This is a genomic window from Rhodanobacter sp. C05 (assembly GCF_002001165.1).
Lineage (GTDB): Bacteria > Pseudomonadota > Gammaproteobacteria > Xanthomonadales > Rhodanobacteraceae > Rhodanobacter.
Genome location: NZ_MUNQ01000010.1, coordinates 1 through 53,729 on the forward strand (window position 1 = coordinate 1; position 53,729 = coordinate 53,729).

At 63.6% G+C, this 53,729-nt stretch carries 60 protein-coding genes and 1 tRNA gene (1 of these 61 running past the window's edge); 35 read left to right on the forward strand and 26 right to left on the reverse strand.

Features of this window, described 5'->3' with window-relative positions:
• Positions 1 to 291: 291 nt before the first annotated feature.
• Positions 292 to 975: a rhomboid family intramembrane serine protease gene (locus B0E51_RS09905; RefSeq protein WP_077444749.1), complete on the forward strand. Its 684-nt coding sequence runs from the start codon at positions 292 to 294 to the stop codon at positions 973 to 975.
• Positions 976 to 986: 11 nt separating this feature from the next.
• Here the strand turns inward: B0E51_RS09905 and B0E51_RS09910 are convergent, their stop codons facing one another.
• Together B0E51_RS09910 and B0E51_RS09915 are read right to left on the reverse strand one after the other, a co-directional pair.
• Positions 987 to 1,715, reverse strand: a complete 729-nt coding sequence (locus B0E51_RS09910; protein WP_077444750.1) for a glutamine amidotransferase — start codon at positions 1,713 to 1,715, stop codon at positions 987 to 989.
• A gap of 31 nt (positions 1,716 to 1,746) precedes the next feature.
• Complete coding sequence (locus B0E51_RS09915) at positions 1,747 to 3,567, reverse strand: GspE/PulE family protein (RefSeq protein ID WP_077444751.1); 1,821 nt, start codon at positions 3,565 to 3,567, stop codon at positions 1,747 to 1,749.
• A 97-nt stretch (positions 3,568 to 3,664) separates the two neighbouring features.
• Here B0E51_RS09915 and glyQ point away from each other — a divergent pair, with 97 nt between their 5' ends.
• Positions 3,665 to 4,576: a glycine--tRNA ligase subunit alpha gene (gene glyQ / locus B0E51_RS09920; protein WP_077444752.1), complete on the forward strand. Its 912-nt coding sequence runs from the start codon at positions 3,665 to 3,667 to the stop codon at positions 4,574 to 4,576.
• On the forward strand, positions 4,569 to 6,716 hold the full coding sequence (gene glyS / locus B0E51_RS09925; protein ID WP_077444753.1) for a glycine--tRNA ligase subunit beta: 2,148 nt from the start codon (positions 4,569 to 4,571) through the stop codon (positions 6,714 to 6,716). Before glyQ ends, glyS begins: the two co-directional genes overlap by 8 nt.
• Before the next feature lie 67 nt (positions 6,717 to 6,783).
• Here glyS and B0E51_RS09930 read toward each other — a convergent pair whose 3' ends face one another.
• Complete coding sequence (locus B0E51_RS09930; protein ID WP_077444754.1) at positions 6,784 to 7,356, reverse strand: helix-turn-helix transcriptional regulator; 573 nt, start codon at positions 7,354 to 7,356, stop codon at positions 6,784 to 6,786.
• A gap of 543 nt (positions 7,357 to 7,899) precedes the next feature.
• Here B0E51_RS09930 and B0E51_RS09935 point away from each other — a divergent pair.
• Positions 7,900 to 9,774: an MFS transporter gene (locus B0E51_RS09935; RefSeq protein WP_077444755.1), complete on the forward strand. Its 1,875-nt coding sequence runs from the start codon at positions 7,900 to 7,902 to the stop codon at positions 9,772 to 9,774.
• A 53-nt stretch (positions 9,775 to 9,827) separates the two neighbouring features.
• Here B0E51_RS09935 and B0E51_RS09940 read toward each other — a convergent pair whose 3' ends face one another.
• The 9 genes from B0E51_RS09940 to B0E51_RS09980 form a co-directional block, all read right to left on the reverse strand.
• Positions 9,828 to 10,697 (reverse strand): beta-lactamase induction protein, encoded by an 870-nt coding sequence (locus B0E51_RS09940; RefSeq protein WP_077444756.1) that lies wholly within the window; start codon positions 10,695 to 10,697, stop codon positions 9,828 to 9,830.
• Positions 10,698 to 10,870: 173 nt separating this feature from the next.
• Complete coding sequence (locus B0E51_RS09945) at positions 10,871 to 11,470, reverse strand: hypothetical protein (protein ID WP_143525873.1); 600 nt, start codon at positions 11,468 to 11,470, stop codon at positions 10,871 to 10,873.
• Between the two features lie 240 nt (positions 11,471 to 11,710).
• Complete coding sequence (nudC, locus tag B0E51_RS09950; RefSeq protein ID WP_077444758.1) at positions 11,711 to 12,685, reverse strand: NAD(+) diphosphatase; 975 nt, start codon at positions 12,683 to 12,685, stop codon at positions 11,711 to 11,713.
• A gap of 11 nt (positions 12,686 to 12,696) precedes the next feature.
• Complete coding sequence (gene erpA, locus B0E51_RS09955; RefSeq protein WP_077444759.1) at positions 12,697 to 13,065, reverse strand: iron-sulfur cluster insertion protein ErpA; 369 nt, start codon at positions 13,063 to 13,065, stop codon at positions 12,697 to 12,699.
• Between the two features lie 44 nt (positions 13,066 to 13,109).
• Complete coding sequence (locus B0E51_RS09960; protein ID WP_077444760.1) at positions 13,110 to 13,544, reverse strand: polymer-forming cytoskeletal protein; 435 nt, start codon at positions 13,542 to 13,544, stop codon at positions 13,110 to 13,112.
• Positions 13,531 to 14,283 (reverse strand): DUF6776 family protein, encoded by a 753-nt coding sequence (locus tag B0E51_RS09965; RefSeq protein ID WP_077444761.1) that lies wholly within the window; start codon positions 14,281 to 14,283, stop codon positions 13,531 to 13,533. The genes B0E51_RS09960 and B0E51_RS09965 overlap by 14 nt, the downstream gene beginning before the upstream one ends.
• A gap of 92 nt (positions 14,284 to 14,375) precedes the next feature.
• Entirely contained in the window at positions 14,376 to 14,846 is a 471-nt protein-coding gene (gene bfr / locus B0E51_RS09970; RefSeq protein WP_077444762.1) for a bacterioferritin, read from the reverse strand.
• A gap of 136 nt (positions 14,847 to 14,982) precedes the next feature.
• Positions 14,983 to 15,180, reverse strand: coding sequence for a (2Fe-2S)-binding protein (locus B0E51_RS09975; protein ID WP_174570633.1), 198 nt, complete (start codon positions 15,178 to 15,180; stop codon positions 14,983 to 14,985).
• A 64-nt stretch (positions 15,181 to 15,244) separates the two neighbouring features.
• Complete coding sequence (locus B0E51_RS09980; RefSeq protein ID WP_077444763.1) at positions 15,245 to 15,805, reverse strand: RNA pyrophosphohydrolase; 561 nt, start codon at positions 15,803 to 15,805, stop codon at positions 15,245 to 15,247.
• A gap of 184 nt (positions 15,806 to 15,989) precedes the next feature.
• Here B0E51_RS09980 and B0E51_RS09985 point away from each other — a divergent pair.
• Positions 15,990 to 16,066: transfer RNA gene (locus B0E51_RS09985), tRNA-Met, on the forward strand.
• Between the two features lie 145 nt (positions 16,067 to 16,211).
• Here B0E51_RS09985 and B0E51_RS09990 read toward each other — a convergent pair.
• Positions 16,212 to 16,595, reverse strand: a complete 384-nt coding sequence (locus B0E51_RS09990) for an HU family DNA-binding protein (protein ID WP_077444764.1) — start codon at positions 16,593 to 16,595, stop codon at positions 16,212 to 16,214.
• A gap of 250 nt (positions 16,596 to 16,845) precedes the next feature.
• Between B0E51_RS09990 and queD the strand changes: the two genes are divergently transcribed.
• The 13 genes from queD (at position 16,846) to glmU (ending at position 27,969) form a co-directional block, all read left to right on the forward strand.
• Positions 16,846 to 17,208, forward strand: coding sequence for a 6-carboxytetrahydropterin synthase QueD (queD, locus tag B0E51_RS09995; protein WP_077444993.1), 363 nt, complete (start codon positions 16,846 to 16,848; stop codon positions 17,206 to 17,208).
• A 150-nt stretch (positions 17,209 to 17,358) separates the two neighbouring features.
• Positions 17,359 to 17,748 (forward strand): phasin family protein, encoded by a 390-nt coding sequence (locus B0E51_RS10000; RefSeq protein ID WP_077444765.1) that lies wholly within the window; start codon positions 17,359 to 17,361, stop codon positions 17,746 to 17,748.
• Positions 17,749 to 17,980: 232 nt separating this feature from the next.
• A complete protein-coding gene (locus B0E51_RS10005) occupies positions 17,981 to 18,346 on the forward strand; it encodes a hypothetical protein (RefSeq protein WP_077444766.1) in 366 nt (121 codons plus the stop codon).
• A 3-nt stretch (positions 18,347 to 18,349) separates the two neighbouring features.
• Positions 18,350 to 19,165, forward strand: coding sequence for a F0F1 ATP synthase subunit A (atpB, locus tag B0E51_RS10010; protein ID WP_077444767.1), 816 nt, complete (start codon positions 18,350 to 18,352; stop codon positions 19,163 to 19,165).
• Positions 19,166 to 19,232: 67 nt separating this feature from the next.
• Complete coding sequence (atpE, locus tag B0E51_RS10015; protein ID WP_068096202.1) at positions 19,233 to 19,526, forward strand: F0F1 ATP synthase subunit C; 294 nt, start codon at positions 19,233 to 19,235, stop codon at positions 19,524 to 19,526.
• Between the two features lie 102 nt (positions 19,527 to 19,628).
• The gene (locus B0E51_RS10020) at positions 19,629 to 20,099 is read left to right on the forward strand and encodes a F0F1 ATP synthase subunit B (protein WP_077444768.1); all 471 of its coding nucleotides are present in this window, start codon (positions 19,629 to 19,631) and stop codon (positions 20,097 to 20,099) included.
• 3 nt (positions 20,100 to 20,102) lie between these two features.
• Positions 20,103 to 20,633 carry a F0F1 ATP synthase subunit delta gene (locus B0E51_RS10025; RefSeq protein WP_077444769.1) on the forward strand — a complete coding sequence of 177 codons (531 nt, stop codon included), beginning with the start codon at positions 20,103 to 20,105 and terminating at the stop codon, positions 20,631 to 20,633.
• 96 nt (positions 20,634 to 20,729) lie between these two features.
• Positions 20,730 to 22,280: a F0F1 ATP synthase subunit alpha gene (gene atpA / locus B0E51_RS10030; protein ID WP_077444770.1), complete on the forward strand. Its 1,551-nt coding sequence runs from the start codon at positions 20,730 to 20,732 to the stop codon at positions 22,278 to 22,280.
• Between the two features lie 90 nt (positions 22,281 to 22,370).
• Positions 22,371 to 23,288, forward strand: coding sequence for a F0F1 ATP synthase subunit gamma (gene atpG, locus B0E51_RS10035; RefSeq protein ID WP_077444771.1), 918 nt, complete (start codon positions 22,371 to 22,373; stop codon positions 23,286 to 23,288).
• Between the two features lie 123 nt (positions 23,289 to 23,411).
• Positions 23,412 to 24,824 (forward strand): F0F1 ATP synthase subunit beta, encoded by a 1,413-nt coding sequence (gene atpD / locus B0E51_RS10040; RefSeq protein WP_077444772.1) that lies wholly within the window; start codon positions 23,412 to 23,414, stop codon positions 24,822 to 24,824.
• 56 nt (positions 24,825 to 24,880) lie between these two features.
• Positions 24,881 to 25,309, forward strand: a complete 429-nt coding sequence (locus B0E51_RS10045; RefSeq protein ID WP_077444773.1) for a F0F1 ATP synthase subunit epsilon — start codon at positions 24,881 to 24,883, stop codon at positions 25,307 to 25,309.
• Positions 25,310 to 25,457: 148 nt separating this feature from the next.
• A complete protein-coding gene (locus B0E51_RS10050) occupies positions 25,458 to 26,540 on the forward strand; it encodes a DUF748 domain-containing protein (RefSeq protein ID WP_077444774.1) in 1,083 nt (360 codons plus the stop codon).
• 58 nt (positions 26,541 to 26,598) lie between these two features.
• Positions 26,599 to 27,969, forward strand: a complete 1,371-nt coding sequence (gene glmU, locus B0E51_RS10055) for a bifunctional UDP-N-acetylglucosamine diphosphorylase/glucosamine-1-phosphate N-acetyltransferase GlmU (protein ID WP_077444775.1) — start codon at positions 26,599 to 26,601, stop codon at positions 27,967 to 27,969.
• A gap of 63 nt (positions 27,970 to 28,032) precedes the next feature.
• Here glmU and B0E51_RS10060 read toward each other — a convergent pair whose 3' ends face one another.
• The gene (locus tag B0E51_RS10060) at positions 28,033 to 29,025 is read right to left on the reverse strand and encodes a pteridine-dependent deoxygenase (protein WP_077444776.1); all 993 of its coding nucleotides are present in this window, start codon (positions 29,023 to 29,025) and stop codon (positions 28,033 to 28,035) included.
• A 92-nt stretch (positions 29,026 to 29,117) separates the two neighbouring features.
• On the opposite strand from B0E51_RS10060, the gene B0E51_RS10065 reads away from it, so the two are divergent.
• From B0E51_RS10065 to fabG, 8 genes are all read left to right on the forward strand, one after another.
• Positions 29,118 to 29,387: a phosphopantetheine-binding protein gene (locus tag B0E51_RS10065; protein ID WP_077444777.1), complete on the forward strand. Its 270-nt coding sequence runs from the start codon at positions 29,118 to 29,120 to the stop codon at positions 29,385 to 29,387.
• A gap of 91 nt (positions 29,388 to 29,478) precedes the next feature.
• On the forward strand, positions 29,479 to 30,198 hold the full coding sequence (locus tag B0E51_RS10070; RefSeq protein WP_077444778.1) for a xanthomonadin biosynthesis protein: 720 nt from the start codon (positions 29,479 to 29,481) through the stop codon (positions 30,196 to 30,198).
• Positions 30,195 to 30,497 carry a hydroxymyristoyl-ACP dehydratase gene (locus B0E51_RS10075; protein WP_077444779.1) on the forward strand — a complete coding sequence of 101 codons (303 nt, stop codon included), beginning with the start codon at positions 30,195 to 30,197 and terminating at the stop codon, positions 30,495 to 30,497. Before B0E51_RS10070 ends, B0E51_RS10075 begins: the two co-directional genes overlap by 4 nt.
• Positions 30,494 to 31,453: an acyltransferase gene (locus B0E51_RS10080; RefSeq protein WP_077444780.1), complete on the forward strand. Its 960-nt coding sequence runs from the start codon at positions 30,494 to 30,496 to the stop codon at positions 31,451 to 31,453. Before B0E51_RS10075 ends, B0E51_RS10080 begins: the two co-directional genes overlap by 4 nt.
• On the forward strand, positions 31,416 to 32,057 hold the full coding sequence (locus tag B0E51_RS10085; RefSeq protein WP_254424491.1) for a LolA-related protein: 642 nt from the start codon (positions 31,416 to 31,418) through the stop codon (positions 32,055 to 32,057). The genes B0E51_RS10080 and B0E51_RS10085 overlap by 38 nt, the downstream gene beginning before the upstream one ends.
• A gap of 2 nt (positions 32,058 to 32,059) precedes the next feature.
• Positions 32,060 to 34,399 (forward strand): MMPL family transporter, encoded by a 2,340-nt coding sequence (locus tag B0E51_RS10090; protein ID WP_174570635.1) that lies wholly within the window; start codon positions 32,060 to 32,062, stop codon positions 34,397 to 34,399.
• Complete coding sequence (locus tag B0E51_RS10095; protein ID WP_077444994.1) at positions 34,383 to 34,832, forward strand: phosphotransferase; 450 nt, start codon at positions 34,383 to 34,385, stop codon at positions 34,830 to 34,832. The genes B0E51_RS10090 and B0E51_RS10095 overlap by 17 nt, the downstream gene beginning before the upstream one ends.
• A gap of 16 nt (positions 34,833 to 34,848) precedes the next feature.
• Complete coding sequence (gene fabG / locus B0E51_RS10100; protein ID WP_077444783.1) at positions 34,849 to 35,586, forward strand: 3-oxoacyl-ACP reductase FabG; 738 nt, start codon at positions 34,849 to 34,851, stop codon at positions 35,584 to 35,586.
• 24 nt (positions 35,587 to 35,610) lie between these two features.
• On the opposite strand, the gene B0E51_RS10105 is transcribed toward fabG, so the two are convergent.
• From B0E51_RS10105 to B0E51_RS10115, 3 genes are read right to left on the reverse strand one after another with little or no spacing between them, the layout of a single operon-like run.
• Complete coding sequence (locus B0E51_RS10105) at positions 35,611 to 36,369, reverse strand: glycosyltransferase family 2 protein (protein ID WP_077444784.1); 759 nt, start codon at positions 36,367 to 36,369, stop codon at positions 35,611 to 35,613.
• Positions 36,366 to 37,157 carry a beta-ketoacyl synthase chain length factor gene (locus B0E51_RS10110; protein ID WP_077444785.1) on the reverse strand — a complete coding sequence of 264 codons (792 nt, stop codon included), beginning with the start codon at positions 37,155 to 37,157 and terminating at the stop codon, positions 36,366 to 36,368. Before B0E51_RS10110 ends, B0E51_RS10105 begins: the two co-directional genes overlap by 4 nt.
• Positions 37,154 to 38,347, reverse strand: a complete 1,194-nt coding sequence (locus B0E51_RS10115; RefSeq protein WP_077444786.1) for a beta-ketoacyl-[acyl-carrier-protein] synthase family protein — start codon at positions 38,345 to 38,347, stop codon at positions 37,154 to 37,156. Before B0E51_RS10115 ends, B0E51_RS10110 begins: the two co-directional genes overlap by 4 nt.
• Positions 38,348 to 38,507: 160 nt before the next feature.
• Between B0E51_RS10115 and B0E51_RS10120 the strand changes: the two genes are divergently transcribed.
• From B0E51_RS10120 to hemF, 3 genes are all read left to right on the forward strand, one after another.
• Positions 38,508 to 39,215 carry a YdcF family protein gene (locus B0E51_RS10120; protein ID WP_168172620.1) on the forward strand — a complete coding sequence of 236 codons (708 nt, stop codon included), beginning with the start codon at positions 38,508 to 38,510 and terminating at the stop codon, positions 39,213 to 39,215.
• Between the two features lie 124 nt (positions 39,216 to 39,339).
• The gene (locus B0E51_RS10125; protein ID WP_077444788.1) at positions 39,340 to 39,780 is read left to right on the forward strand and encodes a hypothetical protein; all 441 of its coding nucleotides are present in this window, start codon (positions 39,340 to 39,342) and stop codon (positions 39,778 to 39,780) included.
• 129 nt (positions 39,781 to 39,909) lie between these two features.
• Positions 39,910 to 40,812: an oxygen-dependent coproporphyrinogen oxidase gene (gene hemF / locus B0E51_RS10130; RefSeq protein ID WP_077444789.1), complete on the forward strand. Its 903-nt coding sequence runs from the start codon at positions 39,910 to 39,912 to the stop codon at positions 40,810 to 40,812.
• 43 nt (positions 40,813 to 40,855) lie between these two features.
• Here hemF and B0E51_RS10135 read toward each other — a convergent pair whose 3' ends face one another.
• On the reverse strand, positions 40,856 to 41,521 hold the full coding sequence (locus B0E51_RS10135; protein ID WP_077444790.1) for a hypothetical protein: 666 nt from the start codon (positions 41,519 to 41,521) through the stop codon (positions 40,856 to 40,858).
• Between the two features lie 144 nt (positions 41,522 to 41,665).
• Between B0E51_RS10135 and gpmA the strand changes: the two genes are divergently transcribed.
• The 4 genes from gpmA to B0E51_RS10155 all read left to right on the forward strand — a co-directional run bounded on the left by gpmA (position 41,666) and on the right by B0E51_RS10155 (position 44,273).
• Positions 41,666 to 42,409, forward strand: a complete 744-nt coding sequence (gpmA, locus tag B0E51_RS10140) for a 2,3-diphosphoglycerate-dependent phosphoglycerate mutase (protein WP_077444995.1) — start codon at positions 41,666 to 41,668, stop codon at positions 42,407 to 42,409.
• A gap of 152 nt (positions 42,410 to 42,561) precedes the next feature.
• Positions 42,562 to 43,173, forward strand: coding sequence for a DUF6445 family protein (locus B0E51_RS10145; RefSeq protein WP_077444791.1), 612 nt, complete (start codon positions 42,562 to 42,564; stop codon positions 43,171 to 43,173).
• Between the two features lie 90 nt (positions 43,174 to 43,263).
• Positions 43,264 to 43,641 (forward strand): cupin domain-containing protein, encoded by a 378-nt coding sequence (locus B0E51_RS10150; protein ID WP_254424493.1) that lies wholly within the window; start codon positions 43,264 to 43,266, stop codon positions 43,639 to 43,641.
• A gap of 98 nt (positions 43,642 to 43,739) precedes the next feature.
• Positions 43,740 to 44,273: a DUF1453 family protein gene (locus tag B0E51_RS10155; protein WP_077444793.1), complete on the forward strand. Its 534-nt coding sequence runs from the start codon at positions 43,740 to 43,742 to the stop codon at positions 44,271 to 44,273.
• Positions 44,274 to 44,282: 9 nt separating this feature from the next.
• Here B0E51_RS10155 and B0E51_RS10160 read toward each other — a convergent pair whose 3' ends face one another.
• The 6 genes from B0E51_RS10160 to B0E51_RS10185 all read right to left on the reverse strand — a co-directional run bounded on the left by B0E51_RS10160 (position 44,283) and on the right by B0E51_RS10185 (position 50,853).
• The gene (locus tag B0E51_RS10160; RefSeq protein WP_077444794.1) at positions 44,283 to 45,140 is read right to left on the reverse strand and encodes a type 1 glutamine amidotransferase domain-containing protein; all 858 of its coding nucleotides are present in this window, start codon (positions 45,138 to 45,140) and stop codon (positions 44,283 to 44,285) included.
• Positions 45,141 to 45,156: 16 nt separating this feature from the next.
• Positions 45,157 to 46,458 carry an amidohydrolase gene (locus B0E51_RS10165; protein WP_077444795.1) on the reverse strand — a complete coding sequence of 434 codons (1,302 nt, stop codon included), beginning with the start codon at positions 46,456 to 46,458 and terminating at the stop codon, positions 45,157 to 45,159.
• Between the two features lie 609 nt (positions 46,459 to 47,067).
• Positions 47,068 to 47,538, reverse strand: coding sequence for a hypothetical protein (locus B0E51_RS19600; RefSeq protein ID WP_077444796.1), 471 nt, complete (start codon positions 47,536 to 47,538; stop codon positions 47,068 to 47,070).
• A gap of 127 nt (positions 47,539 to 47,665) precedes the next feature.
• On the reverse strand, positions 47,666 to 48,955 hold the full coding sequence (locus B0E51_RS10175) for an MFS transporter (RefSeq protein WP_077444797.1): 1,290 nt from the start codon (positions 48,953 to 48,955) through the stop codon (positions 47,666 to 47,668).
• 31 nt (positions 48,956 to 48,986) lie between these two features.
• Positions 48,987 to 50,105 carry a cell division protein ZapE gene (gene zapE / locus B0E51_RS10180; RefSeq protein ID WP_077444798.1) on the reverse strand — a complete coding sequence of 373 codons (1,119 nt, stop codon included), beginning with the start codon at positions 50,103 to 50,105 and terminating at the stop codon, positions 48,987 to 48,989.
• 58 nt (positions 50,106 to 50,163) lie between these two features.
• Positions 50,164 to 50,853, reverse strand: coding sequence for an alpha/beta fold hydrolase (locus B0E51_RS10185; protein ID WP_077444799.1), 690 nt, complete (start codon positions 50,851 to 50,853; stop codon positions 50,164 to 50,166).
• A 57-nt stretch (positions 50,854 to 50,910) separates the two neighbouring features.
• On the opposite strand from B0E51_RS10185, the gene B0E51_RS10190 reads away from it, so the two are divergent.
• Positions 50,911 to 51,504 carry an ACP phosphodiesterase gene (locus B0E51_RS10190; RefSeq protein ID WP_077444800.1) on the forward strand — a complete coding sequence of 198 codons (594 nt, stop codon included), beginning with the start codon at positions 50,911 to 50,913 and terminating at the stop codon, positions 51,502 to 51,504.
• A 152-nt stretch (positions 51,505 to 51,656) separates the two neighbouring features.
• Here B0E51_RS10190 and B0E51_RS10195 read toward each other — a convergent pair whose 3' ends face one another.
• Positions 51,657 to 52,178, reverse strand: a complete 522-nt coding sequence (locus tag B0E51_RS10195; protein ID WP_077444801.1) for a c-type cytochrome — start codon at positions 52,176 to 52,178, stop codon at positions 51,657 to 51,659.
• A 114-nt stretch (positions 52,179 to 52,292) separates the two neighbouring features.
• Positions 52,293 to 52,478, reverse strand: coding sequence for a hypothetical protein (locus B0E51_RS10200; RefSeq protein WP_077444802.1), 186 nt, complete (start codon positions 52,476 to 52,478; stop codon positions 52,293 to 52,295).
• A gap of 186 nt (positions 52,479 to 52,664) precedes the next feature.
• Between B0E51_RS10200 and B0E51_RS10205 the strand changes: the two genes are divergently transcribed.
• Positions 52,665 to 53,729, forward strand: partial view of an efflux RND transporter periplasmic adaptor subunit gene (locus tag B0E51_RS10205; protein ID WP_077444803.1) — the 5' portion only. 204 nt of this gene lie beyond the right edge of the window; the window shows 1,065 of its 1,269 coding nt (coding positions 1-1,065); its start codon is at positions 52,665 to 52,667; the stop codon falls past the right edge of the window.

Below are 53,729 nucleotides of genomic sequence, written 5' to 3' on the forward strand. Positions count from 1 at the left end.
TTGCCATGCAAGAGTAGGTCACCGCCAGGGGCTTTATCCCCAAACCCTCGTAGCTCACGCTACGGGGGTTTGTTCTTTTAGGCGCCTCGGCGCCTCCCGCAACAGGTCACCGCCAGGGGCTTTATCCTGAACAACCCTCACCGGAAACGGGGGGGGTTTCTTTGCCTCGTCTTGCTGGGGCGAGCGCAGATATCGACTCGAAACGGGGCGCGAGTAATGGCGTCAGCCATGGACGGATCCCCTATGATGAGCGACTCACCTAGACTCAGGCAGTCGCTGAGGGAGCGCGCTTTGTTTGTTCACGTCGAAACACGCCGCCGCCCTCGCTGGCACTGGGCTACTTTGTTGGTAGTCACCCTCTGTGTCGTGTGTTTTGTCGCGTTGGCATTGACTCCGTCGCCAAGGCGGATTTCGTTCCTATTGGAATGGGGTACCGTGCCGGCGAACATCTTCGATCCGCACGAAGCACTGTTGCCGCAGCTGAGCGATCCTGCGTTGCTGCGGCTCTTTACCGCCTTGTTCATCCATGTGACTTGGCTGCATCTGCTGAGCAACCTGCTGTTTCTGGCGATCTTTGGGCTGCCGGGTGAACGCACACTTGGTTCGCTGCGGTTTCTGTTGCTGTTCGTGCTCGGCGGCATCGTGGCGAACCTGATCGGAGCCTTGTCATTGGCAGGCGTACGGCTGCCGATCATCGGCTGCAGCGGCGCAGTGTCGGCGGTGGTGGGCACCTATGTAGCGCTATTTCCACGCGCCAAGCTGGGCCTGGTGTTGCCGCTGGGACTCTATCTGGAATTCGTGCGGGTGCCGGCTTTTCTGCTGATCGGTATCTGGGTGCTGCTGCAATTGCTGTTCAGCTATGCCGGACCGAGCTATGGCGCCTACGTCTGGTGGGCGCATATCGGAGGCTTTCTGTTCGGTGTGGTCTTTGCGCTGTTCTCACGCGATGCGATCGCCCGACGATTGCGCGGTTGAGCGGGACGGCTTCACACCGAGGCCGGGATCCATTCGTGCAGGCGGGCAAACTGCCGCAATAGCCGGCGAGCCACGGGTGTGGCAGCCACGCCGACAAAAGCCTGTCGCGGATCGGCGCCTTCTCGTTGCATGTCGACATGCTTGCGTCGGATATACGCCCGCATCACCTCGGCATTGAACTCCGGGTGGAATTGGGTGCTGATTGCGTGCGGTCCATGCCGGAGCAATTGATGCGGGTCGCGAGCGGAGCGGGCCAGCACAGAGGAGCTGCGTGGTAGTTCAAGCACACTCTGTTCGTGGGTGGTATGCGCGCGGAAGCTGGGTGGAAGAGTGCCGGCCAAGAGGTCGGTTGCAGCGGTATCGAGCAATTCGATCGGCTGGGTGCCGATTTCGCGGCCACCGGGCAGGTAATCGACACGTCCACCCAGCGCATGTGCCATCAACTGATGGCCGTAGCACACACCAAACAGCGGCAGTTCGGCATCCATTGCGTTGCGGATCCAGCCGGCAGTGCGTTCGCTCCATGCCAGTCGTTCGGTGACCATCGCGGCCGAGCCGGTAATCATGGCGCCGGCAACCTTGTGCGGAGGTGGCAAGGTTTCGCCCGCGGCAACATCGACGATGCTGATCTGCCAGGACTGCAATTGCGCACCTAGCCGGAACCAATGGGGAAAATCGCCGTGTCGGCCACGGATGTTGTCCGGCGCGCGGCCGGTTCGAATGATCAGTACGGGTTTCATGCAGAAAGGAGTTGGAGAAGAGTGGACGTCTTTACGGCTGCGTGTCGTCGAAGACCTCGATCGGCGGCAGCACGGTGAGGATCTCCTGCACGGTGGTCAGCCCGGCGGCCACCTGGTCGGCGGCGGAGATACGCAATGGGCGCATGCCTTCGGACAGCGCGGCCTGACCGAAGTTGCCCAGGTCGAGTTCGGCCGAGATCAGGCTGCGCAGTCGTGGCGAGAGCTTCATCATCTCGTAGATGCCGGTACGACCCATGAAACCGGTATTGCGACATTCCAGGCAGCCGACCGGTGCAAATACCTTGGCAGGAACGGGTATTGACCAGCCATGAGTGAGCACGCCCCATGTCTGCGGATCCTGCACGGCCGCCTGCTTGCAGTGGGGGCACAGGGTGCGTACCAGCCGCTGCGCGACCACTCCGGTCAGAGTGGACTGGATCAGATAATGCGGCACACCCAGATCTAGCAGGCGGGTGACTGCGCTGGGTGCATCGTTGGTATGCAGAGTGGACAACACCAGATGGCCGGTCAGCGAAGCCTGCACGGCCATCTGTGCGGTTTCCAGATCGCGGATCTCGCCGACCATGATGATGTCCGGGTCCTGTCGCAGCAAAGTGCGCACACCCGCGGCAAAATCCAGATCGATTGCCGCATGCACCTGCATCTGGTTGAATTCCGGCGAGACCATCTCGATCGGATCTTCCACCGTGCATACGTTGAGTGCCGGCGTGGCCAGATGTCTCAGGGTGGAATACAGCGTGGTGGTCTTGCCCGAGCCGGTTGGGCCGGTGACCAGCACGATGCCATGGGGGCGTTCCACCATGGTGCGCCAGTTGGCAACTTCGCTAGGCGAGAAACCGAGCTGGGCAAAGTCTTTCACCACCAGATCAGGATCGAAGATGCGCATCACCACCTTCTCGCCGAAGGCGGTCGGCATGTTGGAGATGCGCAACTCCACTTCGCGGCCGCCGGATGAGCGCGTCTTGATACGGCCATCCTGTGGCCGGCGTTTCTCGGCCACGTCCATGCGTGCGAGAATCTTGATGCGTGCGGTCACTGCGGTCATCACTGGCGACGGCAGCTCGAACACCTTGTGCATGATGCCGTCGATGCGGAAGCGGATGTGCCCGGTTTCGCGGCGCGGCTCGAGGTGGATGTCCGAGGCGCGTTGTTCGAACGCGTACTGCAGCAGCCAGTCGACGATGTGTACCACGTGCCGGTCGTCGGCACCGATCTCGCCGCTCTTGCCCAGCTCGACCAGCTGCTCGAAATTGAGGATTGCCGAAGCGTTGTTGTCGTTGGCCTTGGCATCCCTGGCCAGCTGGATCGAGCGCTGGACGCCGTAGAATTCCTGCAGATAACGGTTGATGTCGATCGGGCTGGATACCACGCGCCGAACGTCACGCCGCAGCATCTGTGCCAGATCGCCGGCCCAGCCAGCATCGAACGGCTCGCAGGTGGCAAACGTCACCTCGCCGGTGGCGACCGCCACCGGCAGGATGCGGTGGCGTTGCGCATAGGCATGGCTCACCACCTGGGTTACCGAGGCGACGTTGATCTTCATCGGATCGATTTTCAGGTACGGCAGGCCGGCGTGATTGGCCAGCCATTCGGTCAGCGCTTCCAGTTTCAGCGGCCGTCCCGGCTCGCGTTGATTCGCCAGCTTGGCGTTGGCGATCAGCACCAGCGGGTGCAATTCCACGGTGCTGCGTCCGGCGCGTGCGCCCATGCGCACCTGCTTGGCATCGTCGGCCAACAGATAACCGTCGACCACCAGAGCAGCAAGCAGATCGTCCAGCTCCAGCCGACCGCGGCGGCCAAGCAGAGATGCGATTTGCGGTGATGCGGCCATCCTGATGTAACCCCCGTGGTGCTTTTGCCGGCCGGAGCCCAGTGGGAAAGCAAGCTGCCGCTATACTAACGCGCTTTACCCACGGTCACGGAAAGCCATGTCCGCGCGCACCTTCCAGGATGTGATCCAGACCCTCAACCGCTACTGGGCGGCGCAGGGTTGTGTGTTGCTGCAGCCACTCGATATTGAGGTCGGCGCCGGCACGTTCCACCCCGCCACCTTCCTGCGTGCACTCGGTCCCGAGCCGTGGGCGGCGGCCTATGTGCAGCCCTCGCGTCGTCCCACTGACGGCCGCTATGGCGAGAACCCGAACCGCCTGCAGCATTACTACCAATACCAAGTGGTGATGAAGCCGAACCCGGAGAACATCCTCGATCTGTACATCGGTTCGCTGAAGGAACTCGGTCTCGACCCGCTGGTGCACGACCTGCGCTTCGTCGAGGACAACTGGGAGTCGCCCACGCTGGGCGCCTGGGGTCTCGGTTGGGAGGTCTGGTTGAATGGCATGGAAGTGACCCAGTTCACCTACTTCCAGCAGGCTGGTGGCCTGGAATGCCGTCCGGTGACTGGCGAGATCACTTACGGTCTGGAACGCTTGGCGATGTATCTGCAGAACGTGGACAACGTCTACGACCTGGTCTGGACCGACGGCCCGCGCGGCACGGTGACTTATGGTGATGTGTTCCACCAGAACGAGGTGGAGCAGAGCACTTACAATTTCGAGCACGCGAATGTGCCGGAGTTGCTGCGCTGGTTCGATGTCTGCGAGACGACCGCCAACCAGCTGATTGCCGCGAATCTGCCGTTGCCGGCTTACGAGCAGGTGATGAAGGCCAGCCACACGTTCAACTTGCTCGATGCACGCCGCGCGATCAGCGTCACCGAACGACAGCGCTACATCCTGCGCGTGCGCACGCTGTCACGCAGCGTCGCCGAAACCTACGTGGCACAACGGGAGAAACTCGGTTTCCCGGGCCTCAAGCAAGTGAAGGAGCCGGCTCATGGCTGAGCACAAGCCGCTATTGATCGAACTGGGCACCGAGGAACTGCCACCCAAGGCACTGGATGAACTTGCCGCTGCATTTTTGCGCGGCATCTGCGATGGGTTGAGCAAACGCGGCATCGACGCCGCGCTTGATCAGGCGAAAGCGTATTGCACACCACGCCGTCTGGCCGTGCATGTTCCCGCGGTCGTACAAGCGCAACCGGAGCAAACGATCGAACGGCGTGGCCCGGCTGTAAGCGCCGCGCTGGATGCCGAGGGTCAACCGTCCAAGGCGCTGCTTGGCTTCGCGCAATCGTGTGGCACCGGTGTCGAGCAGTTGGAGAAGCTTGAGACCGACAAGGGTGCGTGGTTTGTGGCACGCGCCGTGAAGCCAGGCCAGCCGGTGGCCGCCTTGCTGCCGGAAATCATCGACGAGGCGCTGAAGGGCTTGCCAATTCCGCGGCCGATGCGCTGGGCCGATCACGATTACAGCTTCGTACGTCCGGCCCACTGGCTGGTGATCCTGCATGGTGCCGAGATCGTCGATGGCGGTGTGCTGGGTCTGACAAGCGGTCGCAAATCGCGCGGCCACCGCTTCATGCATCCGCAACCGGTGCACGTGGCTGATGCGGACAGCTGGTTGGACGCGATGCGCGCTTCCAATGTACTGGCCGATCCGCAGGAGCGGCGCGAGCGCATCCGTGCACAGGTCGAACAGGTCGCTGAGCAGACCGGTGGTTTGCCACGACTGGATGCTGCCTTGCTGGATGAACTGGCCAATCTCACCGAGTGGCCTGCTGCAATCGCCTGCACGTTCGAGCGCGAGTTCCTTGGCGTGCCGCCCGAAGCGCTGGTGACCACCATGGTGGCGAACCAGAAGTTCGTGCCGGTGTTCGATGTCGCGGGAAAACTCACCGAACATTTCATCGGCATCGCCAACATCGACAGCAAGGATCCGGCCGAGATCCGCAAGGGTTACGAACGGGTGATCCGGCCGCGCTTCGCCGATGCCAAGTTCTTCTGGGATGAGGATCTGAAGACACCGCTGGCCAGCTATCAGGAACAACTGAAGAGCGTCACCTATCAGCAGGCGCTCGGCAGTCTGTGGGACAAGAGCGTGCGCGTTGCCGAACTGGCACGCGTGATTGCCAATCGGGTTGGCGTCGATGCCGGTGCGGCTACACGCGCTGCGAGCTTGAGCAAGTGCGATCTGCTGACCCGCATGGTCGGCGAGTTTCCCGAGCTTCAAGGGGTGATGGGACGCTACTACGCACGTCATCACGGTGAGTCGGGCGAAGTAGCCGAGGCGCTGGACAGCTATTACCAGCCGCGCTACGCCGGTGATGCGATCGCCGCTGGCAAGCTCGGCCAGGTACTGGCCGTGGCCGAGCGATTGGATACTTTGGCCGGCATCTTTGCGGTCGGCATGAAGCCGAGCGGCAACAAGGATCCATTCGCGCTGCGCCGGGCTGCGCTCGGTCTGGCGCGCACACTGATCGAAGGCAGCCTGGAACTCGACTTGCGCGGCAGTTTCGTCGAGGCACTGGAACTGCTGCCCGAAGGCGCGCTGTCTGCAGGCCTGAAACCCGGCAAGGACGGCAAGCCGCCGGTCCTGCATGCCGGCGAGCGGCGGACGATCCTGCTCGACGAGCTGTACGACTTCGTGCTCGATCGCCTGCGCGGTTACTACGCCGAGCAGGGTTTCGAGAATGCGCAGTTCGAGGCGGTGCTGGCCGTGCAGCCGCGCAGCCTGGCCGACTTCGATCGACGCCTGCGCGCCGTGGCCGAGTTCGGTCGTCGTCCGGAAGCGGCCAGCCTGGCTGCGGCCAACAAGCGCGTCGCCAACATCCTGCGCAAGCAGGCCGAGGAAGCGGGTGCGCCGGTGATCGGTCGTGTAGTCGATTCAACCTACTTCGAGGCAGATGCGGAGCGCGAACTGGCTGACGCTCTCAGTGCCGCGCAGCAGGAGACGGCCGGGGCACTTGCCGCGGGCGATTACACCGCCGTGCTTGCGCGGCTGTCGCAGTTGCAGGCGCCAGTGGATACGTTCTTCGACAGCGTGCTGGTGAATGCCGACGATCCGGCTGTACGCGCCAACCGGCTTGCCTTGCTCGGCCAGCTGAAGGCACAGTTCGGAGCGATCGCCGATATCGCCTTGCTCTGAGCAAGAGCCACAAAAAAGCGGCAGCCATCGGGCCGCCGCTTTTTGAAGGAAGCTTTGGCGCGTGGAATCAGACCGCGCTGCGATCCTGGCGAATACGCTCGGCAAGCCGGTGGTTGAACGTCACCATGGCGAGCGGATCCACATGAGAGCCGCCAGGGCCAAGGATTTCGTAGAGCTGGGTCAGCAGGTCGGTGTTGTCCGACAAGGACAGCTGGCTACCGGCCAGACTCAGTTCCGACTGCAGGATGCGCATGGCGGTATTCAGACGTTGCGCATCGACACCCGAAGTCTCGGCATGTCCCGACTGATGATGAGACGCACCCAATCTGTTGCGTGGCCGATGGGAAGTCACACTTTCCGAACTGTACTGATCGTCCTGGGTAGGCACGTTCGGATCCATCTGCAGCGTGCCTTCGCCGGCGACCAGCCAAACCAGCGAAATGCCCAGTGTGCGAGCCAGCGTGACGCAGCGTGCCCGCGAGGGGTCGGTGTTGCCGTCACGCCAGCTACGGACCACACCTTCCGAAAATCCGCACATTCTGGCGATCTCGGTAGCGCTACCCACGCGCTGGATCAGCAGCTTTATGCGATCCGAGAAGGTTCCAGCGGTTGAAGGAAGCGTGTTTTTTTGCGTGTTCATCGGCGGTGGCCAAGGCGATGATGGGATTGAGGCTCGTATATCGTAATACTGAAAGCTGACGGAATTCTGAAGATTGAATAAAGTTGCGAAGTGTTACGTTCGTAAATTATCGGCAAAGTGCAATAACGTGCCGCTATATCGCAATAAATTACGCAAACCCCAATGCCGGCATGAAAGCCCATGGCCAACCTGAATGCCGTACTTTGATGTGACCGACCCGCAAAAGTTTCACGCGCCGGCTTGCCTCAGATCAGGTGATGCGGATCGTTTTCAGCCGAGTACGGACATGTAAGTTGCCCCGCCCGGCAGTTCATTGGCCCGGTCACTCATTGGAAGATGTTGATTTCCACCACAACCTGGCCGTGGCTGACCACGATCGAGTGTTACCGAGTCACTCCGGCACCAGTGTCAGGTCGGAGTGCAAGTCGGTTCTTCTTCGGGCGGCGCGCAGCATGCGTTGTGCGCAGAACTTTCCCATGCCAATAATCCGCCGACGAGAAGGCCCGGTGGGCTGACCCGGATCTTCCTTCACAAGGGAAATGCATGAGCCAGTTCGCACTCCTGGGCAAGCGGCGCTTTGCACCGTTCTTCTGGACCCAGGCACTCGGCGCGTTCAACGACAGTGCATTCCGCAATGCGATGGTGATGCTGGCGGCGTTCCAGATGGGGTTGCCGGAGCGGCAGGTGTCGCTGTACACCAATCTCGCACCGGCGCTGTTCATCCTGCCTTACTTTCTGTTCTCTGCCACGGCGGGGCAGCTGGCCGAGAAATTCGAGAAGACGCGAATCATCCGTTACGTGAAGCTGTTCGAGATCGCAGCAATGCTCTTGGCAGCCTACGGTTTCCATACGCACCATCTGGTGCTGCTGTTGATCGTGCTGTTCATGATGGGCGTGCACTCGACGGTATTCGGGCCGATCAAGTACGCGATCCTGCCGCAGGCATTGAAGTCCACCGAATTGGTCGGCGGCAACGGCATGGTGGAGATGGGCACCCAGCTGGCGATCCTGATCGGCATGATCGTGGGCAACGCCTTGATGCTGCTCGCCGGGGTCGGGCCGCTGGCTTCGGCGGCGCTAACCATCAGTGTGGCGCTGCTCGGTTACGGTGCGAGCCGTGCGATCCCACCGGCGCCGGCGACCGCTCCGGACCTGAAATTCAACTGGAATCCGGTGACCGAGACGGCGCGCGTGCTCGGCATCACCCGCAGCGATCGTGCGGTGTTCAATGCCGTGCTGGGTATCTCGTGGTTCTGGTTCTTCGGCACCGTGCTGGTGGCGCAGCTGCCGATCTACACCAAGTTCAACCTTGGTGGTGATGGCACGGTGAACACGCTGGTGCTTACCTTGTTTTCGCTGGGTACCGGTGTGGGCTCGCTGCTGTGCGAGAGAATGTCGGGCAAGCGGGTAGAGATCGGACTGGTGCCATTGGGTGCGTTCGGGCTTACCGCCTTTGGCATCGATCTGTATTTTGCGCGGCCGGGTGCGGCGGTACTGCAGGGCCTGGACTGGCGGGCCTTCCTGCATGCGGCCGGGAGCTGGCGCATCGTGCTGGATCTCACCGCGATCGGCGTATTCGCCGGCTTCTACGTGGTGCCGTTGTTCGCCTTCGTGCAGGCCCGTGCGCCGCGGGAAAAGCTGTCGCGGATCATTGCCGGCAACAACATCCTCAATGCGCTGCTGATCGTATTGGCCTCGCTGTTCGGGTTGGTACTGGGTTGGCTGGGCATGAACGCGGCGCAGATTTTCGTGGTCGATGCCGTGCTCAATGTCGCGGTGGCCGTGTACATCTTCACCCTGGTGCCCGAATTCCTGATGCGCTTCATCACCTGGGTGCTGGTGAACACGCTGTACCGGGTGCGCGCCGACGGCATGCAGAACATTCCCGAGGAAGGCGCAGTCCTGCTGGTGTGCAACCACATCAGCTTCGTGGATCCGCTGCTGCTGATGGCGAACTTGCGGCGACCGGCGCGCTTCGTGATGTATTACAAAATCTTCAATATCCCGCTACTGCGCTTCGTGTTCCGCACTGCGAAAGCGATCCCGATCGCGGGTTACAAGGAGGATCCGGCGGTGTTGCAGCAGGCTTACGACGCGATCGACGAGGCGCTGGCGGCCGGCGAGATGGTCTGCATCTTTCCCGAGGGCGGGCTGACTGCCGATGGCGAGGTTGCAGTCTTCCGTCCAGGCGTGGAGAAGATCCTTGCGCGCCGGCCGGTGCCAGTGGTGCCGATGGCGCTGCGCGGCCTGTGGGGCAGCGTATGGAGCCGTCGCGACTCGATGCTGCGCCGCGCGCGGTTGCCGCGACGTTTCCGTGCGCGCGTGGAGCTGGTAGTCGATGCGCCACAGGTGCCGCAACAGGTCAGTGCGGCAACGCTGGAAGCGCGAGTGCGCGAATTGCGTGGAACCCTCGCGTAGTTGTCAGGCTGAGTGAGAGCTGGTCCATGCCGGTCTATCGGTCGGCGCGGTAGTCAGTTCACCCAGGCACCGAGCACGATCAGCGCCACCACGCTCAGCCATGCCAGCAGCGCGCGCAGCAAGGCGCTACGCAAGCGCACCAGCTCGATCAGCGGGTCGCTGCGTTCCTCGGCGTAGCCGTCGCCAGCTTCGATATCGATCAGCACGTCGGCTTGCGCTGCCGCGCCGAGAAAACCCGGACCTGCGCTGTACCAACTGGTCGCTGCCGCCTGGTTGTGCCAGCGCTTCCAGGCACCGATCACGGCTTCCCAGTGACCGACCACGGCCAGCGTAAAAGTCAGCAACTGCGCCGCCGGCCAGTCCAGGGCGTTGGCAGCGTAGCGGGCCGCCGTGCGGCTGCCGGAGTCGAGCCGCAGAGATTCATCGCGGCCCAGCGTCTGTGCCAGGCGATACAGCAGGGCGCCGACCGGGCCGAGCAGGAAGAACCACAGCAATACGCCAAAGCGCCGCCTCAGCGCGGCATAGGCGATGGCGACACCCAGGGCAGCGGCGTTCCAGCCGACGGTCTCGCCTTCGTCGGTGAGGTTCTGCGCTGCGGCTTCACGACTCGCGCCATCGGGCGCCTTCAGGATCGCTTCCAGATCCGCTTCGAACTCCCGTGGGCCGAAGCAGTACAGCAGTACGGCCAGCGAGAACAGCAGTTGCAGCAGATCGCCCAACAGCAGATGGCCGAGTAGCCACCATAGCAGCGCACATAGAGCTGCCGGCAACAGCAGGGCAAGCAGCACGCGACCGCCGCCACTGGTATCAGCCAGCTGTGCTACCCAACGGCGGAAAAATCCGTCACTACGCCAGCGGGCCAGTTGCGGCATGACATGCAGCAGGCCGAGAGCGATGAGGGCGACAAGCAGGCGGATGGCCATGACGGACGGACTCGAGGGCAATGGCTGCATTGTAAGCGTGGGATCGACCAATCGCAGGTCCGGGCCTGCAGATTACCGGTTGATCGGCTGCCGTGTGATTAGTGTGCATGTGATGGCGCGGATGTGCATCATCCTGCGTCCGCTCAAGCCACTCGAAGAAATCCGTTACTTCGTCACTGCAGCCATGGATCATGCTCAGGCGGGAGGCAGTGATATTCCGCGACCGTTTCTTCGACCATGTCCGGCGAGATGTGGCGATCGAGTATCTCCTGTGTCGACAGGCGCCTCCATTCGTCGACGCCCACGCAGTGGTGGTCAGGAATGCCAAACAAGGATTGCAACCTGCGTGCAACACCGCCGATGCCCTGCATCTTCGGATCGATCATGTGAATGCCCTTGACGATCGGGACACCCGAGCCAGGCAGGTGCACGTTGGGCTGGTTCGCTCCAGAAGGGGTGTGCAGCAGATTGCCGCCGGCGATGTAGTGCGAATCCGCAGTGGCTGGGATGTTCCAGAGGGTGTCTTGCGGCGGTTGCGGTTGCGTTACTGCGGCAGCGTGCTCATCCACAGGTATGGTCGTTACGACGGCGGATTTTTCACGCCGGCGAACCGGTGGCGCACTCGTTGCGACGGCAGCAACCCGCGGCACGCGATCGGGTGATGTGTGCGCCGAAGTGCTGATGAACCGGACATCGAGGACGTCATGCCTGTCGGTCATGCCATACGATTTGCGCCAGGGCGACGCGGAGCCGTGGAGCAGTACCAGCAGCATGCTGAGATGCATGGTGAGCACCGCGACATATACGGCAATGCGACGACCTGACTCTCGCCAGCCATCGAATGTTTCTGGAATCGGTCGCATGCTTGGCCAATCCTTGCCGTAGCCTCCTCCGACAGACCCTGTGGCAGGTGCAAAGTTTCTGCGCGTCGCGGTTTGTCCGGGTGCAATGCATTATTTACGAGAGGCTTGAGAGTTTGCGCAGGCTTGGCGCAAGCCATTCTGGTGGTAGGTTCAGCGCAAGCTGCTGCTGACGACCAGTGCATCCAGCTCCAGTCCCGCGCGCTGTTGCAGCCAGTACCCCAGCAACTGGTACGACACCGACAGAGCGGTGGAAGGCACGAAGCTGCCATCGGCGATGCCGTCGATGATCTGCTGTGGAGTGAACCAGCGCGCATCTTCCAGTTCGTGATCGCGCATGGTGATCTGTCGCGATCGCGCGGTGGCTATGAAGCCGACCATCAGCGAGGCCGGCATCGGCCACGGCTGCGAGGAGTGATAGTGCACCTCGTCGACGATGACACCGGACTCCTCGGCCACTTCGCGACGCACCGCGTCCTCCAGCGATTCACCTGGTTCGACGAAACCAGCGAGCGTGGAATAGCGGCCCGGTGGCCAGCTGGCCTGGCGACCGAGCAGGCAGGCGCCTTCGTGTTCGACCAGCATGATGACGGCCGCATCGGTACGCGGGAAATGCAGGTGGCCGCAGTCCGGGTTCGTGCACTGTCCACGGTGGCCGGCGGCGACCAGTTGCAGCGGGAAGCCACAACGCGTGCAGTGGCGCGTCTCGCGCTGCCAATGGGACAAGCCCTTGGCGTAGGCGAACAGCCCGGCCTCGTGTGCCGGCAGCAGCAAGCCGGCAGCCCGCAGACTCACTCGACGCGCGTCAAGTGCGGTTTCCAGTGCCGTGATGCGCGCCGGGTCATCCAGCACCAGCATGAAGTGCGGGCGTTCATCGGCGATGCCTAGAAGACTGGCCGCCAGGTCGTCGAGCCAGTGCTCGCGTTCGCTGCTGTCGAGCCAGCGCAGTGCCTCGTGATCGCGCTGCAGGAACGCCTCGCCGGCTGCGTCCAACAACAGATAACGTGCCTGGGCGGAGCGTGCCTGTTCAGCAACCCATTCGGAATCATCGCGCCGCTCGGCGACCCGGTCGAGAACCAGGCTGAGTCCGGCAAAGGTATTGGGAGGCGGCAGCTTGGCCCGGTCCATCGGACGGCCTTTCAGGTGGAGAACGAGGAGCCGCAGCCGCAGGTGGTCTTGGCGTTCGGGTTGCTGATCACGAACTGCGCGCCGCTGAGGTTCTCGGCGTAGTCGATCTGCGCGCCAGTGAGGTACTGCAGCGACAGCGGGTCGCATAGCAAGGTCACGCCCTCGCGCTCGACCGCAAAGTCGTCTTCGGCCTGGGCCTCGTCGAAGGTGAAGCCGTACTGGAAACCCGAGCAGCCGCCGCCGCTGATGTACACGCGCAGCTTCAGCGCCGGGTTGCCTTCTTCGGCAATCAGCTCGTGCACCTTGTGCGCGGCCGCAGCGGTGAACACCAGCGGTGCGCCACTGCTGCGGTAATCGGGGATCGAGAGCAGAGTTTCCATGACGTTCAAGTGGGGGCGTTGCCGGTTGATGCAAGCATACCGCGTCAGGCTGGCACGGCGTCGTCGAGCATGTCGGCGGCCGTGGCTTCCGGCGGCGGCAGTTCGCGCGGACTGTCTTCGACCTGGCGCGAGATGCGCCCGTTGACCTGCGCGCCAGCAGCCATCTCCAGCGTGTGGTAGCGCAGATCGCCGTCGATACGCGCCTGCGCCGCCAGTTCGAGACGGGCGCTGATGTGCACATCGCCGGTGACGTGGCCGTTGATCACCGCGTGCGGCACGCGGATCTCGCCTTGCACCTGGCCGGACTCGCTGAGTGTCAGCATCGCATCCTCGCTCTCGGCGAACACGGTGCCTTCGATGCGGCCATCCAGATGCAGTGCACCGCTGAAGCGCAGATCACCACGGATCACCGTGCCGCGGGCGATCAGGCTGGTCTCATGGCTGGTGTTGCTGCGTTCATTGCGTTTACGGTTGAGCATCTTGGTCCCCTTGAGCTGTCGTGATGTTGCCGCTCAGCGCGGCGCCCCAGGCGACAGTGCGGTCAACCGGGTCGCCGCCGCTGGGCTGGATGAGAATGTGCAGTCGCGTCGGACGGAAATCCGCCGGCAGTACGAAGGTGCCGTGCAGCTGCTGGAAATAGACGAAATGGAACGGCAGCCCGTCCTTCTGCGCAGCATCGCCGAGTGCAGGCCAGTCAAGCGTGACCACCTTGTCGCCGCGCAGCCCCTCCACGCTGATCAGCGCGTTGCCGATGGTTTCCTCGTCGCGCTTCGCGTTCTGGGTCAGGCTGAGGGTGAGGCTCCAGCCATGTGAGCCGGTGATCGGTTGCAGCTTCACTTCCTGCAGTTTCAGGCCGGCCCGTTGGGCGTCGCCACCAACCAGTCGTGCATAGAAACCCAGGTCGGCACGCAGGCTGCTGAGTTCTTCCTCGCGCTGAGCCAGGGTGCCGCGCAGCGAGCGGGTGGCAACTTCATTGACCTGGGCGGCACGCTGCAGGTTCGCGACCTGCTGCTTGAGATCGTTGATCTGTGTGTTCAGCGCGAGCTGCTGGCGTCGGTCGGTGACCACCGGGCTCGCATGCCGAGTCAGCAGTCCAGCCAGCAGCCCGGTCAGCAACAGGCTGGCCAGCCATGCGGAGCCCAGCCACAGCCTGCGCTTGCGGTGGCCGGCATCATCATGCCGGCGCACGACGAAGCGCGGTGGGGGGCGTGAAGCCATACGACCGTTCCGGAGTAAAACGGAAGATATAGCCCTGCCGCGATGAAAGCGTCAAGGAACCGGTGCACGCTTCGGTGCGCCGGCTGAGCGGGTCAGCTCTGCATCTTGCTCTGCAGGTAGCGCTCGGCGCCGATGTCCTTGATCAGGCTGAACTGGGTCTCCAGCCAGTCGATGTGCTCTTCCTCGTCGTGCAGGATGTCCTTGAACAAATCACGGCTGATGTAGTCGGCAATGCCTTCGCTGTGCGCGATGGCGGCGCGCAGATCGACCACGGCGGCGAGTTCCAGATCCAGGTCACCCTGCATCGACTCCAGCGCGTTCTCGCCGATGTGCAGTTTGCCGAGATGCTGCAGGTTCGGCAGGCCGTCGAGGAACAGGATGCGCTCGATCAGGTGATCGGCGTGCTTCATCTCCTCGATCGATTCCTTGTACTCGTGCTCGGCCAGTTCGGTGTAACCCCAGTCCTTGAGCATGCGGTAGTGCAGGAAATACTGGTTGATCGCGGTCAGTTCGTTGTAGAGCACCTTGTTGAGGAACTCGATGACCTTGGCATCACCTTTCATGGGGGCTCTCCGGCGGCTGACTTGGGCCGACACTATACAAACTCCATGCACACGCTGACGAAATGCGAATGGCAATGGTTTGCCCGCACATTGGCTGCGCCAAGAGTGCGCAGCGTGTTTGTTCCGGGGAGGTGGTTCAGGCCGTGAGGATGGGTAGCCGGCCGAGTGCGTGTTCGACCGCCTTGTCCAGCATGGCGCGGGCTTCCTGCTCACAGCAGCCGCAGCAATCCGAGCAGCCGGTACGCGCCTGCAATTCGGCAAAGGTATGCACGCCATCAGCCGCCTCGCGGCGGATGTCATGGTCGGTAACGGCATTGCACAGGCAGATGTACATGGCGCGTATAAGAACGCGAATGCGAATGATTGTCAACAATCAGGCGACGATGAATGCCATCCGCTCAGGCGGCTTCACGGCCGGCGCGCGGTCGGGTTGGCGGCGTGTCGGTGCTGTCACGCGGCGGCAGGCTTCCAAGTTCGACACTGAACAGGCCCTCCACCAGCGGCGCAAAGTGGCGCAGCGCCCGCTCGTAGACCTGTCGCTTGAAGTTGACCACATGCGCGGCCGGATACCAGAAATCCACCCAGCGCCAGAGGTCGAACTCCGGCTTGTCACAGGCATCCAGCTTCAGTTCTTCCTCGCTGGCGACCAGTTTGAGCAGGAACCACACCTGCTTCTGGCCGATGCAGGTGGGTCGCTGGTGATGGCGAACATAACGACTGGGCAGGCGATAGCGCAGCCAGCCATGGGTGGCGCTGATCACTTCGACGTGGTGCGGCGCCAGTCCGGTTTCCTCTTCCAGCTCCCGGTACATGGCTTCCAGCGGGGTTTCGTCCGAGCGCATGCCGCCCTGCGGAAATTGCCAGCCATCACGATTGACCCGGCGCGCCCAGAACAGCTGCCCGGCTGCATTGAGCAGCACGATGCCCACGTTCGGACGATAGCCATCAACATCAATCATGTCGCCTCCTGGAGTGGGTCGGCGCGATTTTTCGCCAGTAACGCCGCACCCAGTCCTGCAGCCGATTCAACCACAGCGCGCGAAGCAGCGGCAAGCATCAGACTTGAACCTGCCGGGCGACCCGACTACACTGCCGCGCCCCGCTTGGGATCACTTTTGATCCGGTATGGCGGAGCTTCCTTAAGGCTATGTAGCTCAGCTGGTTAGAGCACAGCACTCATAATGCTGGGGTCGGTGGTTCGAGTCCACCCATAGCCACCAATTGTCGACCCGGTCCGCAAAGCCCGCGTCGAGAGCGACGACCCCGCGTGAACGCGGGGTTTTTTGTGCCCATCTGGCGAGATGCGCGGCTCACTGCCGCACATCTGCGGCAATGAGCCAGGTCACCGCAATGCCGTCATGCTTTTCAGGCAGCGGCGTCCTTGAGCTTCTTGAGCGGGCGCACCTTGATCTTCACACTGGCCGGCTTGGCGGCAAACCACTGTTCAACCTTGGTGAAGGGATTGATGCCCTTGCGCTTCGGCTTGGCCGGTACGCTGACAGCGGTGATCTTCAGCAGGCCGGGCAGCATGAACGAGCCGGCGCCTTTCTTGTGGACGGATCCGGTGACGGCGCCTTCCAGCGCGGCCAGCACGGCGCGCACGTCCTTGGCTACCACGCCGCTCGACTCGACGAGATGCGCCACCAGTCCCGACTTGCTCAGGACTTCCTTGATCGGTTTGGGAGCTGCCGGCTTGGCGGCAGCTTTCGGGGCTGCTTTCTTCACGGCCTGTTTCGGGGTCTTTGCCATACGTTTCCCTGCGCAATGTCGGTGGATGGAATGCCGGAACTTCGCCCGGCAAGCGGAATGTAGGGCAAATCCACAGTACGGCCAACAGCTGTCGGCGATCCGGTATCAGTGGGGCGTGCGTTACATGTGCCATGTACACACGCCTGCAGTGCGTAGCGAATCCCTGCAGCTGACAGGTGGGGGCTGAAGAATCCGGGCTGTGGCGCAGCTTGGCCGCGGCGTTGGAGGTGCCCGGCTGTACAATGCCGCCATGAATATTTTCAAGGTTTTCACTCTGGAGGCGGCACATCGATTGCCAAACGTGCCGGTCGGGCACAAATGTGCGCGACTGCACGGGCATTCGTTCCGTGTCGAGATCCATGTGGCAGGCGAGCCCGATCCTCAGTTGGGCTGGGTGATGGACTTTGCGGACGTGAAGGCGGCTTTTGCGCCGCTGTATGACCAGCTCGACCATCACTACCTCAACGACATCGAAGGGCTGGAGAATCCGACCAGCGAGATGCTGGTGCGCTGGATCTGGCAGCGTTTGCAGCCGCGCCTGCCTGGACTGGACAAAGTAGTGGTGCATGAGACCTGCACATCGGGTGCGAGCTGCGGTCGGAACGACTTTTGACGCGATGCGATATTTGGCAAGTCAACATAAATTGCCGGTTTTTATGAATTTTTTGTGGCCAGGTTCGATTGTCACGAAAAATATATTGCATTGCACAAAAAGTGTTGGTAGAGTGCGTCCCACTACCCCATCCTCAGTGAGGACAGCACCATGACTCAGCAATTCAACAATCAGCTTTTCGCTTTCACCAAGCAGTTCACCGACAGCGCCTTCAAGGCACAGTCGCTGGCACTGAAGGGTCTGGAGACGGTCGCCGAGCTGCAGCTCAAGGCGTTCGAGGAGCAGGCCAAGGTCTCCGCCGAGTTCGTCGCCGAGGCGCTGGAAACCCGTGACATCAACAGCCTGCGTGGCCTGTGGGAGAAGGGCGCCAGCCTGAACCGCGACAACGCCGAGCGCACCGTGGCGGTTTCGCAGGAAATCCTCGCCGTGACCCAGAAGACTGCCGAGTCGCTGAATGCGCTCGTGCAGGAGCAGCGTCAGGCTGCGAACGACGCCGTCACCGCGCCGGTCGCTGCCGCCAAGAAGGCTGCCGCCAAGTAATTCAGCTACACCATCGCGGTCACCGCGCTGACAGGGCCGAACTTCGTGTTCGGCCCTGTTTTTATGTCGGCGTGAAAATTTATGTCGACGGCGGCGACTTCGGTCACGGGACGAGATGTCGCAGCTCGCACGGCTTGTCGCTGCAATCGGCGCGCTGATATACTTTTACGGATTGGATCGTGGCCCGTAGCTGTATCGGTGCCGCCTGGTGTAAACCGCGCGGGGACGTTACGTGCTCAACAGTCTTGCCTCCGGTCGACGTCTCGCCTTGCGCATCATGTTGCTGCAGCTTGCTGTGGCGTTGCTGGCTGGCCTTGTTTTCCTGACGCTGGGGCGTCGTGAAGCAATGTCAGCCGCAGCTGGTGCGACGTTGGTGGCGCTGGGTACCGCGTTGCTGTCGGCGCGTTTCTTCAGTGGACTGGGTGGGGCGGGTCTGGCGTTGAGCCGATTGCTGACGGGCATGCTCCTGAAATGGATCGTGATCGTCGGAGGGCTGGTCGTGATCCTGGTTCAATTCAAATTGCCGCCGCTGGCCGCCATCACGGGGTTGGCGGCTGCCTACGCGGTTTATCTGCTGGCGTTCAGATTCAAGGGTTGAGACATGGCGAGCGAGTCGGGCGGCCTGACCGAATACATCCAGCACCATTTGACCCATCTGCGTCCGCAGGCGAGTCCCGATGGCTTCTGGGCGGTGCATATCGACTCGGTCACCGTGTCGCTGGTGCTTGGCGTGTTGTTTTGCCTGCTGTTCTGGCTGAAGGCGCGCAAGGCCACCGCCGGTGTGCCGGGCAAGGGCCAGGCCTTCGTCGAGCTCGTGCTGGAATTCGTCGACGGCCAGGTCAAGGACGTGTTCCACGGCGATCGTCGTTTTCTGGGACCGCTGGCGCTGACCGTGTTCGTCTGGGTCTTCCTGATGAATGCGATGGATCTGCTGCCGGTCGATCTGCTGCCCTGGATCACTGAGAAGTTCGGCGTCGGTCATTTCCGCGCCGTGCCGACCGCCGACATCAACATGACGTTCGCGATGTCGCTGACCATCTTCGTGCTGATCATTTTCTACAGCTTCAAGGCGAAGGGTGCCGGCGGCTACATGCACGAGCTGTTCACCGCTCCGTTTGGCGCGCATCCCCTGCTGTGGATCCCCAATTTCCTGCTCAACGTCGTCGAGCTGCTGTCCAAGCCGGTGAGTCTGGCGATGCGACTGTTCGGCAACATGTATGCCGGTGAGTTGGTCTTCATGCTGATCGCTGGTTTGTTCAGTGCTGGCGCTGGCGTGGCTGGCTGGGCGCTGTATGGCGCTGGCATCATCGGTTACACGGTGTGGGGCCTCTTCCACATCCTGATCATCGGCATCCAGGCCTTCATCTTCATGGTGCTGACGATCGTGTACATCTCGATGGCGCACGATCACCACTGATGGCAGTTTTCGCGTAACCCGTTTCAGTCAATTTACTTTTCAGCTTCAATTTTTCCAGGAGAACACCGTGGAACATCTCGTTCAGTTTGCACAAATCCAGGGCTTCACTGCCATCGCGCTCGGCCTGATCATCGGTTTTGGTGCTCTCGGCGCCTGTATCGGTATCGGCATCATGGGTTCGAAGTTCCTTGAAGCCGCTGCCCGTCAGCCGGAATTGGTGCCGCTGCTGCAGGGTCGCATGTTCCTGCTCGCCGGTCTGATCGACGCGGCGTTCCTGATCGGTGTTGCGCTGGCGATGTACTTCGCCGTGGCGAACCCGCTGCTGGGCAAGGTGCTGGCTGCTGCTGGCGCAGGCCAGTAAGAGTCGTCATTACGGCGCGCGCCGTTTTGGCGCCGCCGTCTGTCCGGCACGGGTATCTGATACCAGTGTCTGTTTCATTCCGAATTTACAGGTAACGCAGCGATGGATTTCAACGCGACCTTGATTGGCGAAATGATTTCGTTCGCCATCCTGATCTGGTTCTGCGTCCACTTCATTTGGCCGCATATCAACAAGGCAATTGAAGAACGGCAGATCAAGATTGCCGAAGGTCTGAATGCGGCCGAGCGCGCGCATGCCGAGCTGAAGGACGCCGACCACAAGGTGGCGGCCGAGATCAAAGTGGCCCGCCAACAGGCCTCCGAGATCATCGACAAGGCCCAGCAGCAGGCCAACCAGATTATCGACAAGGCCCGCGGCGAAGCCATCACCGAGATCAACCGACTGAAGGCGAGCGCACAGGACGACATCGCGTCGATGGCCCAGCGCGCCCGTGACCAGCTGCGCGAGCAGGTGGGCGCACTGGCGGTGCAGGGCGCCAGCAAGATCGTGCAGCGCGAGGTCGATGCGTCGACGCACAAGGCCTTGCTCGACCAGCTCGCGGCCGAGATCTGATCGATGGCACAGGCAATCACCCTCGCTCGCCCGTACGCCCGCGCCGCCTTCGAAGTGGCGCATGCCGCCGGTTCGCTGGCTGCGTGGTCGCAGGCGCTGACCTTCGCTGCTGCGGTAGCGAAGGATTCGCGCGTGGCCGATCTCGGTACTGATCCGCGGGTGCTGCCGGCTCAGCTGGTGGCCTTGCATCTGCCTGCCGGTGTCGCCGTCGATGCGCCGTTCGCGCAGTTCCTCACCGAGATGGCCGAGCAGCGTCGCATGGCGCTGCTGCCGGAAGTGGCCGATCTGTACGAGGCGTTCAAGCGTGAGTCCGAGTCGCAGCTGCTGGTCAAGGTGACCAGCGCGATGGCACTGGACGCGGCGCAGGCCGAACAGCTCAAGGTGTCGCTGAAGCGCCGCTTCAAGCGTGAGATCGAACTGGAAACCCGGGTCGATGCCTCGCTGCTGGCCGGCGTGGTAATCGATACCGGTGAACAGGTGATCGACGGCTCCGCCCGCGGACGCCTGGCGCAGCTGGCCAGCGCGCTGAATTGATTTAACGCGAAGTCCGTTTCGCGAAGAGCAAAACCGGCCATCCATGGCCGGACTCGGTGAAAGAGCTTCGTTTCTAACATTTCGAGATAAATGACCATGTCCAGCACCACTTTGAATCCGTCCGAGATCAGCGAACTGATCAAGAACCGCATCGAGCAGTTCAAGCTCGGCGCGGAAGCGCGCAACGAAGGCACGATCATCAGCGTGTCCGACGGCATCGTGCGCATCCACGGCCTGGCCGATGTGATGCAGGGTGAAATGATCGAGCTGCCGGGCAACTCGTTTGCGCTGGCGCTGAACCTTGAGCGCGACTCGGTCGGCGCGGTGGTGCTCGGTGAATACCAGCACCTGCGCGAAGGCGACACTGCCAAGACCACCGGCCGCATCCTCGAAGTGCCGGTCGGCCCGGAGCTGCTCGGCCGCGTCGTCGACGCGCTGGGCAATCCGATCGACGGCAAGGGCCCGCTCGGTGCCAAGCTCAACGCGGCGATCGAGAAGGTTGCGCCGGGCGTGATCTGGCGCAAGTCGGTCGACCAGCCGCTGCAGACCGGTTACAAGTCGGTCGACGCGATGATCCCGGTCGGTCGTGGCCAGCGCGAGCTGATCATCGGCGACCGCCAGACCGGCAAGACCGCGCTGGCGATCGACGCGATCATCGCGCAGAAGGATTCCGGCATTAAGTGCATCTACGTCGCGATCGGCCAGAAGCGTTCGTCGGTGGCCAACGTGGTGCGCAAGCTCGAAGCGAACGGCGCACTGGCCAACACCATCGTCGTGGTCGCCTCGGCGTCCGAGTCGGCCGCGCTGCAGTACGTCGCGCCGTACTCCGGTTGCGCGATGGGCGAATACTTCCGCGATCGTGGCGAAGACGCGCTGATCGTGTATGACGATCTGTCCAAGCAGGCCGTGGCCTACCGCCAGATCTCGCTGCTGCTGAAGCGCCCGCCGGGTCGTGAGGCTTATCCGGGCGACGTGTTCTATCTCCACAGCCGTCTGCTCGAGCGCGCATCGCGCGTGTCCGAGGAGTACGTCGAGAAGTTCACCAACGGCGAAGTGAAGGGCAAGACCGGTTCGTTGACCGCGCTGCCGATCATCGAGACCCAGGGCGGCGACGTGTCGGCATTCGTGCCGACCAACGTGATCTCGATCACCGACGGCCAGATCTTCCTGGAGACCGATCTGTTCAACGCCGGTATCCGTCCGGCCGTGAACGCCGGTATCTCGGTTTCCCGCGTCGGCGGTGCCGCGCAGACCAAGATCGTCAAGAAACTGTCCGGCGGCGTGAAGCTGGCGCTGGCGCAGTACCGTGAGCTGGCCGCGTTCGCGCAGTTCGCCTCGGATCTGGATCCGGCCACCCGCGCCCAGCTCGATCGTGGTCAGCGCGTGGTCGAACTGATGAAGCAGGCGCAGTACTCGCCGCTGTCGATCGCCGAGCTGGCGCTGTCGGTGTACGCCGCCGAGAAGGGCTACCTCGACGACCTGCCGGTCAACAAGGTGCTGCCGTTCGAGAAGGGTCTGCACGCGTTCATGCACCAGAACCACGCCGATCTGATGGCCAAAATCGTGGCCACCGGTGACTGGAACAACGACATCGAAGCCACCTTCAAGGCCTCGCTGGACGAGTACAAGAAAACCGGTAGCTGGTAATAGCGGCTGCAGTAAATCGGTAAAGCAGGCGAATCGGAAGGGTGGGCAATATCCCCCTTCCCACCAGCGAGCATAACGAGCGGATAAAGCATGGCCAGCGGACGCGAAATCAAAACCAAGATCAAGAGCACGCAGAACATGCGCAAGGTCACGCGCGCGCTCGAAATGGTCTCTGCTGCAAAGATCCGTCGTGCGCAGGACATGATGAAGGCCTCGCGTCCGTATGCCCGCTCGATGCGCAAGGTGATCGCGCACGTGGCCCAGGCCAGCACCGATTTCAGCCATCCGTTCCTGACCCAGCGCGACAACGTGGCGCGGGTCGGCTATATCGTGGTGTCGACCGATCGTGGCCTGTGTGGCGGTCTCAACTCCAACCTGTTCCGTCGCCTGTTGCCGGCGATCGCCGAATGGCAGCAGCAGGGCGTGCAGGTGGACGTGGTGGCGATCGGCCAGAAGGCGATTTCATTCTTCCGCCGGCTCAAGGGCATCAACCTGATCGGCAGCGTCAGCCATCTGGGCGAGAAGCCCAAGCTGGAACAGCTAGTCGGCGTGATCAAAGTGATGATGGACGCCTATACGTCCAACGGCCTGGATCGCGTGTTCCTTGCCTACAACGACTTCGTCAACACCATGACGCAGAAGCCGACCATCGACGCGTTGCTGCCGTTGCCGCTGGTGGCAGCGGAAATGGAAGCGCACCAGGCCGCCGGCGAGTCGGCCTATGCCGGCGTCAAGCTGGAAGCGAGCCACGACTGGGACTACATCTACGAACCCGATGCGCAGGCCGTGCTGGAGCACGTGCTGGGCCGTTACATCGAGTCGGTGGTGTACCAGGCGTCGCTGGAGAATCTGGCCAGCGAGCACGCTGCGCGCATGGTCGCGATGAAGAGCGCGTCGGACAACGCGAACAAGGTGATCGGCGAACTGACGCTGATTTACAACAAGGCGCGTCAGGCCGCGATCACCCAGGAAATCTCGGAAATCGTCGGCGGTGCTGCAGCTGTATAAGTGCGATCGATCCGTGATCGCAGAACAAGATCAAAAAGCGGCCATCCGTGGCCGCACTCTCAATAAGAGCGACGCTTAAACGGCGCTTAGTACAGAACCTTAAAGATCCATCCGGAGCATTCCATGAGCCAGGGTAAAGTTGTTCAGATCATCGGCGCAGTCATCGACGTCGAGTTTCCGCGCGATCAGGTACCGCAGGTGTATGACGCACTGAAGATCGACGGCACCGAGATCACGCTGGAAGTGCAGCAGGTGCTGGGTGACGGCATCGTGCGCACGATCGCGCTCGGTTCCACCGACGGCCTGCGCCGCAACCTGATCGCCCGCAACACCGGCGAAGGCATCAAGGTGCCGGTCGGCAAGCAGACGCTCGGCCGTATCATGGACGTGCTCGGCAACCCGATCGACGAAGCCGGCCCGATCGGCGAGCAGGCCCAGTGGGTAATTCACCGCGAGGCGCCGAGCTACGACGAGCAGGCTGCTGCGAACGACCTGCTGGAAACCGGCATCAAGGTGATCGACCTGATGTGCCCGTTCGCCAAGGGCGGCAAGGTCGGCCTGTTCGGCGGCGCCGGCGTGGGCAAGACCGTCAACATGATGGAACTGATCAACAACATCGCCAAGGCGCACGAAGGTCTGTCCGTGTTCGCCGGCGTGGGTGAGCGTACCCGCGAGGGCAACGACTTCTACCACGAGATGAAAGACTCCAACGTGCTCGACAAGGTCGCGATGGTGTACGGCCAGATGAACGAGCCGCCGGGCAACCGTCTGCGCGTGGCGCTGACCGGCCTGACCATGGCCGAGTACTTCCGCGACGAGAAGGACGCATCCGGCAAAGGCCGTGACGTGCTGTTCTTCGTCGACAACATCTACCGCTATACGCTGGCCGGTACCGAAGTGTCCGCACTGCTTGGCCGCATGCCGTCGGCCGTGGGTTACCAGCCGACGCTGGCCGAGGAGATGGGCGTGCTGCAGGAGCGCATCACCTCGACCAAGACCGGCTCGATCACCTCGATCCAGGCTGTCTACGTGCCCGCGGATGACCTTACCGATCCGTCGCCGGCCACCACCTTCGCCCACTTGGATGCGACCGTGGTGCTGAGCCGCAACATCGCTTCGCTGGGTATCTACCCCGCGGTGGATCCGCTGGATTCCACCAGCCGTCAGCTGGACCCGAACGTGATCGGCGTCGAGCACTACGACGTCGCCCGCCGTGTGCAGGGCACACTGCAGCGCTACAAGGAGCTGAAGGACATCATCGCGATCCTCGGCATGGACGAGCTGTCGGAAGAAGACAAGCAGGCCGTGTCGCGCGCGCGCAAGATCGAGCGCTTCTTCTCGCAGCCGTTCCACGTGGCCGAAGTGTTCACCGGCTCGCCGGGCAAGTACGTGCCGCTGAAGGAAACCATCCGCGGCTTCAAGATGATCGTCGACGGCGACGTCGACCATCTGCCGGAGCAGGCGTTCTACATGGTCGGCAGCATCGACGAGGCGGTCAAGAAGGCCGAAGAGATGGGCGCCAAGAAGGCTGCCTGATCCTCAAGGGCGGATCTTCAGTCCGCCCTGTGTCTTACGCATTCGGAATCTGAGTCATGACCACCCAAACCATTCGCGTCGACATCGTCAGTGCCGAAGCCGAGATCTATCACGGCGACGCCGTGATGGTGGTCGCCACCGGCGAACTGGGCGAGCTGGGCATCACGCCCCGCCACGCCCCGCTGATCACCCGCCTCAAGCCGGGCCACGTCGACGTGGTGCTGGCTGGTGGTGAGCGCCAGCAGTTCTGGGTGTCCGGTGGCATCCTGGAAGTGCAGCCGCAGGTGATCACAGTGCTGGCCGACACTGCTGCCCGCGCGTCCGATCTGGACGAGGCGTCGGCGCAGCGCGCCAAGAAGGAAGCCGAGGATGCGCTGGCCCATCGCACCGATGCGGTGGATATTGCCGAGGCGCAGGCCAAGCTCGTCGAGGCGATGACTCAGTTGCAGGCGCTGGAGCGTCTGCGCAAGAACCTCAAGCACTGAGGGGGCCATCGGCGGTCCGCACCGAGATAAAGCGCCGGCCTTGTGCCGGCGTTTTGCTATCCAGACAAGGCATCGTGCGTCAGCCTTCCACACCACGCGAACATTCTGGTGTCTAGAATCGGATGATTCGCGCCGTGGATCGATCCCCATGAAGCCTCATCATCGCCGCCATCTTGGCTGGCTGCTGGTCGTCATCCTGCTGTTGGTGATCGGTCGCGCGCTGTTGCCCTACGCGGTGAAGCACTACCTCAATGCCCGCATGGACCGGATGGGTGACTACCACGGCCAGATCGCGGATATCAGCCTGCACCTGTGGCGCGGTGGTTACACCATCGACGGACTGCGCATCGTCAAGACGACCGGCAAAGTGCCGGCGCCGTTGCTGGATACCCCGCATGCCGATATCGAGCTGAGGTGGTTTGCGCTGGGTCATGGCGTGTTTCGCGGCAAGGTGAATTTCACTGCGCCCACGATCAACTTTGTCGAAGGTCATGGCGATCAGGACAGCCAGACCGGCAAGGGCGTGGACTGGCGCGCGGAGCTCAAGCTGCTGGCGCCGATGCGGCTGGACGAGATCAACGTGAGCAACGGCACGGTCACCTTCCAGAGCTTTGTGTCGAATCCGCGCGTCGATCTGAAGATGACCGACGTCAACGGCATCGTCACCAATCTCACCAACATCCAGCGGCGCAAGGGCAATCGGGTGGCGACTCTGCATGCCACCGCGAAGATTCTCGTCGATGCGCCGTTCGAGACCGATGCCAGCTTCGATCCGCTGAGCCATTTCGGCGATTTCTCCTACCAGCTGCAGGTCAGCGGCATCCAGCTGACCCGTGCCAATGCTCTCGCGCAGGCGTATGCCGGGCTGGACTTCGCCGGTGGCACCGGCACCTTCTCGATGGAACTGGAGGCCAGTAACGGTCAGCTGGACGGCTACGCCAAACCGATTTTCCACGACCTGAAAATCTTCAGCTGGAAGCAGGATGTGGTGCAGGACAAGAAGGGGCCGATCAAGCTGGCCTACGAAGCACTGGCCCAGGGCATGGTCTCGCTGCTGGAGAACCACGCGAACGATCAGTTCGCGACCCGCGTGCCGATCAGCGGACGTATCGATGACAAGCAGCTCGACACCTCCCAGGCGATCATCGGCGTGCTGCGCAATGCCTTCATCAAGGCCTATACGCCGCAGCTGCAGAAACTGAAGCCAGCTGACGCAGTTGCCACGCACTGAATCCGCAGAAACTGGTTGTATCCTGCGCGATCATTGATCCCCGATACGTGGTACCTACATGGAAACTCCAGCCCTGCACGTGATTATCCTCGCCGCCGGCGCCGGCACGCGGATGAAATCGAATCGGGCCAAGGTGCTCATGCCATTGGCGGGCAGGCCCTTGCTGGATCATGTGATCGGCGCGGCGCGTGCATTGCAGCCCGCCGCAATCCACATCGTCTACGGCCATTGCGGTGAACAGGTGCAGGCGGCATTTGCCGGTCAGTCCGATCTGCACTGGGTGCTGCAGGCTGAGCGGCTGGGTACCGGTCATGCGGTGGAACAGGCGCTCGCTAGCATACCCAACGGCGTACAGGTGCTGGTGCTTTATGGCGACGTGCCGCTGACCCGGGTGACGACACTGCAACAGCTGGTGGAAGCAGAGGGCGGTTTCAGTCTGCTTACCACCCGACTCGCCGATCCCCACGGCTATGGTCGGGTGCTATGCGACGGCAATGCCAAGGTACGCGCGGTGGTCGAGGAAAAGGATGCCGACGCCGGCCAGCGTGCAGTGAACCTGGTGAATACCGGCATCCTTGTCGCCGATGCGAAAGCGCTGCGCGGGTGGATCAAGCGGCTCGACCGCAACAACGCCCAGGGCGAGTACTACCTCACCGACATTTTCCGCATGGCGGCCGAGGAAGCTCATGCCGCGCTCAGTGTCGAGTGTGTCGATCCGGTGGAGGCTGCCGGCGCCAACAACCCGCTGCAGCTGGCCGAACTGGAAGCGCAATACCGCCAGCGTGCGGCCCATGCGCTGCTGGCCGCTGGCGTGCGGCTGGCCGATCCGTTGCGCACTGATGTGCGTGGCACCGTCCGTGCCGGTCACGATGTCGAGATCGACATCGATGTGATCCTCGAAGGCAACGTGGTGTTGGGGGATGACGTGCGCATTGGCGCGTTCACCCGCTTGAAGGACGTGCAGCTGGCAGCCGGTAGCGTGGTGCAGTCGCATTGCGATCTGGAAGGCGTGATCACGCACGGATCCTGCACGATCGGCCCGTTCGCGCGGCTGCGGCCGGGCACCGAACTGGATGCCGGCGTGCACGTTGGCAATTTCGTCGAGACCAAGAAAACCCGCATTGGCGAGGGCAGCAAGGCGAACCACCTGAGCTACCTCGGCGATACCGAGATCGGTCGTGGCGCGAACATCGGTGCCGGTACCATCACCTGCAACTACGACGGTGTGAATAAGTTCGTGACCCGCATCGGCGATGGCGTCTTCATCGGTTCCAACAGTGCGCTGGTGGCGCCGGTGACGATCGGCGCGCAGGCCACTATCGGTGCCGGATCGGTGATCACGCACGATGCGCCGGAGGGTCAGTTGACGGTGGCGCGCGGCCGGCAGCAAAGCTTCCCGGGCTGGAAGCGGCCGATCAAGCAGAAGTGAGAGGAGAGCAGTGAGAAGGCGCGTCTTTCGCTCACTTCTCACTGCTCTCCTCTCACTCCTCGCTCAGGCGTACCGCCAACCATCGATCTCCACCAGCAGCTCGCTGCGGCAGATATCGCCGTGCAGCAGCAGTACCGGCACACCGGGCAGGCGTTGTTGGAAGAACTCGTGCACGCGCGCTGCGTCGGCACTGTGGCGCACGTAGGCTTTCAGCGGTGAATGCGTGTCGAAGCCGGCAGCCATGTCGGCACTGGCAAGCAGCGCTTCCAGATTGGTCAGGGTTTCGTCGAGCTGAGCGTCCAGGTCGTCGTGGTGTGCCGAGGCGTGGCCGACGACAGCGGCGGTACCGGAAATCGCCAGCGCATCCTGGGCTGGCAGTACCATGGCCCGGGCAAAACTGGGTGGGGTGCGGCCATACTGACGCGGGTAACGCCAGGCGCTGACCTGGCGCGGATTTTCCACCCAAGTGCCGCCCTGGTCGCAGGCCAGCAGGTAGACCTGGAGGCGGTGCGGGTCACCGCGGTGGCCGATCGCGGTGGCGGCAGGGAAGCCTTCGGCGAAGAAATCGCCCATGCCGGCGGCGCGTCCATCGCAGAAATGCTTGTAGCGCTCTGCATCCCCTTCGCCGTGATTGATCGCGCCGAGGTAGTTCCATACGCGCAGCACGTGCTGCGCGCCACGTGCGGCGACGAAGCGGTGCAACTGCTCGTAGGCCAGCTGCGCGGTGGCGCTTGGACCGCCATGCTCGATCTCGTCCAGCTCGATCGCCGCGAACAGCCAGCCGCCACCGGCCGACCAGTGCAGCGCACCGTCGGTGCCGTGGGTCACCGGTGCATCGACCTGCCAGATTTCCAGCGGCGCCGGTGCGTCGAAACATTCCAGTGCCACGCGAAGGTAGCGCGGATCGTCAGAGCCCGGGCTACCGGCGCCAAAGCCGAACAGTGCCAGTGTGCCTGGTTCCTTCAGCGCGGCCGCGGCGTCCGCAATCCGGTAGGAAATCCGCGGCGCACGGCGCAACAGCGGGTCAATCTGCGGGTTTTCACATCCCTGAATCATTGCGTGCAACCGGGAACGACAAGGGCGCTATGTTACACTCCGCGGCCAATGCCACCGGGGGGAGGCAATGCAACAAGCGTACGGAATCCAGCATGGCAGAGCAGACAGCGGCACAGCACGAATTGGCCACGTTGATCGTGACATGCCTGAATCTCGAGACGGTCACCCCGGAACAGATCGACCCCGACGCCCCGCTGTTCGGCGGCGAGCTGGGGCTGGATTCGATCGATGCGCTGGAAATCGCGCTGGCCGTGTCCAAGCGGTACGGTTTCCAGCTGCGCTCGGACAACCCGGACAACCGGCAGATCTTCACCAGTCTGCGGACGCTGTCTGCGCACGTCGAGCAGCATCGCGTCGGCTGACGCCGGCGCATCTCCACGTTTACTTCGTCACGCGGCGTTCCGCGGCAAGTGGCAGGCTCGCGAGATTGGCGGAGCCATCGCGGAATCAGGCATGACGTTTCCTACTCCAACGGCTGAAAACGCGGCGCGGCGTTATGCCTTGCTGCTGCTGCCGGCCTATCCGCTGCTGGCGATCGCCGGCGCGCTGACCCAGCGACAGGTATTTCCGCTGGCGGCGCTGCTGGTACTGTTGACGGTGGTGATGCTGCCGCAGCTGCTGCGGCAGCGGATCGGGCCGTGGCTGTTGTGGCTGGGTCTGCTGTCGACGTTGTTGCTGCTGTCCTGGTTCGGCTGGGCCGGCCTGCTGCTGGAGGGGGTGCCGGTGCTGATCAACGCGCTGCTGGCGTGCTGGTTCGGCCGTACGCTGGGCACGCGCGAACCGCTGGTGGCGCGTTTCATTGTCGCGATCGAGGGTGCGGCACGGCTGGAGCAGCCCGGCGTGATGCGCTACGCCCGCCAGGTCACCTGGTTCTGGACATTGCTGCTGGGCATGCAGGCTGTGTTGCTGGCCGTGCTGCTGCTGTGCGCCGAGCATAGCGGCCTGCTGGCACGCTTGGGCTTTGCTTCGCCGCTGCACCTGCCGGAACGCTGGGCGGCCGCGTGGCTGCATGTGGGCGGCTATGTACTGCTCGGCGTCGCGTTTCTGCTCGAGTACGCCTATCGGCGCTGGCGGCTGCGCCACCTGAGCCATCCCGGCTTGCACGATATGCTGCTGCAGCTGGCCCTGCACTGGCCACAGCTGGTGCATGGCAACCGGACCGTGGCGTCATGAACAGTGTCGGTTTCGAACAGGTGGTGCGCATCGACGCCGGGCATCCGGCGTTGCCGGGTCATTTTCCGGGCCATCCGCTGGTGCCGGGGGTGATCCTGCTGGAACAGGTGGCGCTGGCCCTGCGCGCATGGCGTGGGCAGCGGCTGGCACGGGTGACCGAGGCGAAGTTCGTGGCGCCGCTGCTGCCGGATGAGGCCGCCATGCTGCATCTGACGGAAACGGATTCATTGCGGTTCCGCTTCGAGATCCGACGCGACGGCAGCCTGCTGGCACGCGGTCTGGTCGAGGGAGCGGCATGAACACGAAAGAACACTGGCAGAGCCGCCCGGAAGGCGGTGGGCGTTTCGCCATCTGGCTGATCCGCACCATCGCGTTGTATGGCGGTCGTCGTGTGGCGCGGCTGTGCCTGTATCCGATCACGCTGTATTTCTATCTGCGCCGCAGGCCGGAGCGATTGGCGTCGAAGCAGTACCTGCGGCGCGCATTTGGCCGCCCGGCCACACCGTGGCAGGTGCTCAAACACATCCATTGTTTCGCCGCCACGATCATGGACCGGGTGTTCCTGCTGGCGCACGGCGAGAAGCCGTTCCAGATCGAGACCGAAGGTCTGGAACTGCTCGACCAGCGCATCGCGCAAGGGCGTGGTGTGTTGCTGTTCGGTTCGCACCAGGGCAGCTTCGAGGCGCTGCGTGCGCTCGGCGCGCGCCGGCCGGAGATGCCCTTGCGGGTGGTGCTGGACAAGCAGAAGACCCCGGCAATGACCGAGCTGCTGGAAGCTCTGGCGCCGGAAGTCGGCGCCTGTGTGATCGATGCCGCGCAGGATGGCACCTCGATCGCGCTGGCGATGTCCGAGGCTTGCCAGGACGGTGCCGTGGTGGCCATGCTGGCCGACCGCGGCCGCGGTCACGAAGTTCTGCGGCATGCCGATTTCCTCGGCTCGCCGGCGCCGTTTCCGATCAGCCCATGGCTGCTGGCGCATACGCTGAAGGTACCGGTGGTGCTGTGCTTCGGCCTGTACCTGGGTGGCAACCGTTATCGGCTGATCTTCGAGCCACTGGCTGACCGGGTGGAGATTCCGCGACACAACCGCGGCCCGGCGCTGGATGCGCTCATCGCCGGTTATGCTCGGCGACTGGAACATTACGTCCATGTCGCTCCCTACAACTGGTTCAATTTCTATGATTTCTGGCAGCAAGATCTGCGCGCTCCTGCTAGGCATGAGCACGCCGTTGTGGAGCAGCACGTCGGCGTTTGAAGCGCCCCCTGTTGCATCGGTACCGGCCCCGGCTTCCACGTCCGCACAAGTCCTGATTGCTGGCCTCGGCCAGCCGGCGCCAGCGCGCACGGTGTTTGCCGAGGCGCGTTTCATGCAGGTGCTGGATCGACCGCTGGTGGTGTCCGGTGAGTTGGCCTGGCTGGGCGGTGACCGGCTGCAGCGCCGCGTCGATCATCCGCAGCAGGAAACTGCCACCATCGCCGACGGCGAAGTGACCCAGCAACGTGCCGGGAAAAGCCCGCGTCATTTTTCGCTGACACGCGCGCCGCAGCTGCAAGTACTGCTCGACAGCTTTGTGGCGCTGCTCAGCGGCGATGCCGGGCGTTTGCAGCAGGTGTTCGAGATCCGGCTCAGCGGTGATCCGGCAGGCACGTGGACGCTGACCCTGGTGCCGCGTGATGTGAAAGTGGTGAAGACCGTCGCAAGCATTGCGATCGATGGCACCGGCAGACAGTCGCGTTGCATGCGCATGCAGGAAGCCGATGGCGATCTCGCGGTCGACCTGCTCGGTCCGCTGGCCGCGAAGATGCCGGCACAACCGACGCGCGAGGCGCTGCAGGCGTTGTGCCAGGGTGCGCACTGAGCATGCGTCGCGGCGGTAGTGCCACGTTGTTGATCGTCTGGCTGCTGGCACTGGCCGTGCTCGGCTGGATGGTCAGCCAACGGTTGAAGGTTAGCACCGATCTGCGCAGCTTCATGCCGGCGCCAACCACGCCGGATCAACGGTTGCTGATGGAGCAGGTCGGTGACGGGCCAGGTTCCCGGTTGTTGCTGCTGGCGATCAGCTTCCGGCCTGATGCGAAACTTGCCGATGCGCAGCTGGCGGCGCTGAGCCAGGGTCTGGCCAATGCATTGCACGACGACAAGCGTTATAGCCAGATACTCAACGGCAGTTTCGATCTGGGTGCGTTGCCTTCCAGCCTGTTGCCGTATCGCTACCTGCTCTCGTCCACGCTGGATACGCAGCCGCTGGACGAGGCGTATCTGGCCGATCAGTTGCAACAGCGGCTGGATGATCTGTCCTCGCCCGCAGCGAGTTTGCTGAAGGGTCTGTTGCCGCGCGATCCCACGCTGGAAGTGCTGAAGCTGGCCGAACGCTGGACGCCGGCAAAGTCGCCGGAAGTACGCGAAGGCGTGTGGTTTTCGCCGCAGAACGAAGCCCTGCTGCTGGTACAGACCACGGCTGCGGGTTTCGATCCGGATGCACAGCAGCAGGCGATCGATGGCATCCAGCGCGCGTTTCGTGCGCTGCCCCGTAGCACCGCTGCGAAGCTCGAATTCAGCGGCCCGGGCTATTTCAGCGTGGTGGTCGGCGCGCAGACCCGGCAGCAGGCCGACTGGATCGGCCGCATTTCTACCGTGGGTTTCATCGCACTGTTGCTGCTGGCGTACCGCAGCTTGAGTTCGCTGATGCTGTCGGCGCTGCCGATCGCCAGCGCGGCACTGGCCGGTATCGCGGCACTGACCTTGGCCTTTTCTGAAGTGCACGGAATCACCCTGGCGTTCGGGTTCACCCTGCTTGGCGTGGCGCAGGAGTATCCGATTCGCGTGCTCAGCCATCGCCGTGCCGGCGAGGATGCAGTGCAGAGCGTGCGTGCCTTGTGGCCACTGCTGCTCACCGCGATCGCCTCGGCGTGCATCGCCTATCTGGCGTTCTACGCGTCCGGCGTGAACGGACTCAAGCAGCTGGCGGTGTTCACCATCGTCGGCCTGCTGGTGGCCGGCTTCAGCACGCGCTACCTGCTGTCGCGATTGCTGCCGGTACGCGTGCGCGATGTGGCCGAGATGCGCTGGCTGGCGAAGGCACGTGATGCCGTCGACCGGCTGCCGCGGCCGCGCTGGATTCCGGTGCTGGTGGCGCTGGCGATCGTGCTGATGCTGGCGTTCGCTCCTGGCCCGTTCTGGCAGAACAATCTCGCCGCGCTGACCCCGTTGCCGCAGGACATGCTGCAGCGTGACGCCCGACTGCGCGAGGCGCTGGGTGCACCGGATGTGCGCTATCTGCTGGTGCTGCAGGCGTCGACCGAGCAGGGCGTGCTGGCACTGTCGGAAAAACTGCAGCCGCAGGTCGATGCGCTGGTGGCGAAGCATGCCGTTGATGCGCTGGAACTGCCGTCGATTTACCTGCCGACCGTCGCGTTGCAGCGGGAGCGCCAGCAGAAGCTGCCGGATCGCGCCACGTTGCAGCATGCGTTGAATGAAGCACTGCAAGGCCTGCCGTTCCGTCCCGATCTGTTCCAGCCTTTCCTGGATGATGTCGAAGCCGCGCGGCAATTGCCGTCGCTGACGCCGGAGCGCTATGCGCAGACTCCGCTGGGCCAGCGTCTCGCCGCGATGCTGGTGCAACGCGATGGGCACTGGCTCGGGCTGGGCACGGTCAGCGGCGTGCACGATGTAGCCGCGTTGCAGGCATTCGGTGAAAACACCGGTGGCGCGGTGCGCCTGCTTGATCTGAAGGCGGCCTCGGAATCGCTGGTGGCCGCGTATCGCACGCGCATCCTGCAGGCCTTGCTGATCGCCACGATCCTGCTGGTACTCACGATCACCCTGTCGCTGCGCAGCCTGCGCCGCGCCTGGCACGTGCTGGCGCCAATGACCTTGGCGACCTTCCTGGTGCTGGCGGTGGAGCGTGTGGCCGGCATCGAGATCTCGCTGTTCCATCTGGTCGCGCTGATCCTTGCCGGCGGCCTGGGTCTGCACTACGCGTTGTTCTTCGAGCGCGATACCGGCGATCCGGCCGAGCAACGGCGCACCCTGCATGCCACCCTCGTCTGCGTGCTGTCGGCGCTGCTGGTATTCGGCATGCTGGCATGGGCAAGCATTCCGGTGCTGCGCGCGATCGGCCTCACGGTGAGCCTCGGCGTGGCCTTTCATTTCTGCCTGTCGATCCTGATGGCACCGCATGCGCATGCTTCCGAAGACTGACTGGGCGCAGCTGATTCCGCACACCGGCAGCATGTGCCTGCTGGATGCCGTGCTGGCGTGGGACGCACGCACGATCCATGCGATCAGTGCCGATCACGTGCGATCGGACCATCCCTTGCGCAGCCCGCAGGGCTTGCACGCGGTGCATCTGGCCGAATACGGTGCGCAGGCGATGGCGGTGCATGGTGCCTTGCTGGCGCGCGACAAAGGTGTCGAAACGGCGCGGCCGGGCATGCTGGTCAGCCTGCGCGACGTGCAGTTGTACGAGGAGTATGTCGACCGGCTGGAAGGTCAGCTGGACGTCCATGCCGAATGCCTTTATGCCGACGATGGCGGCGCGCAGTATGCGTTTCGCGTCGAGCATCGCGGACGTCTGCTGGCCAGCGGGCGCGCCGCGGTCATTCATCCTGAGTCCCGCCATCCCGAGTCCTGAGCTGCGAGGTCACGCCATGTCTGCAACACCTGTTCCACGCCGTGCCCTGGTTACCGGCGGCAGCGGCGAATTGGGTGGTGCCATCTGCCACGCACTGGCGGCGGGCGGCTATCACGTCGTCGTGCATGCCAACCGGAGTCTGCATCGCGCGGAGGACGTGGTTGCTGCGATCCATGTAGCGGGCGGCAGTGCGCAGGCGACGGCGTTCGATGTCACCGATGCCGAAGTGGCGCGTGCCGCGCTCGATGATCTGTTGTCCGAAGGTCCGATCCATGCGGTGATCAACAACGCCGGCATTCACGACGACGCACCGATGGCCGGGATGAGTGGCGAGCAATGGCATCGGGTGATCGATGTCTCGCTGCACGGTTTCTTCAACGTCACCCAGCCGCTGTTGCTGCCGATGGCGCGTGCCCGCTTCGGACGTATCGTCTCGGTCAGTTCGGTGGCTGCGCAGCTCGGTAACCGCGGCCAGACCAATTACGCGGCGGCGAAAGCTGCTCTGCACGGCGCCAGCAAGTCGCTGGCGCGCGAGATGGCTTCGCGCGGGATCACCGTGAACGTGGTTGCTCCAGGCGTGATCGAGGGGCGCATGATCGGCGAGGATTTTCCGCCCGAGCGCATTCGCGAGATCGTGCCTGCGCAGCGAGCCGGCACGCCGGAAGAAGTCGCCGCCCTTGTGGCTTTCCTGTGCAGCGATGCGGCGGGGTACATCAATGGCCAGGTGATCGGCGTCAACGGCGGCATGGGCTGACTTTGCTTCTCGCAAGCGGGGAGGTCAGCCAGCCGGCCGATCGCCGGCAATGATCGGTGCAGCGCGCGAACGGCGATGGCTGGCGAGGATGTTGCCGTAATAGATCACCCGACCAATGGTGTAGGTGGTGATGCGGGTGACATCGCGAACCGGCCTGAAATGGCTGCCGCGGAACTCGTCGTGATAACGCGAGGCGATCGGCACCGAGACCACGCCGAGCTTCTTCTCGCGCGAGGCGGCAATCAGGATCGCCGCCTCGAACACGAAGTTCTGCGCCGGCAGATCGACCAGATCGAGTGCCGCGCGCGGATACCAGCGTTGGCCACTCTGGGTGTCGGCGACCGGTTGGGCACAGGCCCAGGAGATGCCCCAGTCGGCAACCGCATTCGCACGACGGCGACCCTTCGGCTGCTGCGCACGATCGAGCATGCGTGCACCCACCACGATATGGTCGGGGTATTGCGCGGCGGCGTTCACGATGCGTGGAATGTCGCTGGCCAGATGCTGGCCGTCACCGTCCATCGTCAGTACCGCGTCGTAGCCCTGCAGCAGCGCTTCGCGGAAACCGTGGCGCAAGGCCTCGCCCTTGCCGTGCCGTTCGGTGTGCCGCAGCAGGGTGACCGGCAGTGTGCCGACGATCTCCGGTGTGCGGTCGTCGGAACCATCGTCGATCACGATCACCGGTGCACCCAGCGCGAGCACGGATTCGACGACCGAGCGGATCGCGGCCTCTTCGTTGAGGCAGGGAATCAGCACGCACCAGCGTGCGACAGCCGTGTTCAAGCGATGCTCCCCATGTCGATCTGCAGTCCCAGTGTAGCGGCAGCATCCAGCTGGCAGCGGCCGTGACCACGAGCGAGCAAGGTAAGCAATGGCAATGCTGCGGCCGAGGCATTGGCTTCACGCCAGCCGGCCAACGGCTCAGCCAGCTCGGTGCAGATTAGTCGCGGGGTCAAGGTCAGATCCAGCCGGGCCAGCGAGGCCGCACTCGCTCCCGGCACCAGCACGAGCGCACAGCCGAATGGCTGGCTGCAGCCAGTGACTTCAAGCAGGGGTTGGGTGCCGGCGGTATCGCTGCATGTCAGCAGCACTGGTTGCTGTTCGGCCAGCACCTGGCTGACCGCTTCCAGCAGGCCGGCGCCGAAGCTGAAGCGCTGTGCCGCCACGGCTGTGGAGGGTGCGAGGCAGCCGGTGGCGATCGTCCAGTAGCCGACCGCCGCGTTATGTACCGAGTTGTGGAAGCGGATCGGCGATAGCTCGGCCGGTGCTTGTGCCAGCGTGGCGCACATGTAGTCCGTGATCGGCTGGTCGCCGTGAGCGGAAGCGAACACGCAGGCCAGCGTGGCAGGGTCGCGACCGCTCATCGTGATCGCCTGGCCGGCGACTTCCGCTGCCAGCAGCACGCTTTCCGGTGCGCGTCGGCGTTCGTTCGGCGGCAGCGTGGCGGCGCCAGGTCGGGTCGCTGGCAGTGTCGGCATGCTGCCGGCCAGCAGCGATGTGAATGCAGCGAAGTCCGCCAGCTGCGGCGACCACAGCCCGACGCCTTCGACGTAGACGCGCAGCGTGTTCATGCGGCAAAGCCGGCGCGGGCGAACGCGAGGCAGGCATTGTTGCCACCGAAGCCGAACGAGTTGCTGAGTGCCACATCGACGCGCTGCTGTTCGTTGTGCCAGGCGAACTGTTCGCCGCAGATCGGATCGGGCGTGCTGCCGCCGAGGTTGCCGGGAATCAGGCCGTGCTCGATCGCCTGCAGCGCGATGGTCGCCTCGACGATACCGGCGGCGCCCAGCGTATGGCCAGTGAAGCCCTTGGTGGAGCTGGCCCGTGTGCGTGCCGGAAAGGAGCGGCTGACCAGGGCGGCTTCGACCTCGTCGTTCTTCAGGCTGGCTGTGCCATGCAGGTTGATGTAATCGACCTGCGCCGCGTCGAGGCCGGCGCGCGCCAGCGCATCGCGCAGCGCCAGTTCGGCGCCGAGTCCGTCCGGATGCGGGGTGGACATGTGGTGCGCGTCACTGGCTTCGCCATAGCCGAGCAGCTGGGGCGCGGCCGGCGCGACATCGGCCCGTTCCAGCAAGGCGAAGCCCGCCGCCTCGCCGATCGAGATGCCGTTGCGCGCCGCGTCGAATGGCCGGCACGGTACGGATGACACCAGCTCCAGTGCGTTGAAGCCGAACAGCACGCTGTCGCACAAGGTATCCACGCCGCCGACCACGGCCGCATCGACCAGACCAAGCCGGATCATCCGTTCGGCACTCGCGAACACCTTCGCGCTTGAGGAGCAGGCGGTCGAAATCGTCAGGCATGGTCCCTCCAGCCCCAATGCTGCGGCGGCGAAGCCGACCAGCGAATGCGGCGCGTGGATCGCCGGGCGGAGCATGTCGTCGGCGAAGCCGCCATCGGGGTCGAGCCGGCGATACGCTTCCTCGGTGGCGCCGATGCTGGCCGTGGAAGTACCCAGCAACAGCGCGATGCGACCGGCACCGTAGCGTTCGCGCGCAGCGTGTACGCGATCGAGGAAGCCGTCCTGATTCAGGCCGAGCCAGGTCAGCCGGTTGTTGCGGCATTCCCATGCGGCCAGGGCAGCGGGCAAGGAAGCATCCTCCACGCCATCGACACGGCCGACCCAGCAGTCCAGCGGTGCGCTGCTGAAATCGTTCGGGCGCAGGCCGCTGCGCTCGTGCCGTAGCGCGTCGAGCTGGGCTGCCAGGCCGTGGCCGATGGCCGAGGTGGCGGTATACGCGGTGATCGCGAGAGGGGTCATCAAGGCAGGCATCACGAAAGCCTAGCGGTCGCCCCGAGGCTTGCCTAGCCTGCGGTGGGCTCGCCAACAGGCGGTTACGCATCGTGGCCATGCCAGCATGAAGCTGCCGCGAACCCTGTGCCGGCCGGTTAAGCTGGCGCGCCTTCGCCGCTCACCGGTCATGCCCGTGCCCCTCAGCCCTGCACCTCGAAGCCCATGGCACTATCTGCGCGACCGCGACATACAGCACGCGGCGGCGGTCACCGTGCTGGCAGTGCTGCTGAGTGGCGGCCTGGTCTGGCTGGGTTACCTGATCCATGTCTGCCGCGTTGCCGCGCGCAGCCCGCTGGCGCCGCCGCGGCGGATGATCGCGCTGGTATTCGGGCGGCGGCTCGAGCGCGACCGGCCGGAGCACGACTACCAGCTGCGCCTGCAACGCGCGCTGACCCTGACTCAGCAGCAACAGACCGCTCATGTGCTGCTGCTCGGTGGCTGCAGTGGCGGCCAGTGCAGCGAGGCGGCGGCTGGCCACGCCTGGTTGCAGCAGCATGGCCTGTCCGCCGATGTGCAAGTGGAGCTGGAGCAGGAGTCGGTCGATTCACTGGAGAACCTGCGCCACGCGCGTCGTCTGCTGCAGGCCCAGGCGGGACAGGCAGGATTGCCGCCGGTGGCCCTGGTGACCAGTCGCTATCACCTGGCCCGTTGCCTGTTGCTGGCGCGCCACCTGGGTTTCGACAGCCAGCCGGTTGCCGCGGAAACGGAGTTGCCGTGGCAGTGGCGCTATCTGGGCCTGCTACTGATCGAGGCCGGTTACCTGATGTGGATCGATCTGGGCCTGCGCTGGGCACAGCTGATCGGTCATCGGCGGATGCGCGCGCGCATCAGCTGATGCATGGCCACCAGTGGCGCAAGCCGCAGGCGTCGTCACGTCGTGCGCTGGCTTGTGCACTGCGTGATGCCCCGGCAGACTGCGCAGGCCGTGCGTGTTGCCGGCCTATCCAAGGGGGAAGAAGATGGCGCGTTCACGCTTGCTGTTGCTGTTGTTGCTGCCTTTGCTGTTGCTGACCATGGCGTTCCGCCAGGTGCCGTTGCTTGATGTGCCACCGATCAACGTGCCCAGCGGTCTTACCGCCGTGCAGGTGAGCAAGGCGGTCAAGGGTGCCTTGCTCGGCCGCGGCTGGACCATCACCGCCGAGCACGCTGACGGCATCGATTCGACCCTGATCGGCAACGATTACACCGCCAAGATCCACGTCGCTTTCGATACCACGCAGATCAAGATCAGCTACGTCGACAGCACCAACCTCAAGTATGAGGTGAAGCAGAACGGTCAGCGCATGATCCACACCAATTACATGGGCTGGATGCATTACCTGAGCGGCGACATCAGCCGCGATCTGGAGCTGATTTCCGCGGGTGCGGGTGGTCTTCCGGCCGCTGCTCCGGCTGGCTGACAGCGGGAGAGATAGCGGTTGCGACGGTCCCGCATGTGGGGCCGTCGTCGTTTCGCGACCCCTCGCCGCCGCCTATCGCGCCCGGCGCCTTGCTAAGCTCCGCGTTGGCGTCGAACCCGGGAACATGATGTGAGCCAGCAAGCCGACCGTGCCGAAATCTTCCTGCGTGAATTGCAGGATCGCATCTGTACCGCGATCGAGCAGGTCGATGGTGGCGCGCATTTCGTCGAGGATGCATGGACACGTGCGGCCGGTGGCGGTGGCCGTACACGGGTGTTGCGCGATGGCGCGGTATTCGAGCAGGCCGGAGTCAACTTCTCGCGGGTCAGCGGCAACCAGTTGCCGCCCAGCGCGACCGCGCACCGGCCGGAACTGGTCGACGGCAGCTTCATCGCCACCGGCGTGTCGCTGGTGCTGCATCCGAAGAATCCGCACGTGCCGACCACGCACGCGAATGTGCGCTATTTCGAGGCCAGCAAGGAAGGTGTGGAGCCGGTGTGGTGGTTTGGCGGCGGCTTCGATCTCACTCCGTTCTATCCGGTGGGCGAGGACGTCGTGCATTGGCACACGGTCGCGCGCGATCTGTGTACGCCGTACGGTGCGGACGTGTACCCGCGCTACAAAAAGTGGTGCGATGAGTACTTCTACCTGAAACACCGCGAGGAGACGCGCGGTGTCGGAGGGCTGTTCTACGACGATCTGAACGAGGGTGGTTTCGAGCGCTGCTTCGCGTTCACCCGTGACGTCGGCCAGGGCCTGCTCGATGCCTATCTGCCGATCGTCGCGCGCCGCAAGGACACGCCGTACGGCGAGCACGAGCGCGAGTTCCAGCTGTATCGGCGAGGGCGCTACGTGGAATTCAACCTGGTCTACGATCGCGGCACGCTGTTCGGCCTGCAGTCGGGTGGCCGCACCGAATCGATCCTGATGAGCCTGCCGCCGCGGGTTCGCTTCGAATACGCCTACACGCCCGAACTCGGTTCGGCCGAAGCGAAGCTGGCCGATTACCTGAAACCGCGCGACTGGCTGTAAAAGTACGGCTCCACCATTGCGGCGGAGCCGTTGTCGGCAAGCATCAGTTGGTCGGCATCTCGCCGCTGAACTTCACTACCGTGGCGCCTTTCACCGGGCCGATCTGTGCGCTGTCGCTGACCTTCAGCACCACGTCGCGGCGGAATTCCAGCGTGCCTTGCACCACCGCGTGCGGGCCGATCACCACCAGCGGTGTGTGGCTGTTGTAGTTGAACCAGCCGCTGGGCTTGTCGACCAGGATGCCGCCTTCGACATGCGAGTTCGGGCCGATCGTGATGTCGCCGCCGACGGTGCTGACGCCACCGGCGACGTGGGCGCTGTCCAGCACGATCGCGCCGTTGACGTTGCTCAGCTTGCCGCCGACATCAGCGCCCGGGGCCAGATGCAGCCGGCCATTGACGGCGTCGATCTGGCCGCTGACGCGGCTGCCGCTGCCCAGGCTGATCGCGCCATTGACGGTGCCCAGCTCGCTGGCTTGCGCCTTGTCGCCCAGGTCGATCGAACCGTTGACCGTGCTGGCCTTGCGCACACTGGCGCCGTCGGCAATATGCACCGCGCCGTTGACCGTGCTGACATTGCCCACCCGCTGCCCCGCCGTGACCTGCACCGAGCCGTTGACCTTGTCAACATCGTTGTCCTGCGCGGTGGCCAGCAGCGGCAGACCCAGCGCGAGCGTGGTGAGGATGAGAACCGTCGAAAGACGACGCATGGCTTGTCTCCGTGTGTGAATGGTGCGGTTAGGATGCTCCGTCGGGGCGATCGGTTTAGCATGACCTGTGGCAGGGGCCGCATTTGACGATGCCGGAGCCGGCCTTCACCATTCGCGGTTTACCGCATCCTGATGAGCGCAGCCATGCACAAGCTGGTACTGATCCGCCACGGCCAATCGCAGTGGAACCTCGACAACCGCTTCAGCGGCTGGGCTGACGTCGACCTCACCGAACAGGGTATGGCCGAGGCGCAGGAAGCCGGCCGGTTGCTGCAGGCCGAGGGTTACACGTTCGACGTGGCGCATACCTCGGTGCTCAAGCGCGCGGTGCGCACGCTGTGGGGCGTGCAGGATGCGATGGGCCTGATGTGGCTGCCGGTCGTCACCGAATGGCGGCTCAACGAACGTCACTATGGCGCATTGACTGGCCTCAACAAGGCCGAGACCGCAGCGAAGTACGGCGAGGAGCAGGTGAAGGTCTGGCGGCGCAGCTACGACATCCCGCCGCCGCCACTGGAGCGCAGCGCCAACGAGGCGGTGCACGACCCGCGCTACGCCAGCCTCGATCCGCATGACATCCCCGATACCGAGTGCCTGAAGGACACCGTGGCACGCGTGTTGCCGTACTGGCACGAAGTGCTGGCGCCGGCGATCCGTTCCGGCCAGCGCGTGCTGGTGGCCGCGCACGGCAATTCGCTGCGCGCGCTGGTGAAATATCTCGACGATATTTCCGACGAGGCGATCGTCGAGCTGAACATCCCCAACGGCGTGCCGCTGGTGTACGAATTCGACGAGCAGCTCAGGCCGTTGCGTCACTACTACCTCGGCGATGCCGAGGCGATCGCGGCGAAGATGGCTGCGGTGGCGAACCAGGGCAAGGCGAAGTAGGCGCGCTGCCGCCGTTCAACCGGGTGCGACATGATCTTCCGCATGCAACCTGAGTAGCGCATACCGACGCCTCGTGATCGAACCCCCGCGTCACGCGCCGGATCGCGAGCTTGTTCCGACCACCGAAATGGATTCCGCCAGGCTCACCCGTAATGCCCACCTCTCTGATCATTGTCGATGATTTCCTCGAAAACGCCCATGAGCTGCGAAGCTCGGCGTTCCGGCTGACGTATCCGCCGCAGGAGGCTCCTTACCCGGGGCGCAATTCGCAGGAGCGCATCGAAATCAGCGGGCTTGTGCAACAGGTCTCGCACCTCGTGGCCGAGCCATTGAAAGTCATCTCGCCACTTCAGTCGCACGCCAAATGCCGGATCTCGCTGGCGGCGGACAAGGGCACGGCGAAGGTGCACATCGATCCGGGCACCTACTGGTCGGGTATCCTGTACCTCAGTCGACCCGAGGATTGCGTCGGTGGCACGGAGTTCTTCCGTCATCGCCGCACCGGAACGGACCACGCGCCGATCGATCCGCGGGAGCGCGCTCGGCTCGGCTATGCGTCGGATGCGGAGATGTATCGCGACATCATCGAGAGGGACAGCAGCGATGATTCGCAGTGGGAACTCACCATGCAGGTGCCGATGCGTTTCAATCGCCTCGTCCTGTTGCGGCCGTGGCTGTGGCATACCGCCGGACCGTCGTTCGGCGACAGTATGGAAAACGGCCGTCTGGTTTACCTGATGTTCTTCGCCTCGGCCCTGTCGTAACAACTGCGTCACTACTATCTCGGCAATACTGACGCGGTCGCGGCGAAGATGGTCGCGGTGGCGAACCAAAGCAAAGCGAGGTAGCACGAAATGGACATGCCAGTCGGCACTTCCCCGAAAAAAATCGCTGCGGCGTTGACCGAATACTGGTCGCCACGTGTCGTGGGCGAAATAGATGGCTCCTACGTCAAGGTGGCCAAGGTGCTGGGCACGTTCGGCTGGCACAGCCATGACGACGAGGATGAGTTGTTCCTGATCCTCGCAGGTCAGCTGCGCATCGAGATGGAAGTCGGCGCGGTCGAGCTTGCCGAAGGCGAGATGTTCGTGGTGCCCAAGAGTGTCAGGCACAATCCTGTCGCGGCGACGGAATGCCTGCTGATGCTGATCGAGCGCAAGTCGACTCTGCATACCGGCAACGTCGTGACGGAGCGGACGCGTTCGCTGGCCGAGCAGCTGGGCAACGGCTGACCCCGTAGCCTGGCGTCCTGGCGAAGGGTGACAAACGTCAGTCGTCAGCCGCCGTTCGCTCGATTAAGCTGGGCGCCGTCCATCCCGTGGTGCCGTCCATGCCTGCCCATCTGACCAATTACCTGATCATGCTGCCGCTGCTGGCATGGATCGTGTGGCGGCGCGTGAGCCGCCAGTTCGGCCGCCAGCCGATCCAGCGCAAACGGATGATCGCGCGCATCGCGATCTTTGCGGTGATTGGCTGCCTGCTGAGCCTTGCCGGCCTGCATAGCATCCAACTGCTCGAGGGACTGCTCGTGGGGGTGCTGATCGGCGCGCTGATCGGCATGGTCGGGCTCAGGCTCACCCGCTTCGAAGTCGATCCGGTCAAGGGCGACTGCTATGTGCCAAATCCGTGGATCGGTGCCTTGCTCACCGTGTTGCTGCTCGGCCGACTGATATGGAAGGTCATGCAGATGCAGCAGGTCTCTGCCGCCGCGCAGGCAGCAGGCTATCCGCCGAGCTATGCCTATAGCCCGTTGACCATGCTGGTGATCGGCCTGCTGGTCGGTTATTACATCGTCTATTTCAGCGGGTTGCTGATTCATCACCGCCGCTTTCAGCAAAAGCATCCGGGTACGAAGGCACTGTAAGCGTCGCGGTTACGGTCTGGCGAACAACGATGAAAATTCCTTGGCGAAGCGATGTACGTCGCCGGGCCAGCGCGCGGAGAGATAGTTGCCGTCGCGCACCACGAAAGCGGGTGACGCATCGCGCGCGCTGTCGCGGGCTAGGCCATTCGTCTTGCGGCGGTAATCCGGCGCGTCGTGCGGCACGTCTAGAAAGTCCCGTGGATCGGCCAGTGCACGCGTCACTTCCTGCTGCACCGACATGTAGCCGACCGGCTGGCCGGGTGCTTCGGCATAGGTGCGGTAATAGAGCGGATCCCAGAAGCGGCTGATCCGCGCCGTCGCCCAGGCCTTCTTTTCCAGTGCCCAGGTCAGTGCAGTGGTGCGACGGCCGTGCAGCACCGACTTGCCATTCGCCGAACGGCTGCGCGCCGCCAGCAGCACGCCATGGCAGATCGCGGCGACCGGCTTGTCCGCGGCGAAGAACGCAGCGACCAGGTTCTGCAGCAGCGGACTCTCCAGATACTCGCGCATGCCGCGTGCCCGATGTCCGCCCGGCAGCAGCAAGCCGTCAAACGCCGATGCGTCCAGTGCATCCCAGCGCAGCGGTGCACGGAACGCGGCATTCTTCTGCATCGCCGCATAGTCCTTGCGCGCATCGGCGTTCGCGCGCAGCAGCAGGCCGACCAGGCGCAGGCGGTTCAGTCCCGGCAGCCAGCCCCACGGATCGAGGCCGATGCCGCTGAGCATCAGCTCGTCGGCGCTGGCAGGTTGCCCATCGGGCGTGGCGAAGATTACCGCGTGTCCGGCGGCGTGCAGCGTGTACCAGCTCGCCGCAACTTCGGAGGGATCGAAATCGCGGTGCGGCAGTGGAATCAGGATGCGGGCCATGCGCGTGGTCCGTCTCTCACGAAGCCGGTGCGTTGAGATAATCCAGACTCGCCTGCAGCATCGACTCCATCCCGATCTTCAATGCGCCTTCGTCGAGATAGAACTTCGGCGAGTGGTTGGCCGGTGCCTTCGAGGCATCCTGACCCAGCGGGGTGGAGCCGACGAAAAAGTACACGCTGGGCACCGCCTTGGCGAAATAGGCGAAGTCCTCCGAGGCCATCCACGGTTTCGCTTCGATCACATGCACGTTGCCGAGCGCCTTGCCGATACTGCTGCGTACGCGGGCGGCGAGCGCGGGATCGTTGACCAGGATCGGATTGCTGTCGCCCACCGGGATCTGTTCTTCGACCGTCGCGCCGTTGGCGGCGGCGATGTGCTCGGCGATGCTCTTGAGGTTGTCGATCGCCTGCTGGCGCATGTCGGCATCGAACGTGCGCAAGGTACCCTGCAATTCCACCTGGTCCGGCACGATGTTGTAACGCGAGCCACCCTCGACGATGCCGAAGCTCAGCACCGCCGGCAGCGTGCTGATGTCCAGCTTGCGGCTGACGATGGTCTGCGCGGCGCTGATGATTTCGGCCGAAGTGACGATCGGATCGACTCCGTTCCACGGCATCGCGCCGTGCGTCTGCCGCCCGTGCACCACCATGCGGAACCAGTCCGAACCGGCCATCGTCGGCCCCGGCCGCACCGCCACGGTACCCACATTGAGCGAGCTGACCACGTGCATGCCGAACATCGCATCCGGCTTGAAGTCGCGGAACAGGCCTTCCTTCAGCATCAGCGAAGCGCCACCTTCCTCACCCGCCGGCGCACCTTCCTCGGCCGGCTGGAACACGAACAGTACCGAACCGTGCAGCTGCTTCTTCATGCCGCTCAACGCCTGCGCCATGCCCAGCAGCATCGCGGTGTGCGCGTCGTGGCCGCAGGCATGCATCACGCCGGTCGGCTTGCCGCGGTATTCGCCCTTGGCCTTCGAAGCAAACGGCAGGTCCACTTCCTCGGTCACCGGCAGCGCATCCATGTCGGCACGGATGGCCAGCCGCGGGCCGGGCAGGTCGCCTTTCAGCAACCCCACCACACCGGTATGCGCGATGCCGGTATGCACTTCCAGCCCCAGCTTCTTCAGTTCGGCGGCGACCAGTGCCGAGGTGCGCACCTCGCGGTTACTCAGCTCGGGATGCTGGTGGATATCGCGCCGCCACGCGGTGACCTGTGGCAGCTCCTGTTGCGCCATCGCCTGCATGCTGGGGGTATCGGTGGCGTGCAACGGTGCGATCGCAGCGGCGAGCGCGAGAAAGAACAGGGTGCGGCGCATGGGTATCTCCTCTGGGGGACGACCGATGCTAGCGCGTGGTTGTGGTGCGCTGCGATTCTTTTGATAGCGATTCGTCGAAAAAGCGCGGTGGCGTCCAGATCACGGAAATGGATTCGTTGGTGCTTAAGATCGCTTTCGGTGGTCAGAAGCGGACGTTCAGTGCCTTGTCGTTACGTCGACAGCAGAAGGTGACATGACTTGACCGTGCGGGCCAAATTCCTGAAGAAGTTTGCCAGACGGTGAGTAGTAAAGTAGGAGGGTTCGCATCTCGACTATTACTGGATTGCCACGGTCGTCCTCATAGTTTGGACCTGCACCAACGGTCCACCTACCAGAGCTAAAAGACGCAACGAAATCGCAGCGAACTGTATGAAGGTCATTCAAAGTGTGCGCGGGATTTTGGCAATAGCTTGCAGATGCCTGTCTCGCAAGTTCGATGATTTGTTCTTTCGTCAACTTGATGTCGGAGGCTGCAACGCTTGTCGCAAGCAACAAGAAAGCAAAAAAACTTTACCAATCATGCGAATGCCCTGAATGTTTAGAGGCGTTTCAGATTCTGACACTGAAAATGTTCGTTTTGAACGGCGACCGAAGACCGAACTTGTCACGCTACCGGGAAAAGTCCTTCGGTACATTGGCATCGATCCAGTGGGTGATGAATTCCTCAAGCGCCACACGTTGCGGAACCTCGATACCGGCTTCCCGGACAAACGCCGCAGCGGCCTTGATGAAAGATTGCTTCGACTGACTGGAGGCTTGTCGGGCGGCGGCCTGCTTCTGCCGGAGCTGGACGATATGCGGCGATGGCTGCCCGGGCTTGGCGAACTTCTGGTAGCGACGCAGTTCGTCGGCTGCGAGTTCCGTGTCGAATGTTGCCTGCAGCGTTGCCTGCGCGGCTTTCAGCAGCTGGACCAGGCAACCGGCGGCGCTGGTCAGTTCCATGGTTGTTTCGTTCGAGGCTAAAAGAATCCGGGCAAGTAGTGGCGAAAGCGCCGCGCCAGCAACCGGGGAAGTGGATTCACCAAGCAGCTCCAGGTGATTCAAGAAGCCGGCTTGGGGAAAGGACATCTTCGTTGCCATGAGAAACCCGACTGTGAGGAGCGTGGACAATACGCCCTTATACGTTGCCCCACGCCGTCAACGGCTTGGTATCTCGCGACGATGCATTCCATGCCATGCGACAGCTACCCAAACGCATCGTGGCAACCTACGCCCGATGCAAGATGCGCTTTTCCGGGTTGCGATATACCAGCGCGGTGGCAATCAATCCGCACAGCGCCGCGCACGACAGCCACAGCCCCGGTGCGGCGTTGTTGCCGGTGAGATGGATCAGCCATTGCGAGATCGCCAGGCTCGAACCGCCCAGCGTCGTAGCGAGGCTGTAGGCGAGCGAGAATCCGGCGGTGCGTACCTCGACCGGCATGATTTCGGTGAGCGCCACCACCAGAGCGCCGTTATAGCTGGCGTAGATGAAGGACAGCCACAGTTCCACGCCGAGCAGTCGATCGAAACCGGGGCTGGCCACCAGCCAGTGCAGCACCGGATACGCGGTGAGCAGGGCGAGCACGGTACAGGCGAGCAGCAAGGGCCAGCGACCGATGCGATCGGACAGCGCGCCCATCAGCGGCAGCCAGATCAGGTTGGAGATGCCGATGCACAGCGTCACCACGAACACGTCGGACTGCGACAGCTTCAACACTTCCTTGCCGAAGGTCGGTGTGTACGCGGTGATCAGGTAGAACGACACCGTGGTCATCAGCACCATCGCCATGCCGAGCAGCACGATGCGCCAGTGGGTGAGCATCGAGCGGTAGATTTCGCTGGCGCCCAGGCGATGCTTGCGGGCGAGGAAGGCCTCGGTTTCCTGCAGCGAACGGCGGATCAGGAACACGAACGGCACGATCAGGCAGCCAATCAGGAACGGCACGCGCCAGCCCCAGTCGCTCATCGCCTGCGGCGAGAGCCAGCGTTGCAGCAACAGGCCGAGCAGGGCCGCGAACATCACCGCGACCTGCTGGCTGGCCGATTGCCAGGAACAGTAAAAGCCGCGATGTCCCGGTGTGGCGATCTCGGACAGGTAGACCGACACGCCGCCCAGCTCCACGCCGGCGGAGAATCCCTGCAGCAGGCGTCCAGCCAGTACCAGCAGCGGCGACACCGCACCGATGGTGGCGTAGCCCGGTACCGCTGCGACCATCAAGGTGCCGACGGCCATCATCGCGAGGGTGAGGATCAATCCCTTGCGGCGGCCGTGATGATCGATGTACGCGCCCAGCACGATCGCGCCGATCGGCCGCATCACGAAGCCCGCGGCAAAGGTCAGCAGGGTCAGCAGCAGCGACGCATACGCGTTGTGGCTGGGGAAATACGTGCGCGCGATGGCCGAGGCGTAATAGCCATAGACCATGAAGTCGTACATCTCGAGGAAATTGCCGCCGACGACGCGGAAGATCGCCTTGACATTGTCGCGGCGCGAGCGGGTCGGCGTGGCATTCATGGCTGGATGCTATGGGGCATGGCGATCGAGGCTAGTCCGCGCGGTGTTCCAGCGCCAGATAGTCCTTGCTCTGCATCTCGATCAGGCGTGATTCGGTGCGGCCGAATTCGGCGCGCAGGCGCTCGCCGTCGTACAGCTCGGTGATCGATGCGGCAGCGGACAGCACCAGTTTGACGTGGCGGTCGTAGAACTCATCGACCAGTTGCACGAAGCGCTTCGCGGCGTCTTCGCTGTAGATGGTGAACTGCGGCACGTTGGAGATGATGATCGCCGGGCCCGCCTTGGCCAGTGCGATGTAGTCGGCGACCGCACGCGGGCCTTCGCACAGCGCGTCGAAATCGAACCACAGGATATTGTCGGCGCGTTTGCGGAACGGAATGTCGCGGCCGTTGATCGGCAGCGAGCCGTCCTGCTGGATGGTGCCACTGGCCTGGCTGCTGAAGATGCGCCCCAGCGCACGCTCGGCTTCGGCGCCGGGCGGGGTCAGATACACCGGCGCCTGCGCCAGCGCACGCAGACGCCAGTCGTGCGACGAGGCCATCTCGACCACGTGGCAGCGCTGTTCGATCAGTACGATCGCAGGCAGGAAACGGACGCGTTGCAGGCCGTCCTTGTAGAGATTGGCTGGTGCGGTGTTGGAGGTGGTGACCAAGGTCACGCCGCGCGCGAACAGCGCGTCGAGCAGGTTGGCCAGGATCATCGCATCGCCGATGTCGTTGACCAGGAATTCGTCCAGGCACAGCACGCGGCAGCGCTCGGCGAGGCCGGCGGCCACCTCGACCAGCGGACTCTGGCGTTCACCCAGCGCGCGCAGGCTGTCATGCACCTCGCCCATGAAGCGGTGGTAGTGCCGGCGCAACGCGACGCCGTGCGGCAGGCTGGCCACGAACAGGTCCATCAGAAAGGTCTTGCCACGACCGACCGTACCCCACAGGTACAGGCCGGGGACGGCCTCCGGCTGATCGTTGCCGAGCAGGGATTTTAGCCGTCCGAACAGTCCGCTGCCTGTTTCGGGTTGCACGCACAGCGCGGCATGCATGCGGTCGAACTCGGGCAGCAGCGCCAGCTGGGTGGGATCGGATTCCCAGCGATGCGCGGCGACGCCTTCCAGGTAGCGCGCACTCGGCGCGAGTGGTGGGGTTTCACTCATGGAACGGCGTCTTGGATGAGATGGATGGGTGAGCGTCAGGCGCGATCGGCGACATGCTTCACGGCTGGCGTGGCGGCGGCAGCCAATCGCGCGCGGTGTGCTTCACCGCGCCGCGCAGATCCATCAGTCGGCGATGGAAGAAATGGCCGGTCTCGGGCATGCGCACCAGTTCCGGCGGCACCGCGAGGCTGTCGATCCAGTCGAACACCGCCTGCGGTTCGACCACCTCGTCTTCCTCGCCCATCACCACCAGCCAGGGACAGCCGGGCGGGGTGATCGATTCGAACGACCAGCGGCCGGCTGGCGGGGCGATGCTGATCAGCGCCCTGGCGTGCAGCTTGGCGGCGTTGCGGATGGTGACGTAGCTGCCGAACGAGAAGCCGGCCAGCCACAGCGCATCGTCCGGTCGCATGCGATGTACCCAGGCGACCACGGCGGCCAGGTCATCGCCTTCACCGTCGCCGTTGTCATATGTGCCTTCGGAGGCGCCGGTGCCGCGAAAGTTGAAGCGCACGGTGTCCAGCCCGGATTCGCGCAGTGCGCGCTCGACCATGGTCACCACCTTGTTGTGCATGGTGCCGCCCTGAACCGGGTTCGGATGGCAGACCACGGCGACGCCACGACGCGCGCCGGCTGGTTCGGCCACATCGCTGACAGCTTCGAGCTTGCCGGTGGGACCGTCGAGCATGAAACTGGCGGTGATCTCGGGAAAGCTGGCAGGTTCGGCGGGGAGCTCGGTGGGATTCATGCACACGATGATAACCGTCGATCGGGTCCGCCGCCCGTGGCCGTGCGGTCACGTTCGATGAATCACCTCGCGCATACGTTGCTGGCCGGTGACGACGAGTGGCTGCAGCTGGGCGGCATGCTGGGCGACTTCGTGCACGGTCAGCCCGATCCGCAGCTGTTGCCACCGCGGGTGATCGCCGGCATTCGCCTGCATCGCGCGATCGATGTGTATACCGACGCCCATCCCGAGGTGCTGGCGGCCAAGGCGCAGCTGCCGCCACCGTACCGGCGTTATGCCGGGATCCTGCTGGACATGTGGTTCGACCATTGCCTGGCGCAGGATTTTCCGCACTGGTGCGCGCAACCGCTTGGGGACTATTCCGCTGCGTTGCGCAGGTTGCTGCATCGTCATGATGCCTTGTTGCCGCCGGCGCTGCGGCGATTTCGCGACTACATGGATGCGCATGGGCTGCCGGCTGGTTATGCCCATCGCGCAATACTGGGGCACGCGCTGGCGGGGATCGGTCAACGCTTGAGCCGGGACAATCCGCTGAATTCGGCATTACCTGTGCTGGTGGCGCGGGAGGCGGTGCTGCAGGAGCACTTCGAGATGTTTTTTCCGCAGTTGCAGGTGTTTGCGCAGGGGTGGATCGAGGTACATGGAGGCTAAAGGCTGCGCGTGATGTGCTTCCTCCCGGGAGGGTTGGGGAGGGGTGCTTTTGATCTTCCGGCAAGCGCTGGCAACCCCATCCTGCAGGGGAAGGGGGCAAACGAAAACGCCGCCCGAGGGCGGCGTTTGGCTTTGCTTTATTGAAGCGGGCCTTACTTGGCCTGACCGACGATCCAGGTGACGGCAGCCTTGACCTGCTCGTCGGTAAGCGCCGGATTGCCGCCCTTCGGCGGCATGAAGTTGCCATCCGGGCCGTGGTACCCCTCGGTGGCATGCTTGATCAGGGTGTCCAAGCCTTCGGCGATGCGCGGGCCCCACATCGACTTGTCGCCCAGCTTCGGTGCGCCGGCGACGCCGGAGGTATGACAGCTGGTGCACAGATTCTGGTAGATGGTCTTGCCGTCGGTGGTGCCGCCGTAGGCGACCTGCGAGGCGGCGGCCTTGGCGGCTGCGTCGGCGGCGGCCTGCATCGCGGCGCGGCCGGTATTGCCGGCGTAGACGGCGCCGGCCGGAGCGATCCGCTCGGCAATCTGTGCCGGCTGGTCCGGATTGGTCTCGTGCGGCGCGTGCTCGTAAATCGCCAGTGCCGAGAAGATCAGCACCACCGTCAGCACTGCCAGGCCGCCGATCATGACGGAGAACTGGCGCAGGACGCTCTGATCGGATTTGCTCATGGGACCGCTCACGCACGTACTCCTGTCAGTGGGCAGGGCGGCAGGGCCACGATGGCCGTCCCGGCATGCCTGATTTGCTTGTACTGGATCACCGGGAGCCGTGGAAGCACGGCATCAATGCCCGGTTGCCGCCAGACCCGTGATCCGGATCAAACAGACAGCCAGTCGCGGATTATAAACGAAGCGCGAGGCAAGTTTCAGGCCTCCGTGCAGGGTCTCGAACGGTGGTGCCCGGTTTTCGTTGCGCTTGTCGCAACCCTTGCTGCAGGCCGCGCAGCGGCGGCCCCTGCCATCGGTCATGGCCCACCCCTGTCAACCGGCATTGTTCAAGTTCGTTCAACTGCCCCTATGCTTTCGCCCCGAGAGAAGTCGGTCGGACTTTGTCCAGGCGGGTGAAGCCGACAAGCTTCGTACACATCAGAAATGCATACTGCGCGATGGTGTGCCCGGTAGTCGCGCCGTTCCAGTTCAGTCCAGGAGTTTCACATGTCGCGTTTTTGGAAGATCGCGTTGATCGTCATTGCCGTGGTCGTGGTGGTCGCGATCGGCTTCCGGCTGCTGCACACGCCGGCTGCAACCAGCGGCAGGCACCGGCATGGGGCCGCTGCGGATACCAGCGCTGATTCGAGCAAGGATGGACAGGCCGGCCAGGACAATGCGCCGGTGCCGGTCACGGTCGAGCCGGTGGTGAGCCAGAACGTGCCGATCTACCTGACCGGTCTGGGCACCGTGCAGGCGCTCAACACCGTGACGATCAACTCGCAGGTCGCCGGGCAGATGATGAGCATCAATTTCACCGAGGGCCAGTCGGTGAAGAAGGGCGATCTGCTGGCGCAGATCGATCCGCGTACCTTCCAGGCGAACTATGACCAGGCGGTCGCCAAGCAGAAGCAGGACCAGGCCCTGCTCGCCACCGCGCAGAGCACGCTCAAGCGCAACCAGGCATTGGTGGCCAGCGGTTACGTGGCCGCGCTGGACATGGATACCTTCCGCAACAACGTGGGACAGCTGACCGCCACCGTTGCGGCCGACGAGGCCGCGATGCATTCGTCCAAGGTGCAGCTGGATTTCACCCGCATCATCGCGCCATGCGATTGCGTCACCGGCATCCGCAGCGTGGATCCGGGCAATGTGGTGACCACCAGCACGGCCATCGTCACGTTGACCCAGGTGCACCCGATCTATGTGATTTTCTACCTGCCCGAGCAGAACCTTGAAGTCGTGCGCAATGCGTTCAAGGGTGGCGCCCAGCTCGAGGTGGCGGCGCTGGATCGTACCGACTCCCATCCGCTGGCCAATGGCGGCGTGCTGCAGGTGATCGACAACCAGATCGACACCAGCACCGGCACGTTCAAGCTGCGTGCGCAGTTCCCCAATGCAGACAACACCTTGTGGCCGGGCCAGTTCGTCAACGTGCAGCTGAAGGTGCGCACGGATGCGGGCGGTCTGGTGATCCCGGCACAAGCCGTGCAGCGCGGCCCGGATGGCGATTACGTGTATCAGCTGCAGGACGACAAGACGGTGAAGATGCAGCCGGTGACGGTGGCCAAT

What these genes read in the sequence shown, in the direction of transcription:
- B0E51_RS10060 (WP_077444776.1), bottom strand. Translation starts at nt 29,025, where the DNA reads ATGATTCAGGGATGTGAAAACCCGCAGATTGACCCGCTGTTGCGCCGT.
- B0E51_RS10090 (WP_174570635.1), top strand. Translation starts at nt 32,060, where the DNA reads ATGCGTCGCGGCGGTAGTGCCACGTTGTTGATCGTCTGGCTGCTGGCA.
- glmU (WP_077444775.1), top strand. Translation starts at nt 26,599, where the DNA reads ATGGAAACTCCAGCCCTGCACGTGATTATCCTCGCCGCCGGCGCCGGC.
- B0E51_RS09930 (WP_077444754.1), bottom strand. Translation starts at nt 7,356, where the DNA reads ATGAACACGCAAAAAAACACGCTTCCTTCAACCGCTGGAACCTTCTCG.
- B0E51_RS10165 (WP_077444795.1), bottom strand. Translation starts at nt 46,458, where the DNA reads ATGCGCCGCACCCTGTTCTTTCTCGCGCTCGCCGCTGCGATCGCACCG.
- B0E51_RS10065 (WP_077444777.1), top strand. Translation starts at nt 29,118, where the DNA reads ATGGCAGAGCAGACAGCGGCACAGCACGAATTGGCCACGTTGATCGTG.
- B0E51_RS10155 (WP_077444793.1), top strand. Translation starts at nt 43,740, where the DNA reads ATGCCTGCCCATCTGACCAATTACCTGATCATGCTGCCGCTGCTGGCA.
- B0E51_RS09940 (WP_077444756.1), bottom strand. Translation starts at nt 10,697, where the DNA reads ATGGCCATCCGCCTGCTTGTCGCCCTCATCGCTCTCGGCCTGCTGCAT.
- B0E51_RS10075 (WP_077444779.1), top strand. Translation starts at nt 30,195, where the DNA reads ATGAACAGTGTCGGTTTCGAACAGGTGGTGCGCATCGACGCCGGGCAT.
- glyQ (WP_077444752.1), top strand. Translation starts at nt 3,665, where the DNA reads ATGTCCGCGCGCACCTTCCAGGATGTGATCCAGACCCTCAACCGCTAC.
- bfr (WP_077444762.1), bottom strand. Translation starts at nt 14,846, where the DNA reads ATGAAAGGTGATGCCAAGGTCATCGAGTTCCTCAACAAGGTGCTCTAC.
- gpmA (WP_077444995.1), top strand. Translation starts at nt 41,666, where the DNA reads ATGCACAAGCTGGTACTGATCCGCCACGGCCAATCGCAGTGGAACCTC.
- B0E51_RS10195 (WP_077444801.1), bottom strand. Translation starts at nt 52,178, where the DNA reads ATGAGCAAATCCGATCAGAGCGTCCTGCGCCAGTTCTCCGTCATGATC.
- erpA (WP_077444759.1), bottom strand. Translation starts at nt 13,065, where the DNA reads ATGGAAACTCTGCTCTCGATCCCCGATTACCGCAGCAGTGGCGCACCG.
- B0E51_RS10190 (WP_077444800.1), top strand. Translation starts at nt 50,911, where the DNA reads ATGAATCACCTCGCGCATACGTTGCTGGCCGGTGACGACGAGTGGCTG.
- B0E51_RS19600 (WP_077444796.1), bottom strand. Translation starts at nt 47,538, where the DNA reads ATGGCAACGAAGATGTCCTTTCCCCAAGCCGGCTTCTTGAATCACCTG.
- B0E51_RS10185 (WP_077444799.1), bottom strand. Translation starts at nt 50,853, where the DNA reads ATGAATCCCACCGAGCTCCCCGCCGAACCTGCCAGCTTTCCCGAGATC.
- B0E51_RS10115 (WP_077444786.1), bottom strand. Translation starts at nt 38,347, where the DNA reads ATGACCCCTCTCGCGATCACCGCGTATACCGCCACCTCGGCCATCGGC.
- B0E51_RS09980 (WP_077444763.1), bottom strand. Translation starts at nt 15,805, where the DNA reads ATGATTGATGTTGATGGCTATCGTCCGAACGTGGGCATCGTGCTGCTC.
- B0E51_RS09945 (WP_143525873.1), bottom strand. Translation starts at nt 11,470, where the DNA reads ATGCTGCTGGTACTGCTCCACGGCTCCGCGTCGCCCTGGCGCAAATCG.
- B0E51_RS10200 (WP_077444802.1), bottom strand. Translation starts at nt 52,478, where the DNA reads ATGACCGATGGCAGGGGCCGCCGCTGCGCGGCCTGCAGCAAGGGTTGC.
- queD (WP_077444993.1), top strand. Translation starts at nt 16,846, where the DNA reads ATGAATATTTTCAAGGTTTTCACTCTGGAGGCGGCACATCGATTGCCA.
- B0E51_RS09935 (WP_077444755.1), top strand. Translation starts at nt 7,900, where the DNA reads ATGAGCCAGTTCGCACTCCTGGGCAAGCGGCGCTTTGCACCGTTCTTC.
- B0E51_RS10175 (WP_077444797.1), bottom strand. Translation starts at nt 48,955, where the DNA reads ATGAATGCCACGCCGACCCGCTCGCGCCGCGACAATGTCAAGGCGATC.
- B0E51_RS10125 (WP_077444788.1), top strand. Translation starts at nt 39,340, where the DNA reads ATGGCGCGTTCACGCTTGCTGTTGCTGTTGTTGCTGCCTTTGCTGTTG.
- B0E51_RS10150 (WP_254424493.1), top strand. Translation starts at nt 43,264, where the DNA reads ATGGACATGCCAGTCGGCACTTCCCCGAAAAAAATCGCTGCGGCGTTG.
- B0E51_RS10050 (WP_077444774.1), top strand. Translation starts at nt 25,458, where the DNA reads ATGAAGCCTCATCATCGCCGCCATCTTGGCTGGCTGCTGGTCGTCATC.
- glyS (WP_077444753.1), top strand. Translation starts at nt 4,569, where the DNA reads ATGGCTGAGCACAAGCCGCTATTGATCGAACTGGGCACCGAGGAACTG.
- B0E51_RS10085 (WP_254424491.1), top strand. Translation starts at nt 31,416, where the DNA reads ATGAGCACGCCGTTGTGGAGCAGCACGTCGGCGTTTGAAGCGCCCCCT.
- fabG (WP_077444783.1), top strand. Translation starts at nt 34,849, where the DNA reads ATGTCTGCAACACCTGTTCCACGCCGTGCCCTGGTTACCGGCGGCAGC.
- B0E51_RS10095 (WP_077444994.1), top strand. Translation starts at nt 34,383, where the DNA reads ATGCTTCCGAAGACTGACTGGGCGCAGCTGATTCCGCACACCGGCAGC.
- B0E51_RS09975 (WP_174570633.1), bottom strand. Translation starts at nt 15,180, where the DNA reads ATGTACATCTGCCTGTGCAATGCCGTTACCGACCATGACATCCGCCGC.
- B0E51_RS10070 (WP_077444778.1), top strand. Translation starts at nt 29,479, where the DNA reads ATGACGTTTCCTACTCCAACGGCTGAAAACGCGGCGCGGCGTTATGCC.
- B0E51_RS09990 (WP_077444764.1), bottom strand. Translation starts at nt 16,595, where the DNA reads ATGGCAAAGACCCCGAAACAGGCCGTGAAGAAAGCAGCCCCGAAAGCT.
- B0E51_RS09910 (WP_077444750.1), bottom strand. Translation starts at nt 1,715, where the DNA reads ATGAAACCCGTACTGATCATTCGAACCGGCCGCGCGCCGGACAACATC.
- atpA (WP_077444770.1), top strand. Translation starts at nt 20,730, where the DNA reads ATGTCCAGCACCACTTTGAATCCGTCCGAGATCAGCGAACTGATCAAG.
- B0E51_RS10135 (WP_077444790.1), bottom strand. Translation starts at nt 41,521, where the DNA reads ATGCGTCGTCTTTCGACGGTTCTCATCCTCACCACGCTCGCGCTGGGT.
- atpB (WP_077444767.1), top strand. Translation starts at nt 18,350, where the DNA reads ATGGCGAGCGAGTCGGGCGGCCTGACCGAATACATCCAGCACCATTTG.
- B0E51_RS09960 (WP_077444760.1), bottom strand. Translation starts at nt 13,544, where the DNA reads ATGCTCAACCGTAAACGCAATGAACGCAGCAACACCAGCCATGAGACC.
- zapE (WP_077444798.1), bottom strand. Translation starts at nt 50,105, where the DNA reads ATGAGTGAAACCCCACCACTCGCGCCGAGTGCGCGCTACCTGGAAGGC.
- B0E51_RS10160 (WP_077444794.1), bottom strand. Translation starts at nt 45,140, where the DNA reads ATGGCCCGCATCCTGATTCCACTGCCGCACCGCGATTTCGATCCCTCC.
- B0E51_RS10045 (WP_077444773.1), top strand. Translation starts at nt 24,881, where the DNA reads ATGACCACCCAAACCATTCGCGTCGACATCGTCAGTGCCGAAGCCGAG.
- B0E51_RS10020 (WP_077444768.1), top strand. Translation starts at nt 19,629, where the DNA reads ATGGATTTCAACGCGACCTTGATTGGCGAAATGATTTCGTTCGCCATC.
- atpG (WP_077444771.1), top strand. Translation starts at nt 22,371, where the DNA reads ATGGCCAGCGGACGCGAAATCAAAACCAAGATCAAGAGCACGCAGAAC.
- B0E51_RS10145 (WP_077444791.1), top strand. Translation starts at nt 42,562, where the DNA reads ATGCCCACCTCTCTGATCATTGTCGATGATTTCCTCGAAAACGCCCAT.
- nudC (WP_077444758.1), bottom strand. Translation starts at nt 12,685, where the DNA reads ATGGACCGGGCCAAGCTGCCGCCTCCCAATACCTTTGCCGGACTCAGC.
- B0E51_RS10120 (WP_168172620.1), top strand. Translation starts at nt 38,508, where the DNA reads ATGCCCGTGCCCCTCAGCCCTGCACCTCGAAGCCCATGGCACTATCTG.
- B0E51_RS10110 (WP_077444785.1), bottom strand. Translation starts at nt 37,157, where the DNA reads ATGAACACGCTGCGCGTCTACGTCGAAGGCGTCGGGCTGTGGTCGCCG.
- B0E51_RS10080 (WP_077444780.1), top strand. Translation starts at nt 30,494, where the DNA reads ATGAACACGAAAGAACACTGGCAGAGCCGCCCGGAAGGCGGTGGGCGT.
- B0E51_RS09915 (WP_077444751.1), bottom strand. Translation starts at nt 3,567, where the DNA reads ATGGCCGCATCACCGCAAATCGCATCTCTGCTTGGCCGCCGCGGTCGG.
- B0E51_RS10000 (WP_077444765.1), top strand. Translation starts at nt 17,359, where the DNA reads ATGACTCAGCAATTCAACAATCAGCTTTTCGCTTTCACCAAGCAGTTC.
- B0E51_RS09965 (WP_077444761.1), bottom strand. Translation starts at nt 14,283, where the DNA reads ATGGCTTCACGCCCCCCACCGCGCTTCGTCGTGCGCCGGCATGATGAT.
- atpD (WP_077444772.1), top strand. Translation starts at nt 23,412, where the DNA reads ATGAGCCAGGGTAAAGTTGTTCAGATCATCGGCGCAGTCATCGACGTC.
- B0E51_RS10025 (WP_077444769.1), top strand. Translation starts at nt 20,103, where the DNA reads ATGGCACAGGCAATCACCCTCGCTCGCCCGTACGCCCGCGCCGCCTTC.